General features: G+C 60.4%; 52 protein-coding genes (2 of these 52 running past the window's edge). 33 read left to right on the top strand and 19 right to left on the bottom strand.

Going from position 1 to position 57,671, the window contains the following annotated elements; translation table 11 throughout:
* From QFX16_RS02135 to QFX16_RS02070, 14 genes are all read left to right on the top strand, one after another.
* Window positions 1–495, top strand: partial view of a glycosyltransferase family 2 protein gene (locus tag QFX16_RS02135; RefSeq protein ID WP_283182645.1) — the 3' portion only. 240 nt of this gene lie to the left of the window's left edge; only the last 495 of its 735 coding nucleotides appear in the window; its start codon lies beyond the left edge, outside the window; the stop codon is at window positions 493–495.
* On the top strand, window positions 492–1,433 hold the full coding sequence (locus tag QFX16_RS02130) for a lysophospholipid acyltransferase family protein (protein ID WP_283182644.1): 942 nt from the start codon (window positions 492–494) through the stop codon (window positions 1,431–1,433). The genes QFX16_RS02135 and QFX16_RS02130 overlap by 4 nt, the downstream gene beginning before the upstream one ends.
* Window positions 1,414–2,958, top strand: coding sequence for an HAL/PAL/TAL family ammonia-lyase (locus QFX16_RS02125; protein ID WP_283182643.1), 1,545 nt, complete (start codon window positions 1,414–1,416; stop codon window positions 2,956–2,958). The genes QFX16_RS02130 and QFX16_RS02125 overlap by 20 nt, the downstream gene beginning before the upstream one ends.
* The gene (locus QFX16_RS02120) at window positions 2,951–3,376 is read left to right on the top strand and encodes an acyl-CoA thioesterase (protein ID WP_283182642.1); all 426 of its coding nucleotides are present in this window, start codon (window positions 2,951–2,953) and stop codon (window positions 3,374–3,376) included. Before QFX16_RS02125 ends, QFX16_RS02120 begins: the two co-directional genes overlap by 8 nt.
* 164 nt (window positions 3,377–3,540) lie before the next feature.
* Window positions 3,541–4,113 (top strand): outer membrane lipoprotein carrier protein LolA, encoded by a 573-nt coding sequence (locus tag QFX16_RS02115; RefSeq protein WP_283184506.1) that lies wholly within the window; start codon window positions 3,541–3,543, stop codon window positions 4,111–4,113.
* Complete coding sequence (locus QFX16_RS02110) at window positions 4,097–6,436, top strand: MMPL family transporter (protein ID WP_283182641.1); 2,340 nt, start codon at window positions 4,097–4,099, stop codon at window positions 6,434–6,436. Before QFX16_RS02115 ends, QFX16_RS02110 begins: the two co-directional genes overlap by 17 nt.
* A complete protein-coding gene (locus QFX16_RS02105) occupies window positions 6,433–7,593 on the top strand; it encodes a cation:proton antiporter (RefSeq protein ID WP_283182640.1) in 1,161 nt (386 codons plus the stop codon). Before QFX16_RS02110 ends, QFX16_RS02105 begins: the two co-directional genes overlap by 4 nt.
* Window positions 7,580–8,827: an NAD(P)/FAD-dependent oxidoreductase gene (locus QFX16_RS02100; protein ID WP_283182639.1), complete on the top strand. Its 1,248-nt coding sequence runs from the start codon at window positions 7,580–7,582 to the stop codon at window positions 8,825–8,827. The genes QFX16_RS02105 and QFX16_RS02100 overlap by 14 nt, the downstream gene beginning before the upstream one ends.
* Complete coding sequence (locus tag QFX16_RS02095; RefSeq protein WP_283182638.1) at window positions 8,824–9,549, top strand: class I SAM-dependent methyltransferase; 726 nt, start codon at window positions 8,824–8,826, stop codon at window positions 9,547–9,549. Before QFX16_RS02100 ends, QFX16_RS02095 begins: the two co-directional genes overlap by 4 nt.
* Window positions 9,549–10,154, top strand: coding sequence for a hypothetical protein (locus QFX16_RS02090; RefSeq protein WP_283182637.1), 606 nt, complete (start codon window positions 9,549–9,551; stop codon window positions 10,152–10,154). The genes QFX16_RS02095 and QFX16_RS02090 overlap by 1 nt, the downstream gene beginning before the upstream one ends.
* Complete coding sequence (locus QFX16_RS02085) at window positions 10,151–11,347, top strand: beta-ketoacyl-[acyl-carrier-protein] synthase family protein (protein WP_283182636.1); 1,197 nt, start codon at window positions 10,151–10,153, stop codon at window positions 11,345–11,347. The genes QFX16_RS02090 and QFX16_RS02085 overlap by 4 nt, the downstream gene beginning before the upstream one ends.
* Window positions 11,344–11,805: a hotdog family protein gene (locus tag QFX16_RS02080; protein WP_283182635.1), complete on the top strand. Its 462-nt coding sequence runs from the start codon at window positions 11,344–11,346 to the stop codon at window positions 11,803–11,805. Before QFX16_RS02085 ends, QFX16_RS02080 begins: the two co-directional genes overlap by 4 nt.
* On the top strand, window positions 11,802–12,530 hold the full coding sequence (gene fabG, locus QFX16_RS02075) for a 3-oxoacyl-ACP reductase FabG (protein WP_283182634.1): 729 nt from the start codon (window positions 11,802–11,804) through the stop codon (window positions 12,528–12,530). The genes QFX16_RS02080 and fabG overlap by 4 nt, the downstream gene beginning before the upstream one ends.
* Window positions 12,530–13,756 (top strand): beta-ketoacyl-ACP synthase, encoded by a 1,227-nt coding sequence (locus QFX16_RS02070; protein ID WP_283182633.1) that lies wholly within the window; start codon window positions 12,530–12,532, stop codon window positions 13,754–13,756. The genes fabG and QFX16_RS02070 overlap by 1 nt, the downstream gene beginning before the upstream one ends.
* Window positions 13,757–13,855: 99 nt before the next feature.
* Here QFX16_RS02070 and QFX16_RS02065 read toward each other — a convergent pair whose 3' ends face one another.
* Both QFX16_RS02065 and QFX16_RS02060 read right to left on the bottom strand, forming a co-directional pair.
* A complete protein-coding gene (locus tag QFX16_RS02065; RefSeq protein ID WP_283182632.1) occupies window positions 13,856–14,146 on the bottom strand; it encodes a DUF6124 family protein in 291 nt (96 codons plus the stop codon).
* 513 nt (window positions 14,147–14,659) lie between these two features.
* On the bottom strand, window positions 14,660–15,562 hold the full coding sequence (locus tag QFX16_RS02060) for a LysR family transcriptional regulator (protein WP_283182631.1): 903 nt from the start codon (window positions 15,560–15,562) through the stop codon (window positions 14,660–14,662).
* Between the two features lie 118 nt (window positions 15,563–15,680).
* Here QFX16_RS02060 and QFX16_RS02055 point away from each other — a divergent pair, with 118 nt between their 5' ends.
* Window positions 15,681–16,955 (top strand): MFS transporter, encoded by a 1,275-nt coding sequence (locus QFX16_RS02055; protein ID WP_283182630.1) that lies wholly within the window; start codon window positions 15,681–15,683, stop codon window positions 16,953–16,955.
* 141 nt (window positions 16,956–17,096) lie between these two features.
* Here QFX16_RS02055 and hemE read toward each other — a convergent pair whose 3' ends face one another.
* The 11 genes from hemE to QFX16_RS02000 all read right to left on the bottom strand — a co-directional run bounded on the left by hemE (window position 17,097) and on the right by QFX16_RS02000 (window position 32,913).
* Entirely contained in the window at window positions 17,097–18,164 is a 1,068-nt protein-coding gene (gene hemE / locus QFX16_RS02050) for a uroporphyrinogen decarboxylase (protein WP_283182629.1), read from the bottom strand.
* A 241-nt stretch (window positions 18,165–18,405) separates the two neighbouring features.
* Window positions 18,406–19,824 carry an FAD-dependent oxidoreductase gene (locus QFX16_RS02045; protein WP_008149580.1) on the bottom strand — a complete coding sequence of 473 codons (1,419 nt, stop codon included), beginning with the start codon at window positions 19,822–19,824 and terminating at the stop codon, window positions 18,406–18,408.
* 33 nt (window positions 19,825–19,857) lie between these two features.
* Complete coding sequence (gene gltB / locus QFX16_RS02040) at window positions 19,858–24,303, bottom strand: glutamate synthase large subunit (protein ID WP_283182628.1); 4,446 nt, start codon at window positions 24,301–24,303, stop codon at window positions 19,858–19,860.
* Between the two features lie 350 nt (window positions 24,304–24,653).
* Window positions 24,654–26,252, bottom strand: a complete 1,599-nt coding sequence (locus QFX16_RS02035) for an AAA family ATPase (protein WP_283182627.1) — start codon at window positions 26,250–26,252, stop codon at window positions 24,654–24,656.
* A gap of 10 nt (window positions 26,253–26,262) precedes the next feature.
* Complete coding sequence (aroB, locus tag QFX16_RS02030) at window positions 26,263–27,363, bottom strand: 3-dehydroquinate synthase (RefSeq protein ID WP_111449365.1); 1,101 nt, start codon at window positions 27,361–27,363, stop codon at window positions 26,263–26,265.
* 151 nt (window positions 27,364–27,514) lie between these two features.
* The gene (aroK, locus tag QFX16_RS02025) at window positions 27,515–28,033 is read right to left on the bottom strand and encodes a shikimate kinase AroK (protein WP_010464421.1); all 519 of its coding nucleotides are present in this window, start codon (window positions 28,031–28,033) and stop codon (window positions 27,515–27,517) included.
* Window positions 28,034–28,037: 4 nt separating this feature from the next.
* Window positions 28,038–30,125 carry a type IV pilus secretin PilQ gene (locus QFX16_RS02020; RefSeq protein ID WP_283182626.1) on the bottom strand — a complete coding sequence of 696 codons (2,088 nt, stop codon included), beginning with the start codon at window positions 30,123–30,125 and terminating at the stop codon, window positions 28,038–28,040.
* 13 nt (window positions 30,126–30,138) lie between these two features.
* The gene (locus QFX16_RS02015) at window positions 30,139–30,666 is read right to left on the bottom strand and encodes a pilus assembly protein PilP (RefSeq protein WP_283182625.1); all 528 of its coding nucleotides are present in this window, start codon (window positions 30,664–30,666) and stop codon (window positions 30,139–30,141) included.
* Window positions 30,663–31,286, bottom strand: coding sequence for a type 4a pilus biogenesis protein PilO (gene pilO / locus QFX16_RS02010; protein ID WP_283182624.1), 624 nt, complete (start codon window positions 31,284–31,286; stop codon window positions 30,663–30,665). The genes QFX16_RS02015 and pilO overlap by 4 nt, the downstream gene beginning before the upstream one ends.
* Window positions 31,283–31,849: a PilN domain-containing protein gene (locus QFX16_RS02005; RefSeq protein ID WP_283182623.1), complete on the bottom strand. Its 567-nt coding sequence runs from the start codon at window positions 31,847–31,849 to the stop codon at window positions 31,283–31,285. Before QFX16_RS02005 ends, pilO begins: the two co-directional genes overlap by 4 nt.
* Window positions 31,849–32,913 carry a pilus assembly protein PilM gene (locus QFX16_RS02000; protein WP_283182622.1) on the bottom strand — a complete coding sequence of 355 codons (1,065 nt, stop codon included), beginning with the start codon at window positions 32,911–32,913 and terminating at the stop codon, window positions 31,849–31,851. The genes QFX16_RS02005 and QFX16_RS02000 overlap by 1 nt, the downstream gene beginning before the upstream one ends.
* A 218-nt stretch (window positions 32,914–33,131) precedes the next feature.
* On the opposite strand from QFX16_RS02000, the gene QFX16_RS01995 reads away from it, so the two are divergent.
* Window positions 33,132–35,573: a penicillin-binding protein 1A gene (locus QFX16_RS01995; protein WP_439900123.1), complete on the top strand. Its 2,442-nt coding sequence runs from the start codon at window positions 33,132–33,134 to the stop codon at window positions 35,571–35,573.
* 268 nt (window positions 35,574–35,841) lie between these two features.
* Here the strand turns inward: QFX16_RS01995 and QFX16_RS01990 are convergent, their stop codons facing one another.
* The 3 genes from QFX16_RS01990 to rpmE all read right to left on the bottom strand — a co-directional run bounded on the left by QFX16_RS01990 (window position 35,842) and on the right by rpmE (window position 38,337).
* Window positions 35,842–37,110 carry a malic enzyme-like NAD(P)-binding protein gene (locus QFX16_RS01990; RefSeq protein WP_283182620.1) on the bottom strand — a complete coding sequence of 423 codons (1,269 nt, stop codon included), beginning with the start codon at window positions 37,108–37,110 and terminating at the stop codon, window positions 35,842–35,844.
* A 181-nt stretch (window positions 37,111–37,291) separates the two neighbouring features.
* Window positions 37,292–38,092, bottom strand: a complete 801-nt coding sequence (locus QFX16_RS01985) for a thermonuclease family protein (protein WP_283182619.1) — start codon at window positions 38,090–38,092, stop codon at window positions 37,292–37,294.
* Between the two features lie 14 nt (window positions 38,093–38,106).
* Window positions 38,107–38,337, bottom strand: coding sequence for a 50S ribosomal protein L31 (gene rpmE, locus QFX16_RS01980; RefSeq protein WP_008080648.1), 231 nt, complete (start codon window positions 38,335–38,337; stop codon window positions 38,107–38,109).
* A 286-nt stretch (window positions 38,338–38,623) separates the two neighbouring features.
* On the opposite strand from rpmE, the gene QFX16_RS01975 reads away from it, so the two are divergent.
* The 10 genes from QFX16_RS01975 (at window position 38,624) to QFX16_RS01930 (ending at window position 51,561) form a co-directional block, all read left to right on the top strand.
* A complete protein-coding gene (locus QFX16_RS01975) occupies window positions 38,624–40,843 on the top strand; it encodes a primosomal protein N' (protein WP_283182618.1) in 2,220 nt (739 codons plus the stop codon).
* A gap of 254 nt (window positions 40,844–41,097) precedes the next feature.
* Complete coding sequence (gene argS, locus QFX16_RS01970; protein ID WP_283182617.1) at window positions 41,098–42,834, top strand: arginine--tRNA ligase; 1,737 nt, start codon at window positions 41,098–41,100, stop codon at window positions 42,832–42,834.
* Between the two features lies 1 nt (window position 42,835).
* Window positions 42,836–43,543 (top strand): SPOR domain-containing protein, encoded by a 708-nt coding sequence (locus QFX16_RS01965; RefSeq protein ID WP_008149545.1) that lies wholly within the window; start codon window positions 42,836–42,838, stop codon window positions 43,541–43,543.
* Between the two features lie 149 nt (window positions 43,544–43,692).
* Window positions 43,693–44,223 (top strand): ATP-dependent protease subunit HslV, encoded by a 531-nt coding sequence (gene hslV / locus QFX16_RS01960; protein WP_283182616.1) that lies wholly within the window; start codon window positions 43,693–43,695, stop codon window positions 44,221–44,223.
* 55 nt (window positions 44,224–44,278) lie between these two features.
* Window positions 44,279–45,619, top strand: coding sequence for an ATP-dependent protease ATPase subunit HslU (hslU, locus tag QFX16_RS01955; RefSeq protein WP_283182615.1), 1,341 nt, complete (start codon window positions 44,279–44,281; stop codon window positions 45,617–45,619).
* 143 nt (window positions 45,620–45,762) lie between these two features.
* Complete coding sequence (locus QFX16_RS01950; protein ID WP_219093399.1) at window positions 45,763–46,134, top strand: gamma-butyrobetaine hydroxylase family protein; 372 nt, start codon at window positions 45,763–45,765, stop codon at window positions 46,132–46,134.
* A gap of 257 nt (window positions 46,135–46,391) precedes the next feature.
* Window positions 46,392–48,071, top strand: a complete 1,680-nt coding sequence (gene phaC / locus QFX16_RS01945; protein ID WP_283182614.1) for a class II poly(R)-hydroxyalkanoic acid synthase — start codon at window positions 46,392–46,394, stop codon at window positions 48,069–48,071.
* A gap of 157 nt (window positions 48,072–48,228) precedes the next feature.
* The gene (gene phaZ / locus QFX16_RS01940) at window positions 48,229–49,083 is read left to right on the top strand and encodes a poly(3-hydroxyalkanoate) depolymerase (protein ID WP_283182613.1); all 855 of its coding nucleotides are present in this window, start codon (window positions 48,229–48,231) and stop codon (window positions 49,081–49,083) included.
* 115 nt (window positions 49,084–49,198) lie between these two features.
* The gene (gene phaC / locus QFX16_RS01935; protein WP_283182612.1) at window positions 49,199–50,881 is read left to right on the top strand and encodes a class II poly(R)-hydroxyalkanoic acid synthase; all 1,683 of its coding nucleotides are present in this window, start codon (window positions 49,199–49,201) and stop codon (window positions 50,879–50,881) included.
* Window positions 50,882–50,940: 59 nt separating this feature from the next.
* Window positions 50,941–51,561 (top strand): TetR/AcrR family transcriptional regulator, encoded by a 621-nt coding sequence (locus QFX16_RS01930; RefSeq protein WP_283182611.1) that lies wholly within the window; start codon window positions 50,941–50,943, stop codon window positions 51,559–51,561.
* 175 nt (window positions 51,562–51,736) lie between these two features.
* Here QFX16_RS01930 and QFX16_RS01925 read toward each other — a convergent pair whose 3' ends face one another.
* From QFX16_RS01925 to QFX16_RS01915, 3 genes are all read right to left on the bottom strand, one after another.
* Window positions 51,737–52,528, bottom strand: a complete 792-nt coding sequence (locus QFX16_RS01925) for a phasin family protein (RefSeq protein WP_283182610.1) — start codon at window positions 52,526–52,528, stop codon at window positions 51,737–51,739.
* Between the two features lie 10 nt (window positions 52,529–52,538).
* Window positions 52,539–52,961 (bottom strand): phasin family protein, encoded by a 423-nt coding sequence (locus tag QFX16_RS01920; RefSeq protein WP_283182609.1) that lies wholly within the window; start codon window positions 52,959–52,961, stop codon window positions 52,539–52,541.
* Window positions 52,962–53,119: 158 nt separating this feature from the next.
* Window positions 53,120–53,395 carry a polyhydroxyalkanoic acid system family protein gene (locus QFX16_RS01915; protein WP_149631020.1) on the bottom strand — a complete coding sequence of 92 codons (276 nt, stop codon included), beginning with the start codon at window positions 53,393–53,395 and terminating at the stop codon, window positions 53,120–53,122.
* A 155-nt stretch (window positions 53,396–53,550) separates the two neighbouring features.
* Between QFX16_RS01915 and ubiE the strand changes: the two genes are divergently transcribed.
* From ubiE to tatB, 7 genes are all read left to right on the top strand, one after another.
* Window positions 53,551–54,321, top strand: a complete 771-nt coding sequence (gene ubiE, locus QFX16_RS01910; RefSeq protein ID WP_007948968.1) for a bifunctional demethylmenaquinone methyltransferase/2-methoxy-6-polyprenyl-1,4-benzoquinol methylase UbiE — start codon at window positions 53,551–53,553, stop codon at window positions 54,319–54,321.
* The gene (locus QFX16_RS01905; RefSeq protein WP_095127514.1) at window positions 54,321–54,944 is read left to right on the top strand and encodes a ubiquinone biosynthesis accessory factor UbiJ; all 624 of its coding nucleotides are present in this window, start codon (window positions 54,321–54,323) and stop codon (window positions 54,942–54,944) included. Before ubiE ends, QFX16_RS01905 begins: the two co-directional genes overlap by 1 nt.
* Entirely contained in the window at window positions 54,941–56,545 is a 1,605-nt protein-coding gene (ubiB, locus tag QFX16_RS01900; protein WP_283182608.1) for a ubiquinone biosynthesis regulatory protein kinase UbiB, read from the top strand. Before QFX16_RS01905 ends, ubiB begins: the two co-directional genes overlap by 4 nt.
* Window positions 56,546–56,625: 80 nt before the next feature.
* Window positions 56,626–57,027 carry a phosphoribosyl-AMP cyclohydrolase gene (gene hisI / locus QFX16_RS01895; RefSeq protein ID WP_008149521.1) on the top strand — a complete coding sequence of 134 codons (402 nt, stop codon included), beginning with the start codon at window positions 56,626–56,628 and terminating at the stop codon, window positions 57,025–57,027.
* Window positions 57,020–57,352, top strand: coding sequence for a phosphoribosyl-ATP diphosphatase (locus QFX16_RS01890; RefSeq protein WP_008047820.1), 333 nt, complete (start codon window positions 57,020–57,022; stop codon window positions 57,350–57,352). Before hisI ends, QFX16_RS01890 begins: the two co-directional genes overlap by 8 nt.
* A 25-nt stretch (window positions 57,353–57,377) precedes the next feature.
* Entirely contained in the window at window positions 57,378–57,656 is a 279-nt protein-coding gene (locus tag QFX16_RS01885; RefSeq protein ID WP_283182607.1) for a twin-arginine translocase TatA/TatE family subunit, read from the top strand.
* A gap of 10 nt (window positions 57,657–57,666) precedes the next feature.
* Window positions 57,667–57,671 carry the 5' portion of a Sec-independent protein translocase protein TatB gene (gene tatB, locus QFX16_RS01880; RefSeq protein ID WP_283182606.1) on the top strand. 430 nt of this gene lie beyond the right edge of the window, so 5 of the gene's 435 nt are visible here — the first part of the coding sequence; the start codon lies at window positions 57,667–57,669; its stop codon lies beyond the right edge, outside the window.

Below are 57,671 nucleotides of genomic sequence, written 5' to 3'. Positions count from 1 at the left end.
GGCTTCAGCCATGCCTTGCAGGTGGATGCCGACGGCCAGCATGATCTGCAAGACGTCCAGACCTTCATTGAACTGTCACGTGCCCATCCCGAGGCGGTGATCTGCGGCTATCCGCGATACGACGCCAGCGTGCCGAAAGGTCGTTTGTACGCCCGTTACCTGACCCACGTCATGGTCTGGATCAACACCCTCTCGTTGCAGATTCGCGATTCCATGTGCGGCTTCCGCGTCTATCCGTTACCACCGACCCTGGCGCTGATCGATTCGGCCAAGATCGGCAAGCGCATGGACTTCGACTCGGACATTCTCGTACGACTGGCCTGGCGCAATCTCCCCATGCAATGGCTGCAAACCAAAGTCCGTTACCCGCTGGATGGCGTCTCGCATTTCCGCCTGTTCCACGACAACGTGCTGATTACGAGCATGCACACCCGGTTGTTCTTCGGCATGTTGCTGCGGGCTCCAGTGATTCTCTGGCGACGGTGGCGAGCATGAGCGCAGACAAGGAACACTGGGCTGACCGCCAGGAGCGCGGTAGTTTCTGGCTGATGAAGTTCACCGCGCTCTGCGCAAAAGTCTTGGGCCGTCGGCTGCTGAGCCCGCTGCTGTACGGCATCGTCCTGTACTTTTTCCTGTTCGGGCGCAGCGCCCGTCACAGCGCCTGGCAATACCAGCAGCGGCTAGCTGACTGGAGTGGTCGCAATGAATTGCGCCCGACCCATTGGCGAGTCTTCGGACAGTTCATGGCCTTCGCCGATTCCATGCTCGACAAGCTCGACGTATGGAACGGCAAACTGAGCATCGAGCAGATCGAAATCATCGACCCGGCATTGCTGCGCAATCAACTGCGCGGCACCCGCGGGCAGATGCTGGTAGGCGCGCATTTGGGTAATCTCGAGGTCTGCCGTGCGCTGGCCGAGATCGGCGAAAAAGTCACGATGAACGTGCTGGTGCACACCAAGCATGCTGAGCAATTCAATCGCTTGCTGGGTGAAGCCGGCGCGACCAATTTGCGACTGATTCAGGTCAGCGAGCTGGACCCGCTGATCATGCTGCAACTCCATGAACGCCTGGAGCGCGGCGAATGGCTGGCGATTGCCGGCGATCGCGTGCCGCTGCACGGCGGGCGCAGCGTGACGGTGGACTTCCTCGGCCATCAAGCCGCGTTCCCTCAGGGGCCATGGTTGCTGGCCGGTCTGCTGAAATGCCCGATCAACCTGATGCTGTGCCTGAAGAAGCCGGCGGGCGACTATCGACTGACCCTCGAACCGTTCGCCGAGGCTGTGGTGTGGAAGCGCAGCGACCGCGAGCAGGTCATTCATCAGTGGGCCTCCCGCTATGCCGAACGCTTGGGTCACTATTGCCTTGAAGCGCCCCAACAATGGTTCAACTTTTACCCTTTCTGGAAGACCGATGACGACGCCAACGCTTGAGCCGGTAACCTTCGGCGAACTCCCTTTGCGCATCGAAGACGTGCTGGCCCTGGCCAACCGTCAGGTGCCGACGCAGTTGCAAAGCGACCCTGCGTACCGCGAGCGTATCGCCAAGGGTGCGCGATTCCTGGACTCCCTGTTGGACAAGGAAGGCGTGATCTACGGCGTGACCACCGGCTACGGCGATTCCTGCGTGGTCGCGGTGCCGCTGCATCACGTCGAGGCGTTGCCCCGTCATCTGTACACCTTCCACGGCTGCGGCCTGGGCAAACTGCTCGACGCACAAGCCACTCGCGCGGTACTGGCGGCGCGTTTGCAGTCGCTGTGCCACGGCGTGTCCGGGGTGCGTGTGGAACTGCTGGAACGCCTGCAAGCCTTCCTCGAACACGACATCCTGCCGCTGATCCCGGAAGAGGGCTCGGTGGGCGCCAGCGGTGATCTGACGCCGTTGTCCTATGTCGCCGCGACGTTGTCCGGCGAGCGCGAAGTGATGTTCCGTGGCGAACGCCGCCAAGCGGCCGACGTACACCGCGAACTGGGGTGGGAACCGCTGGTACTGCGCCCGAAAGAAGCGCTGGCGCTGATGAACGGCACCGCCGTCATGACCGGTCTCGCGTGCCTGGCCTATGCCCGCGCCGATTACCTGCTGCAACTGGCCACGCGCATCACCGCGTTGAACGTGGTCGCCCTGCAAGGCAACCCCGAGCACTTCGACGAGCGCCTGTTCGCCACCAAACCGCATCCGGGGCAAATGCAAGTCGCCGCGTGGCTGCGCAAGGATCTGGCGATCGACGCGCCGACCGCGCCGCTGCATCGCCTGCAAGACCGTTATTCCCTGCGTTGTGCACCCCACGTCCTCGGCGTATTGGCCGACAGCCTGAACTGGCTGCGCTCGTTCATCGAGATCGAACTCAACAGCGCCAACGACAACCCGATTATCGACGCCGAAGCCGAACGCGTGCTGCACGGCGGGCACTTCTACGGCGGCCACATTGCGTTCGCCATGGACAGCCTGAAAAACCTGGTGGCCAACGTCGCCGACCTGCTCGACCGTCAACTCGCCTTGCTGGTGGACGAGCGTTACAACCATGGTTTGCCGAGCAACCTGTCCGGAGCCACTGCGGATCGCGCGATGCTCAACCATGGCTTCAAAGCCGTGCAGATCGGCACCAGTGCCTGGACCGCCGAAGCGCTGAAAAACACCATGCCGGCCAGCGTCTTCTCGCGTTCTACCGAGTGCCACAACCAGGACAAAGTGAGCATGGGAACCATCGCCGCCCGCGATGCGATTCGCGTGCTGGAACTGACCGAACAGGTTGCCGCTGCCACCCTGCTGGCCGCCAACCAAGGCGTCTGGCTGCGCAGCAAGGCCGAAGATGCACGTCCATTGCCGCCAGCCCTGGCCGCCATGCACGAAGAGTTGGCGAAAGACTTCCCGCCGGTCATCGAAGACCGCGCGCTGGAAAGTGAACTGCGCCTGTGCCTGAAGCGTATTGCCGAGCAACACTGGAGGCTGCATGCGTAGCAAGGGAGTGCTTCACACCGATATGGAAATCCTTGTGCCGTTCTTTGATGTCGACACGATGAACGTCGTCTGGCACGGCCATTACATCAAATACCTGGAAGTCGCCCGCTGCGCGTTGCTGGACAAGATCGGCCACAACTACACGGCCATGGTCGAGTCGGGCTACGCGTGGCCGGTGATCGATCTGCAACTGCGTTATGTGCGCGGCGCCGTGTTCGGCCAAAAGCTCAACGTGCGCGCCAATCTGGTGGAATGGGAGAACCGTCTGAAGATCAACTACCTGATCAGCGATCTGGAAACCGGCGAACGCTTGACCCGCGCCAGTTCCGTGCAGGTCGCCGTCGACATGAGCAGCCGCGAAATGCAGTTGGCCTCACCCAAGGTCTTCACCGATGCAGTTGAAAGGATGCTCGCATGAACCTGCTGAAAACCGTCTGTAGCAGCTGGCGAGCCCGCGAGGCTGCGTTCGGCGGCGAAGCCGTCGCAAAACCTGCACATGCGGTACATCACAAGAACCGCAGGGCGACTGCTGCGCAGCCGAACGCAGGCTTCGCCAGCTGCTACAGGTTCGTGGTGGGGCTGATGTTGATGGTTGGCTTTTCTTCGTTGGCGCAGGCATTCGATCTGCAACAGCTCAGCGATCAACTGGCAAAACCTGATGTGATCCACGGCAACTTCATTCAAGAAAAACACCTGCGCGCCCTGCCCCAGCCGCTGACCAGCAAGGGCACTTTCGTTCTCGCTAAAAACCACGGTTTGCTCTGGCTGCTGAAAACCCCGCTGCAACAGGATTACCGCATCAGCGCCAAAGGCATTGCCCGGCGTGACGCCAACGGTTGGCAAATGCTGCCGAGCAAAAGTGCCGGCGCCGAGCAGAACCGCTTGTTCCTCGCCGTACTGCAAGGCGACAGCAGCGGGCTGCAACGAGACTTCGAGCTTTCACTGAGCGGCGACGCACAGCACTGGAAGCTGACGTTGACCCCGCGTTCCATGCTGCTCAAGCAGGTGTTCACTCAGATCAACATTGCCGGCGGCGAACTGGTGCACAGCATCGAGCTGCTCGAAACCCAGGGCGACAGCACGCTTTTACGCATGCAAGACAGCACCAGCGCCCAACCGTTGAGCGATGCGGAGCAACATGACTTTGCCCAGTGAACGGAGGCTTCCACGGCTGTTTCTGATCCTGCTGCTGGCGGTGCTTGCACTTGCCGGTTGGCAATGGCGTGACGGCGCCCCGCTGTCGGCCAACCTGATGGAGCTGGTGCCAGGCACGGCGCCGGACGCGCTGGAACTGCGCGCCGAACAACGCATGCAAGAACCGCTGAACCGCGAAATGCTGGTGTTGGTGGGTCATACGGATCGCCAGCAAGCCGTCGCCATGGCCCAGAAACTGGGTGAGCAATGGCAGGCAAGCGGCTTGTTCGAAAAGGTCCAATGGAACCTGCAAGCCGACCTCCCGGCGCTGCGCACGCAATTGCTGCAAGGCCGACTGGCCATGCTCTCGGCGGTCGACCGGCAGCAACTGATCGAGCATCCCGACGCGTTTATCCAGCAGAGGGTGCAAGCGCTGTTCGACCCCTTCACCGGTTTCAGCCTGGTGCCGAGCCAGGATGACTGGCTGGGCCTGACCGGGCGCATCCAGAACAGCCAGCCGCAGCACGGTTCGGTGCAACTGGACATCGGCAGCGGTGCGCTGGTCGCCGATGCCGACGGCAAGAGTTGGGTGCTGCTGCGCTCGCGCACCACGGGCAACGCCTTCGACATGAACCTGCCGCTGCAAGTGGCCGACCTGCTCCAGCACAGCCGCGAACAAGCCGCCCAGGCGAACGTTCAATTGCTTGCCGCCAGCGGCTTGCTCTATGCGGCCAGTGGGCAAAAGCAAGCCACCCGGGAAATGACCTGGGTCGGTGGTGGCGCCACGGCGGGCATTCTATTGCTGTTGCTGCTGGCCTTCCGGCGCTGGCGGGTGTTGCTGGCCTTCGTCCCGGTGCTGGTCGGTATGCTCTTCGGCGCGGTGGCCTGTGTGGCGCTGTTCGGCCATATGCATGTGATGACGTTGGTGCTCGGTTCGAGCCTGATCGGCGTAGCGGTCGACTACCCGCTGCATTACCTGTCCAAGAGCTGGAGCCTGAAACCCTGGCACAGCTGGCCGGCCCTGCGCCTGACGTTGCCGGGCCTGACGCTGAGCCTGATCACCAGTTGCATCGGTTACCTGGCCCTGGCCTGGACACCGTTCCCGGCGCTGACCCAGATTGCCGTGTTCTCTGCCGCCGGTCTGCTCGGCGCTTATTTATCCGCCGTGTGCCTGCTGCCGGCACTGCTCAAGGGCACAGATCTGCGTCCAGCGCAGTGGCCGCTGCGGGTGTCCGAGTTTTTGCTGGGGCGCCGTGAAGCGTTGCTCAAACTCGCGAGCACGCCGGTGCTGCTGGCGCTGCTGATTGCGTTTTGTGTGGGCGGTCTGTTGCAGCTCGACACCAAAAACGACATTCGCCAGTGGGTCGGTGCACCGCAGCAACTGACTGACGAAGCACAAACCATTGCGCGCATCACGGGCTATCAACCCACCAGCCAGTTCTTCCTGGTGCGCGCGGCCAATCAGCAGCAACTGCTGGAACGCCAAACCGCGCTGAGCGAGCGGCTGGATCAGTTGGTCAACCTGGAAAAGCTCAAGGGTTATCTGTCGCTCAATCAATTGGTCAGCCAACCCACCGAACAGCGGAAAGTGCGTGAAGCGCTGAACAAGTTGCCGCAGTTCTGGCAACCGCTGCTCGATGTCGGTGTGCCGGCCGAGGCGCTGCAAGCAGAGCTCACGAAGTTGCAGGCACTGCCCACCGAAGACATCGACGCGGCGCTGGCCGGTCCGTTGGCGGAACCCTATCGCGCGCTGTGGCTGGGACCGACCGATGACGGCGTAGCGGCGATGGTCAGCCTGCAAGGGCTGAACAATCCTGCCCTGCTGCGCGTTCAGGCACTGGATTTGCCGGGCGTAGAACTGGTGGATCGCCTCGGTGAGTTGAACAAGGTGTTTGCCGACACCCAGATCAGTGCCGCAGAGTTGAAACTCGCTTCCTGTGTGCTGATCGTGCTGGTGCTGATCCTGCCGTTCGGTTTCGGTGGCGCGCTGCGGATCGTCGCCCTGCCGCTGCTGGCCGCGCTGTGCAGCCTGGCCAGTCTCGGCTGGCTGGGGCAACCGCTGACGCTGTTCAGCCTGTTCGGCCTGCTGCTGGTGACGGCCATCAGCGTCGATTACGCGATCCTCATGCGTGAACAGGTCGGCGGCGCTGCCGTGAGCCTGCTGGGCACCTTGCTGGCGGCGTTGACCACCTGGCTGTCGTTCGGTTTGCTGGCGGTGTCCAGCACGCCGGCGGTGAGCAACTTCGGTCTGTCGGTGAGCCTCGGCCTGGCGTTCAGCTTCATCCTTGCACCGTGGGCCGGACGCCAGGTTCACGCTTCCCCGGTCACGGAGTCGGCAACATGATGATCGCTGTGTTCTGGGTCATGGCCCTGGCGCTGTTCGCCGTGGCCACCCGTGTCGGTCGTCACTTCGGCGTGATCCCGATCGTCAGCCAGTTGCTGCTGGCCACCTTCGGCCTGCCGCTGCTGATGTACTTCTGGATCGAACCCCAGTGGCAATTGAGCGGCGCCGCGCTGGTCGCGCCGGCCTGGCTGAAAAACATCTACAGCCTGAGTTTTGCGTTGTTGCTGGGGCACATTCTCAGTGACGTGATTGACCTGCGACTCGACCGTCAAAGCCTGAAAATCGCCCTGCCGAGTTTCTGCATTCCGTTTTCCTGCGGTCTCGCGACAGCGGTGTGGCTGTTACCGCCGCAACCCTGGATCAGTTCCCTTGCGGTCGGCCTGCTGTTCGCCATCACTGCGATTCCGGTGTTGTATCTGTACCTGCGACACATCAAATACCCGCCTGCCGCTACCCGGCGACTGGTGCAGACCGCGATCCTCATCGACCTCACTTGCTGGACCCTGTTCGCCATCGCCCAGGGCAGCCTGCACCTGAGCAGTCTCTTGCTGCCGCTGGCCGGCGCCTGCCTGCCGTTGCTGCTGCGCCTGCTCCGATTGCGCCAGCCGTTGCTGCACAGCGGTTGCTTCTTCGCACTGCTGGTCGTAGCGGAACACTTCAAGCTCAATGCGCTGATTTTCGGCATCGGTTACCTGCTGTGGATGGCCGCGCTCAAAGTGCCGCTGGTGCTGCCGTTGCCGGTGATCTGGATGAGTCACTTGCAGACGTATATCGCGATCCCGCTGATCCTCACGTTCGGCATCGTGCAAATCAACGTCCACGCGGCCATGGCCAGCCTCAGCTGGGTGCAACTGGCGGCACTGCTGCTGTTTCCGATTGCCAGTAAACTGCTGGGCAACTGGCTGGGCCTCGGCTGGGCCGGCGCGTCGTTTGAAGGCGCCAGCCGCTGGCGGGAAAGTGTCTTGCTGAATATTCGTGGCTTGAGCGAGATCGTCTTTCTCAACCTGCTGCTGCAACAACAACTCATCAGCCCGGCGCTGTACTTCGCGCTGATGGTGATGGGCCTGATCGCGACACTGCTGCCGGCACTCGCCGGCATGCACCGCCCCCCTCTGAACATCGCCGTCCCGGCAAGGAGCCCCCGTGCCAACAGTTGAAATGGAACATCGCCAGGTCGTGGTTATCGGTGCAGGTCCATCGGGCGCCATCGCCGCCGCGTTGCTCAAGCGCAAGGGTCATGACGTATTGATGATCGAACGCCAGCACTTCCCAAGGTTTTCCATCGGTGAAAGCCTGCTGTCCCATTGCCTGGATTTCGTCGAAGAAGCCGGCATGCTCGAGGCGGTGAACGCCGCCGGATTCCAGTTGAAAAACGGTGCGGCATTCGCTTGGGGCGAGCAATACAGCGCTTTTGATTTCGGCGAGACTTTCAGCAACGGCAAGCCGACCACCTTCCAGGTCCTGCGTGCCGATTTCGACAAGCTGCTGGCCGATCAGGCCGCACTGCAAGGCGTCGACGTTCGTTACGGCGAAGCCATCGTCAGCGTCGATTTCACCCTGCCGAAACCGCAGCTCGACGTGCTTCGCGAAGACGGCAGTCAGTACCGCGTCGAAGCCGATTTCGTGCTGGATGCCAGCGGCTACGGGCGTGTGCTGCCGCGCTTGCTCGACCTTGAAGCACCGTCGGATTTCCCGGTGCGCCAGGCCGTGTTCACCCACGTCGAAGACCACATCGACAATCCGGCCTTCGAGCGGGAAAAAATCCTCATTACCACCCATCCGATCCACCGCGATATCTGGTTCTGGACCATCCCGTTCAGCAATGGCCGTTGTTCGGTGGGCGTGGTCGCGGCAGCCGAACACTTCGAAGGCCGCATGGAAAATCTGGACGAGTGCCTGCGAGGATTTATCGCTGAAACCCCAAGCCTGGCCGGTGTGCTGAACAACGCCGTGTGGGATACGCCTGCTCGAACCATCGGCGGCTACTCAGCCAACGTCAAAACCCTCCACGGGCCAGGCTTTGCCCTGCTTGGCAACGCAGCGGAATTCCTCGACCCGGTGTTCTCCTCCGGCGTGACCATCGCCATGCGCTCGGCGAGCATGGCCGCCGGGGTTCTGCATCGCCAATTGCAAGGCGAACATGTCGATTGGCAGACTGAATTCGCCATCCCGCTCAAGCGCGGCGTCGACACGTTCCGTTGCTACGTCGAAGGCTGGTACGCCGGGACGTTCCAGGATGTGATTTACCATGAGGGCGGCTCGCCCGATATTCGCCGCATGATCAGCTCGATTCTGGCCGGTTATGCCTGGGACGAGCGCAATCCGTTCGTCGCCGAACCCAAGCGCCGGCTGCGGATGCTCTCGGAGCTCTGTGCAAGGGACGCCACATGAGCTACTTGAGCGACACCTACGTCGAAGAAACCCGTTTCGGTTTCTGGTTCCTGCGCAGCCACACCTGGCAGCACCATGTACTGCGAGTGGCAATCACCGATTTGCGCAGCCTGTTCGGCGAAACACCGCCGAGCAACCCGGTGCTGCTGGATGCCGGTTGCGGTCAGGGCAAGTCGTTTCAGTACTTGCGCCAGACCTTTGCCCCCCAGCGCCTGATCGGTCTGGACGCCGACCCTCACAGTCTGAAGCTGGCCGGCGAAGAAGCCGTCCGTCAGGGCATGGCGGTGGAGATGATCGGCAGCGACTGCGCGAGCATCAACGTCCCGGACGCCAGCGTCGATCTGCTGTTCTGTCACCAGACCTTCCATCATCTGGTGCAGCAGGAACAGGCACTGGCCGAGTTCTACCGCGTGCTCAAGCCCGGTGGCTATCTGCTGTTCGCCGAATCCACCGAGGCTTACATTGATACCTGGGTGATCCGCTGGTTATTCCGCCATCCGATGCACGTGCAGAAGAGCGCCGCCGGGTATCTGGACATGATTCGCCAGCAGGGTTTCGAACTCGGCCCGCAAAACGTGTCTTATCCGTACTTGTGGTGGAGCCGCGCCAAGGATTTCGGCCTGTTTGAACGCTTGGGTCTGCGCCAGCCAAAGCCCTTTGGCCAACGGGAAGAAACCCTGGTCAATGTGGTCGCGCGCAAACCCCTTGAAGGTGCCGTGTGATGTTCAGTGCAACTCAAACCTGTGGGAGCGAGCCTGCTCGCGAAAGCGTTGTATCAGTCAACAATGGTGTTGGATCTGCTGACGCATTCGCGAGCAGGCTCGCTCCCACAGGGATAGCGGGCATCCTGAGATTTTTGCTCCTCGGCGCAGTCCTGTTGCTGAGCGCCTGTGCCAGCCGGGCGCCGCTGCCCGAGCAAACCCCGAACCTGTCGTTGCCACTGCAATTGCACATCCAGCGCCTGGTGGCCGACCAACGACTGGACTGGGTGCTGGTGATCCAGCGTGAAGGCCCTGGCATTCGCTGGTCGATGATGGACTTGCTGGGCATTCCACAGGCACGCCAGAAACTGGTCGATGGCGAGTGGCAGGCTGACGGTCTGCTGCCGCCCAATCCGGAAGCGCGAGAGCTGTTCGCCGCGCTGCTGTTTGCGCTGACCCCCAAAGATGAACTGTCGGGCAACTATCCCGCCGCGTGGCAGCATGGCTCGCAACGGTCCTTGCCAGCGCACTGGGACGTCCGTTACTCACAACCCATGAGCTTTGAATTGAACCTGCCCAGAGGCCCGAAATATCAAGTCACGCCGCTCAGCGGGGACACGCCATGACGGCCTACCTGAATGCCCTCGGGGTGATCTGCGCCCTGGGCCGTGACAAGTCCGAAGTCACCCGCAACCTGTTTGCCGGTGACTGTTCGGGCATGCGCTATGAGGCCGGCTGGGTGGCGGAACGGTCGTTGCCCGTGGCCGCGGTCCACGGCGAACTGGCGCCGATCCCGGCTGAGCTTGCGCCGCAAGGCACCCGCAATAATCAATTGCTGCTGGAAGCAGCGCTGCAAATTCGCGAAGACATCGACCAGGCGATCCAGACCTACGGCCGCGACCGCATTGGTATCGTTCTGGGCACCAGCACCTCGGGCATCGACGAAGCCAGCAGTGGCCTGGCCCATTACATCCGCGAGCATCAGTTCCCGGCCGATTACGACTACCAGCAACAGGAACTCGGCGCTCCGGCGAACTTCCTCGCCGACTGGCTGCAACTGAGCGGCCCGGCCTATGTGATCTCCACGGCCTGCACTTCCAGCGCCCGAGCGCTGATGAGTGCTCAGCGACTGCTGGACCTGGGCGTGTGCGACGCGGTGCTGTGTGGCGGTGTCGACAGCCTGTGCAAGTTGACCCTCAATGGGTTCTCGGCGCTGGAAGCGGTGTCTGAACAACGCTGCAACCCGTTTTCGGTGAACCGTAACGGCATCAACATTGGCGAAGCGGCGGTGCTGTTTTTGATGAGCAAAAATGTCGGCGACAGCCAGCCGATTGCCCTGCTCGGCAGTGGCGCCAGCTCCGATGCACATCACATTTCTGCGCCGGAACCGACCGGCCGTGGCGCCCTGCAAGCGATGCGCAAAGCCTTGAGCCAAGCACAACTGCAACCGCAACAGATCGATTACCTGAACCTGCACGGCACCGCCACCCAACACAACGACGCCATGGAAAGCCTGGCGGTGGCGACGTTGTTCCCGGCGGGCGTGCCGTGTTCGTCGACCAAACCCATGACCGGCCACACCCTCGGCGCTGCCGGCGCACTGGAAGCGGCGTTCTGCTGGTTGAGCCTGAGTGCAGGCAACCGCGAGCACGCCCTGCCGCCTCACGTCTGGGACGGCCAACCGGATCCCGAATTGCCAGCCCTGAATTGGGTGACCCCGGCTGATCGCCTGACGTCCATTGCACCTCGCTATCTGATGAGCAATTCCTTTGCCTTCGGTGGTAACAACGTCAGCCTGATTATCGGAGACGCCCCATGATTGACTGGCCGATCGCCGAACTGCTGCCGCACGCTGGCGACATGATCTTCATCGAACAGATCCTGTCGTTCGATGACGAGCAGATTCACACCCGTCTCACGGTCAAACCCGATGGCCTGTTCAACCGCCCGGACGGCAGCCTGCCAGCCTGGGTCGGCATCGAACTGATGGCCCAGAGCGTCGCCGCCTACGCCGGTTGCCATGCCCGTCAGCGTGGCGATGCGGTGGAGCTGGGGTTTCTGCTCGGCACCCGCAAATTCGAATGCAACGTCGAGCACTTTCCCGCCGGCACCGAGCTGACCATCCACGGCATCCGCTCGCTGGAAGACGACAACGGCATGGGCGTGTTCGAATGCCACATCACCGCCCCCGGCATTCACGCCACCGCTCGTCTGAACGTGTTCCGTCCGCCTCAGGCCGCTCAATACCTTCATGAAACCCAAGGAACCCAGCCATGACTGAATCCGTACTGATCACCGGTTCCAGCCGTGGCATCGGCCGCGCTATCGCTTTGCGTCTGGCTCAGGCCGGGCATGACATCGTGCTGCATTGCCGCAGCGGCCTGGCGGACGCTGAAGCCGTGAAGGCCGAAATCGAAGCCTTGGGGCGCAATGTGCGCATTCTGCAATTCGACGTGTCCGATCGCGCCAACTGCAAAGCCATTCTCGAAGCCGACGTGGAAACCCATGGCGCCTATTACGGTGTGGTGCTGAACGCCGGCCTGACACGCGACGGTGCTTTTCCAGCCCTGAGCGAGGATGATTGGGATGTGGTGATGCGCACCAACCTCGACGGTTTCTACAACGTGCTGCACCCGGTGATGATGCCGATGATTCGTCGTCGCGCGGCCGGGCGGATTGTTTGCATCACCTCGGTTTCCGGGTTGATCGGCAACCGTGGACAGGTCAACTACAGCGCCTCCAAGGCCGGTTTGATCGGCGCGGCGAAGGCGTTGGCGATCGAGTTGGGCAAGCGCAAAATTACTGTTAACTGTGTCGCACCCGGCTTGATCGACACCGCAATGCTCGATGAAAACGTGCCGGTGGAAGAAATGATGAAAATGATCCCCGCACAACGCATGGGCACCCCGGAAGAGGTGGCCAGCGCGGTGAATTTCCTGATATCGGCGGAAGCGTCGTACATCACCCGGCAGGTTCTGGCCGTTAACGGAGGCCTGTGTTGATGAAGCGCGTCGTCGTCACCGGCATGGCCGGCATCACCTCACTGGGCAGCGATTGGGATACCATCGCCGGCAACTTCGCGGCCAACCGCAGCGGCATCCGCCGGATGGACGAGTGGGATCGCTTCACCGAACTCAACACGCGCCTGGCGGGGCCGATCGATGACTTCAAAGTGCCGAGCCACTGGACCCGCAAACAATTGCGCAGCATGGGCCGGGTCTCGCGCCTGGCGGTCGGCGCGGCAGAACAGGCATTGGCCGATGCCGGTCTGTTGGGTGACCCCTCGATCAAAGACGGGCGCATGGGCGTCTCCTGCGGCTCATCCACCGGCAGCACCGACGAGATCAAGGCGTTCGGCAACATGCTGCTCAACTCGGTGGCCGAGGGCCTGAACGCCAACTCCTATGTGCGCATGATGCCGCACACAACGGCGGCGAATATCAGCATCTTCTTCGGCCTCACCGGCCGGCTGATCCCGACCTCCAGCGCTTGCACCAGCGGCAGTCAGGGCATCGGTTACGCCTACGAGTCGGTCAAGTTTGGTCGCCTGCCATTGATGCTCGCCGGCGGTGCCGAAGAACTGTGCCCCACCGAAGCGATGGTCTTCGATGCGCTCTACGCCACCAGCCTGAAAAACGATGCGCCGCAGACTTCCCCACGCCCGTACGACAGCGGCCGCGATGGCCTGGTGATCGGTGAAGGCAGCGGCATGCTGGTGCTCGAAGAACTCGAACACGCATTGGCTCGCGGTGCGCACATCCACGCCGAACTCGTCGGTTTCGGCAGCAACGCCGACGGCCAGCACGCCACCCGCCCAGAGCAGGTCACCATGCGCAGGGCCATGGAACTGGCCCTGGAAGACGCCGGGTTACAGCCTTCTGACATCGGCTACGTGAATGGTCACGGCACGGCCACTGAACAGGGCGACATTGCCGAAACACTGGCAACGAGCGCGTTGTTCGGCGAGCACATGCCGATCAGCTCGCAAAAGAGTTTCCTCGGTCACACCCTCGGAGCCTGCGGTGCGCTGGAATCCTGGTTCAGCATCGAAATGATGAACCGCGACCTGTACGTCCACACCCTCAACCTCGACGACGTCGACCCGCACTGCGGCAAACTCGATTACCTGCGCGGCGAATTCCGCCAGATGAGCAACCAGTACGTGATGAACAACAACTTTGCGTTTGGCGGGGTTAATACGTCGCTGATTTTTAAGCGCTGGTCGTAAGCAAGATCAAAAGATCGCAGCCTTCGGCAGCTCCTACAGGTGTACACATTCCACTGTAGGAACACCGTGGCTGCGATCTTTTGATGTTCAAGGTATCCACTAGGGTGGATCGAGGTTATCCAGCACCCGGTTCACCGCCAATTCTCCCAGCATGATCGACTGTTGAATCCCCAGCAGTGTGTTGCACTGCGATCCTTCCAGATACCTCGCGAAATCACTCGCCATGACGTTCGCTGATGCCAGGGATTCACAGGCGTATTCCAGCAAAGTTTGGTTGTCGATATCGGGGGCGATGAGGAAGATTTTGCTTGGTTGGCGTGTTTCGGAATCTGTTGATTCGGATGGAGTGACCGGATCGGAATTCGGCGGGTTCGGAGTTGGCTTGAACATTGGGAAGGTCTTCCTGTCAGTAGTGCCGCAACCTGTCTCGCTACTAAACGGAAGGGTGGCAGCTGTGCGCAAGTTAGTAGACCGGACACCGACCCAAATCCGGCGCACCCAAGGGCGCCATGCGCACAGCTACCATCAAATGCAGGTGTATGCCTGACTGAACGACGCTTGTGCATTCGTTTGGGAAGGAAAACCGGGCTACTAAACCCGATCACTGGAAATCAGTGATGCGAACGAAGTTACCGATGGCCCCCAAATCGCACAAGCCGGCGGATTCTGGAGTAGTTGTAGGCAATGCCGCAAGGCGCTGTGGCCCGTTCAAGGTAGTTCGGAAATGTCCTACATCCTTCAGCGAAGCGTCCGCTATGGCATAGGCAACTGCACCTTTTTTGGTGAACCCGCAGTCAATCGCGAGCAGGCTCGCTCCCACAGGGATTTGCGGTGTGAACCGATTTTTGTTCCACCTCCCATCCACTGTGGGAGCGAGCCTGCTCGCGATTGACTGCGAAGCAGTCACGCCTTCAGCGGCTCAACCTTACGCGTCAACAACTCCACAAACGCCTTGGCCATCGGCGACTTCTGATCCTTGCGCTGCACCAGCCAGACCGCCGACACCGCCTCTGGATCGAGCAGCGGCCGATAGACCACCCCTTCGATGCGCATCCGCTGATAAGACGCCGGCAGCACGGATACACCCAGCCCCGCCGCCACCAACCCGATAATCGTCATCGCCTCGCCAGCCTCTTGCGCGAAGTGCGGACTGAAACCGGCATCCCGGGCCAGGCTGAGCAATTGTGCATACAGACCACTGCCATAACTGCGTGGGAAAAATACGAAGGGTTCGAGGGCCAGAGCTGACAGAAACAAGCCTTCCTCACTATCGGTCACTAACGGATGCTTCGAACTGAGCACCGCCACCAGCGGCTCACGCATCAGCTCCACCACGCTGAGCGAGTCCGGCAACCCAAGCGGCCGCATGATCCCGACTTCAATCGACTCATCCACCAACGCATCCGCGACCTGGGTGCTGCTCATCTCCCGCAGGTTCAGGTGCACCGCCGGGAATCGTTGGCGAAACGAAAAAATCGCCTGAGGGATGGTCGAGTTGAAGGGAGCTGAGGAGGTGAAGCCAATCTTTAGTTCACCCAGCTCACCCAACTGCGCCCGCCGTGCAACATCCGTCGCCTTGTCGACCTGCGCCAACACCAGCCGCGCCTCTTCCAGAAACAGCCGGCCGGCTTCACTGAGCTCGACCCGACGATTGGTGCGCTCGAACAATCGCGCGCCCACCTCCTGCTCCAGCGCCTGAATCTGCTGACTCAGCGGCGGTTGCGAGATGCCCAGTACCTGGGCAGCGCGGCCGAAGTGCAGTTCTTCGGCAACAGCAATGAAGTAGCGCAGGTGACGCAATTCCATGAAAACTCCATTAGGTCGTTAAACCTATCAAACAGGTCGAACAATATATTGGATTGAATCATTAGGCAGCTATATGCTTTTTTCATTGCCTGACCGGCTGCGTCCTCCGAGGTCCGAAGTGAAAACTGCTGTCGCTCCACTTGCCCATGAAGTTCCGCCCGCAGCGGTTGACGATGTTGTCGCCGAACTAAAGGAGATCTATATCGAAAAGGGCACGCCGATGTTCATGCGCACGGTGCTGGCACTATTCTCCGGCGGCTTCGCGACCTTTGCTCTGCTCTATTGCGTGCAGCCGATGATGCCGCTGCTGTCCCATGAGTACTCCATCAATGCGGCCCAGAGCAGCCTGATCCTGTCGGTCGCCACCGGCATGCTCGCCATTGGTCTGCTGATCACCGGCCCCATCTCCGACCGCATCGGGCGTAAACCGGTGATGGTCGCCGCGCTGTTCGCCGCCGCGCTCTGCACAATTGCCAGTTCAATGATGCCGAGCTGGCACGGCGTGCTGGTGATGCGGGCGCTGATAGGGCTGTCATTAAGCGGTCTGGCAGCAGTCGCCATGACTTACTTGAGCGAAGAGATCCATCCACAGCACATCGGTCTGGCCATGGGCTTGTACATCGGCGGCAATGCCATCGGCGGCATGTGTGGACGATTAATTGTCGGAGTATTGATCGACTTCGTCAGCTGGCATACGGCGATGCTGGTCATCGGTGGCCTGGCGCTGATTGCCGCAGCGGTGTTCTGGAAGATCCTTCCCGAGTCGCGCAACTTCCGCTCGCGCTCGCTGCATCCGCGCAGCTTGCTGGACGGTTTCACCATGCACTTTCGCGACGCCGGCCTACCGCTGCTGTTCCTCGAAGCCTTTGTGCTGATGGGTGCGTTCGTCACGCTGTTCAACTACATCGGCTATCGCTTGCTGGCCGAGCCGTATCACATGGATCAGGCGTTCGTCGGGCTGCTTTCAGTGGTGTACCTGTCGGGCATCTACAGCTCGGCGAAAATCGGAGCCCTGGCCGACCAACTCGGCCGGCGCAAAGTGCTCTGGGCGACCATCCTGCTGATGATCGCCGGCCTCGCCCTGACCATGTTCACGCCGCTGCCGGTGGTGATCATCGGCATGTTGATCTTTACCTTTGGCTTCTTCGGCGCCCATTCGGTGGCGAGCAGCTGGATTGGGCGTCGTGCGATCAAGGCAAAGGGGCAAGCGTCTTCGCTTTATCTGTTCAGCTATTACGCCGGGTCGAGCATCGCCGGGACGGCGGGCGGGGTGTTCTGGCACATGGGTGGATGGAATGGGATCGGGCTGTTCATTGGCGGGTTACTGGTGATTGCGCTGCTGGTGGCGTTGAAACTGGCGAAGTTGCCACCGTTAGAGAATGTGAAGGCCTGAATTCGCTCCACCACAAACAACTGTGGGAGCGAGCCTGCTCGCGAAGAGGCCGGCACATCCAACAGAGACGTTGGCTGACAGACCGCCTTCGCGAGCAGGCTCGCTCCCACAGAGAAGTCGGGTGTTGGTTAGTCCGTCACATCACTCGTGATACTGCGCCGACAGTTCATGCACCGCGCGCAGGAAGGCGCCAGCGTGTTCCGGGTCGACTTCAGGCGTGATGCCATGGCCGAGGTTGAACACGTGGCCGCTGCCTTTGCCGTAGCTGGCGAGGATGCGGCCGACTTCGGTGCGAATGGCTTCTGGCTTGGCATACAGCACGGTTGGGTCCATGTTGCCTTGCAGGGCGACTTTGCTGCCGACGCGATCACGGGCGTTGCCGATGTCGCAGGTCCAGTCCAGGCCGAGCGCATCAGCGCCTGCGTCGGCAATGCTTTCGAGCCACAGGCCGCCGTTCTTGGTGAACAGAATCACCGGCACTTTGCGACCTTCGTGTTCACGGATCAGGCCGCTGACGATTTTGCGCATGTAAGCCAGGGAGAACTCCTGGTACGCCGCCGCCGAAAGGCTGCCGCCCCAACTATCGAAGATCTGCACCGCTTGCGCCCCGGCCATGATCTGGCCGTTGAGGTAGCTGGTGACCGTCTGCGCGAGCTTGTCCAGCAGCAGGTGCAAGGCTTGCGGGTTGTCGTAGAGCATGGTTTTGGTCTTGCGGTAGTCTTTCGACGAGCCGCCTTCGACCATGTAGGTGGCCAGGGTCCATGGGCTGCCGGCGAAGCCGATCAGCGGCACGCGGCCGTTCAGTTCGCGGCGGATGGTGCTGACCGCGTCCATGACGTAGCCGAGGTCTTTGTGCGGATCAGGAATCGGCAGAGCTTCGATGTCAGCCAGGGTGCTGATGACTTTCTTGAAGCGCGGACCTTCACCGGTTTCGAAGTACAGGCCCTGGCCCATGGCATCGGGGATGGTCAGGATGTCGGAGAACAGGATCGCCGCGTCCAGTTGTGGGTAGCGGTCGAGCGGCTGCATCGTGACTTCGCAAGCGAACTCCGGGTTCATGCACAGGCTCATGAAGTCGCCGGCCTTGGCACGGCTGGCGCGGTATTCCGGCAGGTAGCGACCGGCCTGACGCATCATCCAGACAGGCGTGACGTCTACGGGTTGCTTGAGCAGGGCGCGAAGGAAACGGTCGTTCTTCAGGGCAGTCATGTCGGCATCCGGAAAAAAAGTGCGGGCATTTTCTCAGAGCGCGACGCAAAAGGCACGGCAAGAGCCGTGCCTTTTGTCTATCGGGTCAATTTGTCGCAATGGAATACCGTTCTTGGTAACACCCTGAAACCAATGTGGGAGCGAGCCTGCTCGCGATGAGGGCTTCACATTCAACATCTCTGCTGACTGATCTACCGCTATCGCGAGCAGGCTCGCTCCCACAGGTTTTTCCGTCGTGTGGTTAAACGCCCAGGTAATCCAGGATCCCTTCGGCGGCATTGCGGCCTTCGAAGATCGCCGTTACCACCAGGTCAGAACCGCGAACCATGTCGCCACCGGCGAAGATTTTCGGGTTGCTGGTCTGGTGCTTGTACTGACCTTGCTCCGGGGCCACAACGCGGCCCTGGCTGTCGGTCTGGATGCTGTGCTGTTCGAACCACGACGCCGGGCTCGGACGGAAACCGAACGCGATGACCACGGCGTCGGCCGGGATGATCTCTTCGGAACCCGGGATCGGCTCGGGGCTGCGACGGCCACGGGCGTCCGGTTCGCCGAGACGGGTCTCGACCACCTTCACGCCTTCGACGCGGTCTTCACCGACGATCGCGATCGGCTGGCGGTTGTAGAGGAATTTCACGCCTTCTTCCTTGGCGTTCTTCACCTCTTTGCGCGAGCCCGGCATGTTCGCTTCGTCACGACGATAAGCACAGGTCACCGACTTGGCGCCCTGGCGAATCGAAGTACGGTTGCAGTCCATCGCCGTGTCGCCGCCACCCAGTACCACCACCTTTTTGCCTTTCATGTCGACGAAATCTTCCGGCGACTTTTCAAAGCCCAGGTTGCGGTTGACGTTAGCGATCAGGAAATCCAGCGCGTCATGCACGCCCGGCAAATCCTCACCGGCAAAGCCGCCCTTCATGTAGGTGTAGGTGCCCATGCCCATGAACACGGCATCGTATTCTTCGAGCAGTTGCTCGACAGTCACGTCCTTGCCCACTTCGGTGTTCAGACGGAACTCGATGCCCATGCCGGTGAAGACTTCGCGGCGATTGCTCAGCACGGTCTTTTCCAGCTTGAACTCGGGGATGCCGAAGGTCAGCAGACCGCCGATTTCCGGGTTCTTGTCGAACACCACCGGGGTCACGCCGCCGCGTACCAGCACGTCGGCACAGCCCAGGCCCGCCGGGCCTGCGCCGATCACCGCAACACGCTTGCCGGTCGGTATGACCTTGGACATGTCCGGGCGCCAGCCCATGGCGAACGCGGTGTCGGTGATGTACTTCTCGACCGAACCGATGGTCACCGCGCCGAAGCCGTCGTTGAGGGTGCAGGCACCCTCGCACAGACGATCCTGCGGGCACACCCGGCCGCACACTTCCGGCAGGGTGTTGGTCTGGTGCGACAGCTCGGCGGCCTGAAGAATGTTGCCCTCGGCCACCAGCTTCAGCCAGTTTGGAATGAAGTTGTGCACCGGGCACTTCCATTCGCAATACGGGTTACCGCAACCCAGGCAGCGGTGGGCCTGATCGGCCGAATGCTGGGGTTTGAAGGGTTCGTAGATCTCCACGAACTCTTTCTTGCGTTGACGCAACAGTTTCTTCTTCGGATCTTTGCGCCCGACATCGATGAACTGGAAGTCGTTATTCAGACGTTCAGCCATTGTTAAAACCTCATCAAACTCTTCAGGCGCATATCACTGCGGGTTGGCACGGGTGCTGGAAAGCAACGATTTCAGGTTGGCAGCCTTGGGCTTGACCAGCCAGAAACGACGCAGATAGTCGTCGAGGTTTTCAGCGAGGTTACGGCCCCACTCGCTGTCGGTTTCCGCGACGTATTCGTTCAGCACGCGTTGCAGGTGGCTGCGATAGGCTTCCATCGTCTCACCGCTGATCCGCTGGATTTCCACCAGTTCATGGTTGACCCGGTCAACAAAAGTGTTGTCCTGGTCGAGCACGTAGGCGAAACCGCCGGTCATGCCTGAGCCGAAGTTGTAACCGGTCTTGCCCAGCACGCAGACGAAACCACCGGTCATGTACTCGCAGCAGTGATCGCCAGTGCCTTCAACCACGGTGTGAGCACCGGAGTTACGCACCGCGAAACGTTCGCCCGCGGTACCGGCCGCGAACAGCTTGCCGCCAGTGGCTCCGTACAGGCAGGTGTTGCCGATGATGGCACTGTCCTGAGTCTTGTAGACGCTGCCCTTCGGCGGAACGATGACCAGTTTGCCGCCGGTCATGCCTTTGCCGACGTAGTCGTTGGCGTCGCCTTCCAGGTACATATTCAGGCCGCCAGCGTTCCACACACCGAAGCTCTGACCGGCCGTCCCTTTGAAGCGGAAGGTGATCGGCGCATTCGCCATGCCTTGGTTGCCGTGTTTGCGAGCGATTTCACCGGAGATCCGCGCGCCGATCGAACGGTCGCAGTTGCAGATATCCAGGGCGAAATCAGCGCCGCTCATGTCGTTGATGGCCGAGGTGGCCATGTCGACCATTTTTTCGGCCAGCAGGCCTTTGTCGAACGGTGGGTTGCGGTCGACCTGGCAGAATTGAGGCTTGTCTGCCGGGATGTGATCGCTGCCCAGCAATGGCGTCAGGTCCAGGTGTTGCTGCTTGGCGGTCTGGCCTTCGAGGATGTCCAGCAGATCGGTACGGCCGATCAGCTCTTCGAGGGAGCGCACGCCCAGCTTGGCCAGCCACTCACGGGTTTCTTCGGCGACATAGGTGAAGAAATTCACCACCATGTCGACGGTCCCGATGTAGTGATCCTTGCGCAGCTTCTCGTTCTGAGTCGCGACGCCGGTGGCGCAGTTGTTCAGGTGGCAAATACGCAGGTATTTGCAACCCAGGGCGATCATTGGCGCGGTGCCGAAGCCGAAGCTTTCAGCGCCGAGGATGGCAGCCTTGATCACGTCGAGGCCGGTTTTCAGGCCGCCGTCGGTTTGTACCCGCACTTTGCCGCGCAGGTCGTTGCCGCGCAGAGTCTGGTGGGTTTCGGCCAGGCCGAGTTCCCACGGAGCGCCCGCGTATTTGATCGAGGTCAGCGGCGATGCACCGGTGCCGCCGTCGTAGCCGGAGATGGTGATCAAGTCCGCGTAGGCCTTGGCCACACCGGCGGCGATGGTGCCGACGCCTGCTTCTGCTACGAGTTTCACCGAGACCAGAGCCTTCGGGTTGACTTGTTTCAGGTCGAAAATCAGCTGCGACAAGTCTTCGATCGAATAGATGTCGTGGTGCGGTGGAGGCGAGATCAGGGTCACGCCCGGCACTGCATAACGCAGCTTGGCGATCAGACCGTTGACCTTGCCACCTGGCAGCTGACCACCTTCGCCGGGCTTGGCGCCCTGAGCGACTTTGATCTGCAGCACTTCAGCGTTGACCAGGTATTCCGGGGTCACACCGAAACGGCCGGTCGCCACTTGCTTGATTTTTGAGCTCTTGATGGTGCCGTAACGCGCCGGGTCTTCGCCGCCTTCGCCGGAGTTGGAACGCGCACCGAGGCGGTTCATGGCTTCGGCCAGGGCTTCGTGAGCTTCCGGCGACAAGGCGCCGAGGGAGATGCCCGCGGAGTCAAAGCGCTTGAGCACCGATTCCAGCGGTTCGATCTCGCTGATGTCCAGCGGCGTGTCCAGGGTTTTGACTTTGAACAGGTCGCGGATCATCGACACCGGACGGTTGTCCACCAGCGCCGTGTACTCCTTGAACTTGCTGTAGTCGCCCTGCTGCACAGCGGCTTGCAGGGTGTTGACCACGTCCGGGTTGTACGCGTGATATTCGCCACCGTGGACGAACTTCAGCAACCCGCCCTGCTGGATTGGCTTGCGCGGGCTCCAGGCTTCAGTAGCCAGGGCTTTCTGCTCGGCTTCGATGTCGACGAAACGCGCACCTTTGATGCGGCTTGGTACACCACGGAAGCTCAGGTCGCAGACTTCTTCGGACAGGCCGATGGCTTCGAACAGCTGCGCGCCGCGATACGACGTGATGGTCGAAATACCCATCTTCGACAGGATCTTCAGCAGACCTTTAGTGATGCCTTTGCGGTAGTTCTTGAACACCTCATAGAGGTCGCCCAGCACTTCACCGGTGCGGATCAGGTCGCCCAGCACTTCGTAAGCCAGGAACGGATAGACCGCCGAGGCGCCGAAACCGATCAACACGGCGAAGTGGTGCGGGTCGCGAGCCGTCGCGGTTTCCACGAGGATGTTGGAGTCGCAACGCAGGCCTTTTTCGGTCAAGCGGTGGTGCACCGCGCCGGTGGCCAGGGAAGCGTGGATCGGCAACTTGCCCGGGGCAATGTGACGGTCACTCAACACGACCTGGGTACGGCCGGAGCGCACAGCTTCTTCAGCCTGATCGGCGACGTTGCGGATCGCCGCTTCGAGGCCGACGCTTTCGTCGTAGTTGAGGTCGATGATCGCGCGCTCGAAGCCCGGACGATCGAGGTTCATCAGCGAGCGCCACTTGGCCGGGGAAATGACCGGCGAGCTGAGGATCACGCGCGAGGCGTGTTCCGGCGACTCCTGGAAGATATTGCGCTCGGCACCGAGGCAGATCTCCAGCGACATGACGATGGCTTCACGCAGCGGGTCGATCGGCGGGTTGGTGACCTGCGCGAACTGCTGGCGGAAATAGTCGTACGGCGTGCGCACGCGCTGGGACAGCACGGCCATCGGCGTGTCATCGCCCATCGAGCCAACGGCTTCGTAACCTTGCTCGCCGAGCGGACGCAGCACCTGATCACGTTCTTCGAAAGTGACCTGGTACATCTTCATGTACTGCTTGAGCTGGTCGACGTCGTAGAACGCCGAACCGTGGTCGTTGTCTTCCATGGTCGCCTGAATGCGCAGGGCATTCTTGCGCAGCCATTGCTTGTACGGATGACGGGACTTCAAGCGGTTGTCGATCGCATCGGTGTCGAGGATCTGGCCGGTTTCGGTGTCCACGGCGAAGATCTGACCCGGGCCAACGCGGCCCTTGGCGATCACGTCTTCAGGCTGGTAGTTCCAGACACCGATTTCCGAGGCCAGGGTGATGAAACCGTTCTTGGTGGTGACCCAACGCGCGGGACGCAGACCGTTACGGTCGAGCAGGCACACCGCGTAACGACCGTCGGTCATTACCACGCCGGCCGGGCCGTCCCACGGTTCCATGTGCATCGAGTTGTATTCGTAGAACGCACGCAGGTCCGGGTCCATGGTTTCGACGTTCTGCCACGCAGGCGGAATGATCATCCGCACGCCACGGAACAGGTCGATACCACCGGTGACCATCAATTCAAGCATGTTGTCCATGCTCGAGGAGTCGGAACCGACGCGGTTGACCAGCGGGCCGAGTTCTTCCAGGTCCATCAGATCATTGGTGAACTTGGTGCGACGAGCCACGGCCCAGTTGCGGTTGCCGGTGATGGTGTTGATCTCGCCGTTGTGGGCGAGGAAGCGGAACGGCTGAGCCAGCGGCCATTTCGGCAGAGTGTTGGTCGAGAAGCGCTGGTGGAACACGCAAATCGAGGTTTGCAGGCGCTGGTCGCTGAGGTCTGGATAGAAGGCGGTGAGATCCGCCGGCATCATCAGGCCTTTATAAATGATGGTTTTGTGCGAAAAGCTGCAGACGTAGTGATCGGCGTCGGCGGCGTTGGCCACGGACGAGCGACGACGGGAGGTGAACAGTTTGACGGCCATGTCCTGATCGCTCAGGCCTTCACCGCCGATGTACACCTGTTCGATCTGCGGCAGGCGCTCAAGGGCCAGGCGGCCAAGGACGCTGGTGTCGATCGGCACTTTGCGCCAGCCGACGAGGGTCAGGCCAGCAGCGAGGATCTCGCGGTTCATGTTCTCGCGAGCGGCTTCGGCTTTGACCGGGTCCTGGTTGAAGAAGACCATGCCCACGGCATATTGCTTGGGCAGTTCGACGCCGAAGGTTTCCTGGGCGATGGCTCGCAGGAACACATCCGGCTTTTGAATCAGCAGACCGCAACCGTCACCGGTCTTGCCGTCGGCGTTGATCCCACCGCGGTGGGTCATGCAGGTCAGGGCCTCAATGGCCGTTTGCAAAAGGGTATGACTGGGCTCGCCCTGCATATGGGCTATCAGGCCGAAACCGCAGTTATCCTTGAATTCATCTGGTTGGTACAGACCTGCTTTCATAGACACTTTCTCACCAGGCTGCCTCTTGTCGAGGCAAATTTCTTTTCAATTCAACCACTTACCATCCGCGCCGAACGTACGCCAGCTTTGCGGGGGCAAAAGGGAGGTCATTGTACACACCGACACAGAGGCTCACAAATTTGACGACGATCTGTCGCAAATCTATGTCGCATTTGTGAAAGGTTTAAAGCGATATGCTGTGCTAGTCAAAACTTTTTTAATTTTGACCGCAACGACTCAAAGACTACTGTGACGCAGACACCACAAGGCACGCGGCCTGTAGAGGCGGCATGCACTTGTAGAAATTTTGAGGTGCCGGGAGAGGCGGCCTGGGTAAGGCCGCCGAATCTTCAGCGAGTTGTTGCCAGTTCCTGTTGGACGCTGGCGACAGTGCGAGGCCAAGGTTTACCAGCCTGAACCTTCGCTGGCAAGGCCTTGATGGCGGTAACGGCTGCATCGCGGTTGGCGAAGTTACCGTAAGTGATGACGTAAAGCGGCTTGCCGTTGAGGACTTTCTTGAAATAACGGTACTCGCCGCCCTGCTCCTTGACGAAGGATTGCGCGGCCGCTTCAGAGCTGGTGCCGAGGATCTGCACCACGTAGTTACCCGGCGCCTGCCCTGCGTACCAGGTGCCACCGGCGGCCTTGGCCACGGTGGCTGGTTTCTCGGCAGGTTTGGCGGCAGCGGTGGCGGCGGCTGGTTTGGCTGGCACTGGAGCTGGCTTCACGGCAGGCGCCACCGGGACTGGCTTGGCAGTCGCGACCTGAGTCGGAGCAGGTACAGGCTTGGCGGCAGGTGTCGGTGCCGGGCCAGGCTGGATGCCCGCAGGCGGCGCGGTGGTGGTCACGGTCGGCGGCGTAGCGCTCGAACCTTCGACCGGCACGCCGTCATCGCCTTCGGTGATGCCACCGGCGGCTTCAGCCAACGGACCGCGCATGACCGGCTGCGAGTTGCCGACCAGCGGCAATGGCATCGGTTGCGAGTTACCGGCGAATTCGACGGCAGGCGCGCCGCCGCTGTCAGGTTGTGGCGTGCCCTGGCCGAGCGGCAGTTGCGCCTGTTCGTTGGCAGGTGCGCCAGTGGTCGGTGCTTTGCTGCGACCCGGCATCAACCAGGCGGCGGCTACCGCGACCACGACAACGGCGGAAATCGCCAATACGTGTTTCTTCGGCATGTTGAACCCCATACTTGGACGCTTCACCGCTGAGCGGCTGGCAATCATGGCTTCGATCATTGCATCGCGGGCAACCTGGTTGATGGTGCCAGGCCAACCGTCGGAGCTTTCGTGAATATCAGAGATCTGATCCGCAGTGAAAAGTTCGATACCCCGGCCGGCGCCTTCGAGCCGCTGGTCCAGATATTCGCGGGTTTCTTCTTCGGTGTAAGGCTGCAATTCGATGACGTGGAAACGCTCTTCCTCGAGGCTCAGCGCCTCCAGTTGAGCAATCAGCGACGACTCACCGAACAGGAACACATGCGGGCGACCTTCCGGTGCACCGGCGGCCAGGGCGAGCAAGGCTTCCAGCGCGGACTCGTCGAGTTGCTCGGCGTCATCCACCAGCAAATAGACTTCCTGCCCCGTCAGTGCAAGCTGCACCACTTGAGCCAGAATCGCGCCGATCTCGGGCTGGGCGACGTTCAGCGCCTGAGCCACCTGACGCAGCACGCCGGCCGCATCACCGGCGCCACGGGCGGAAACCACCACGCTCTGCACCGATTGTTTGTTGGTGCTGGCCACCAGGGCCTGACGCAACAGCGTCTTGCCACTGCCTTGCGGGCCGGTGACGACCAGCAGCAACTGACTGTAGCGTGCCAGGTGATGCAGTTGCCCCAGCACCGGTTTGCGCTGGGCCGGGAAGAATTTGAAGCCAGGCACCCGTGGAGAAAAAGGGTCATGACTCAACTGGTAATGGCCGAGGAAAGCCTCGTCGGCGTGCAAACTAGTCATCGGGATCTTATTAACCTTTAAGCTGAGCCAGAGCGCGGTAATCCGCTCCCAGCGTGGCCTGTAAAACCTCTTTCGGATAATCGTCGGTCACCACCGCTTCGCCCATGTGGCGCAGCAGCACCAGGCGCAAACGACCGTCGATCACTTTCTTGTCAATTGCCATGTGTTCGAGAAAATCGGCTTCAGTCATCTCTTCAGGCGGGATAACCGGCAGGCCGGCACGCTGGAACAGACGAATGCCGCGATCGCGCTCTTGTTCGCTGATCCAGCCCAGGCGCGCGGACATTTCCAAGGCCATTACGGTGCCAGCAGCAACCGCCTCACCATGTAGCCAGACACCATAGCCCATGTGGGTTTCGATGGCGTGGCCGAAGGTGTGACCCAGGTTGAGCGTGGCGCGAACACCGGTCTCCCGTTCGTCGGCACCCACCACCGCAGCCTTGGCCGCGCAAGAGCGCTCGATGGCGTAAGTCAGGGCGACCTGGTCCAGGGCGCGCAGGCGATCGACGTTTTCTTCAAGCCAGGTCAGGAACGGCTCGTCGCAGATCAGCCCGTATTTGATGACTTCAGCGAGCCCGGCGGACAGTTCGCGGGCCGGCAGGGTATTGAGGGTGGCGGTATCAATCAGCACCACATTCGGCTGATAGAAAGCGCCGACCATGTTCTTGCCCAGCGGATGGTTGATCCCGGTCTTGCCGCCCACCGATGAGTCGACTTGCGACAGCAACGTGGTCGGGATCTGGATGAAATCGACACCCCGCTGGTAGCAGGCGGCAGCAAAACCGGCCATGTCACCAATCACGCCGCCACCGAGGGCGATGACCGTGGTACGGCGGTCGTGTCGCGCGGTCAGCAGACCGTCGAAAATCAGTTGCAGGGTTTCCCAGGTCTTGAACGCTTCGCCGTCCGGCAGCACCACGGAAACCACCGAGAACTGTGCAAGGCTGCGGGTCAGACGCTCGAGATAGAGCGGCGCAACGGTCTCGTTGGAGATGATCGCCACTTGCCGTCCGCGGATATGCGGGGCCAGCAGCTCAGGCTGATCCAACAAACCTTCGCCAATATGAATCGGGTAGCTGCGCTCGCCTAGATCGACCTTGAGTGTCTGCATGTGTCCCCACAGTGAAGATGGAATCAGGCGTCCTGCCTTGAGTTAACGAATGTCCACGGCGTCTGCTGCTGTGACGCCGTTCGGTAGCCATCCGCCACAACCTTGAGCGGCCATGACAGGACGCCGAGGATAGCGCATTTCGCGCCGCGCTTTAACGGGGAGGTAGCTGCTGCAAGCGTTCGAGAATATCGAGCACCACCATTCGCGGCGGCCGCTCATCGGTTTCCACCACGAGATCGGCGATTTCCCGATAAAGCGGATCGCGGATCGCCAGCAGATCCCGAAGGGTCTTGGCCGGATCGGCAGTACGCAAGAGGGGTCGATTGCGATCACGGGAAGTGCGGCCCACCTGTTGCTCGACAGACGCATGCAGATAGACCACCCGCCCCCCGGCGTGCAGCGCCCGACGATTGGCCTCGCGCATCACCGCGCCGCCACCGGTCGCCAGCACCACGCCGTCGCACCCGCACAACTCGGCAATCATCGCCTGCTCGCGGTCACGAAAGCCCGGTTCGCCTTCTTTATCGAAAATCCACGGGATATTGGCGCCCGTGCGCAATTCAATTTCCTTATCGGAATCTTTGAATGGCAGGCGCAGCTCTTTGGCCAGCAACCGGCCGATGGTGCTTTTTCCAGCTCCCATCGGTCCAACAAGAATCAAATTTCGCACAGAATCAATGACTCACAGCAATCGCCTGGTTATTCATGATACGCGGAGTGAGAAATACCAGCAGCTCGGATTTTTTCTCCGAAACCACGTCACGCCGGAAAAGGCGGCCAAGATACGGCACATCACCGAGAAATGGCACCTTATCTACAACCTTGCTCTGAGTATTTGAGAAAACCCCGCCAATCACGATGGTCTCGCCATCGTTGACCAGGACCTTGGCATTGACCTCGTTTTTCTTGATCGGCGGCACATCCTGCACCTTGTTCAGGTAGTCCGGTTCGTCCTTGGTGACCTTGACCTCCATGATGATCCGGTTGTCCGGAGTGATCTGCGGCGTCACCTCCAGAGACAGCGAGGCCTCTTTGAACGACACCGAGGTCGCACCGCTGGAGCTGGCTTCCTGGTAGGGAATCTCCGTGCCCTTGAGGATTTTCGCGGTTTCCTTGTCCGAGGTGACCACCTTGGGCTGCGAGACAATTTCGCCGTTGCCGGTCTTCTCCATGGCCGTCAGCTCGAGATCCAGCAGCACATTGTCGGTGATGAAGGCGATGCCGAGCCCCGAGGTGTTGGCGGCGGTGCCTAGGTCGACGAACGGCGAGTTGGTGCTGGTGCTGCCAGGCGTACCTATGGTCGATGAAGCATTCGCCCCGTTGCTGACACCTGAGGTGTTCCAGTTGCCTTTGTTCTGCAACGAACCGCCCCAGCGCACGCCGAGGCTTTTATCATAGTCGACGTTGGCTTCGACGATGCGCGCCTCGATCATCACCTGACGCACCGGGATATCCAGTTGCGCGACGATACGGCGCAGTTCGTCGAGGCGATCCTGGGTCTGGTAGGCAATGATGTTGTTGGTCCGCTCATCCACCGTGATCGAGCCCCGCTCGTCGACTTTCGCCTCGGCACTGGTCACCGACTGGAACAGCTTGGCGATATCGGCAGCTTTGGCGTAGTTGACCTGCAACAGCTCGCGACGCAAGGGAGCCAGGTCGGCAATCTGCTTCTGCGACTCCAGCTCCTGACGCTCGCGGGCGGAAATCTCATCGGCTGGCGCCACCAGCAAAACGTTACCGATCTTGCGTTTATCCAGGCCCTTGGTTTTCAACACCAGATCCAGCGCCTGATCCCACGGCACGTTCTGCAAACGCAGCGTAATGCCACCCTGCACCGTGTCGCTGGCCACCAGATTCAGGTTGGTAAAATCGGCGATCAGTTGCAGCACCGAACGCACATCGATGTCTTGGAAATTCAGCGAGAGTTTTTCACCGGTGTAGGCGAAGCGTTCGGTGTTGCGTTTCTGCAAGTCATCGACCGTCATTGGCCGGATGCTGACGGTCAGCTTGTTGTCAGTCTGGTAAGTCGAATAATCGAATGCGCCGCTGGGCTCAATGCTGATCGTGGCCCGATCACCCGTGGCACTGGCGTTGACGAACTGCACCGGCGTGGCGAAATCCTTGACGTCCAGACGGACACGCAACGGCTCAGGCAACTGGGTCTTGGCGAAACCGAGGATGATCCTGCCGTCGCGCTCCTGAATGTCTGGGGCGATGGAGGGATCCGACAGATCGATGACCACATTGCCTTCGCCCTGAGTACCGCGCTGGAAATCCACACCCCGAATGGCCTTGCCTACCGGCGCATAGGCTTTCGCCGGGGCTGGCGTTGCAGTGGCTGCGCGCGGCGTTTTGGGCGCTGGGCTGGAGGCCGTTTTGTTGGCGCCTTGGCCGACCACCACGAACAGAGTATTGCCTTCGACCCGTGCGTTATACGGCGTCAACTGGGTCAGATTGATGATCAGCCGCGTACGGTCCTTGGCTTGCACCACCGTGGCGCTGCGGGCATTTCCGCCGCCCAGGTCACGATTTTTGCTTTTTAGCTGACTAACGACACCAGGCAGATCCAGCGCAATTCGTGCAGGCGATTCGGTGGTGTAACCATGGGGCGGCGGTGGCGGCCCATCGAACGACAACTTCAACTCGATGCGGTCCCCCGGTAGCGCGGCGACATCCAGCGCTTTGAGGTTGGCCGCTAGTACCATCGGCGACAGCAACGCTATCCATAGCGAAATACCGAAGGTTGAGAAAATCCTGTTCATTATTCGAGTTCCACTATGAGTGCTCTTTCAAAGGGATGGTCCGCGGCCGCTCCAGCCAGGCGCCTTCGCCGTCGGGAACGATTTCGACCACATCGACCTGCGAGCCATTGATGGCGACGATCCGCCCATCGTTACGTCCCAGGTAATCGCCGACTTTCAACCGATGCACCCCGCCCGCCCCGCGCAGCAGCGCAAAGGAGCCGGTCGCATTGGCGATCGTTCCGACCATTTCAAACTGCTCGATGTTGAAACCTTCGAGGTACTGCTTGACCCGATTCGGGTCAGGTTTGACGTTACGCGAACCGTGTTTCTGGCCGGCCAGATCGACTCTGATCTGTCGGGAAAACGGGCTTCGCAGGTTGGCGGCGCTGTAGGTGAATGTTGGGTAAGATCGAAATGTCGGCGTTGGTTCAATCTTGCCGGGCGCACGCAAACGCATTTCGTTCATGTATGCATCCAAGTCGCTGAAGTCATTGTCGCTGCCGCAACCGGCCAGGCCGGCGACCAACACCACCATCGAAAAACAACGAATCGGGGTCATTTTTGCAGCCCCTTGTCGTTGTAGCGGTAGGTCTTGGCGAGGATGCTCATGCGCAACTTCGGACCACCTTCCGGGTTGGCCGGCGCAAGGTCGAAGTCATGCAGGGTGACAATCCGTGGCAGCCCGGCGACGCCGCTGACGAAGGTGGCCAGGTCATGATAGGCACCGGTGACGGTGATCTGGATCGGCAGCTCGATGTAGAACTGCTGCGTGTTCTCCGGCAGCAGCTTGATCTCTTCGAACTCCAGGCCACTGCCCAGGCCGGTGCGAGTGATGTCTTCCAGCAGACCGGGCACTTCGGTGTCACTGGGCAATTGCCGCAGCAGCACGCCAAAGGAGTTCTCCATTTCCTTCATCTGCTGCGTATACAGCTCCAGATTCGCCGCCATGCGGGCTTTGTTGGCGAATTGCTCCTTGAGGGTCGACTCCTCCTCGCGCTTGAGTTCGAGATGGCTCTGAAGATCGCTGATGGAAAAACTGTAGCCCAGTGAAAGCACCAGAATCATGAGCAGGATACCCGCCAGTGCCTTGATTGCTGGCGGCCAGGAACCCATGTTATTGGTGTCCAGGTCATTGATGTCGATCTTGCGCAGGCCTTCGAACCAGTCAGACAGCCTCATTTGGCGCCCTCCGCAGCGGCGGGCTGAGTTTGACGAACGGTCAGCTGAAAGACGTTGGCCTGAACCAGTTGACCGGCGGTCGTCGCTTTGACTTCCGTGAGGCTGGGCGCATCAAACCAGTCGGACGCATCCAGATTGCGCATCAGGTCTGACACACGATTGTTGGACTCCGCCGCTCCGGTGATGGACAAGGACTTGCCGGCCATTTTCACCTCGGTGAAATACACGCCGTCAGGCAGCGTCCGCGCCAGTTGATCGAAAATACGCCCGCTGATCGGCCGGTTGCCTTGCAGGTCCTGAATGATGCGCATGCGCTCGACCAGTTGCTGGCGACGAGCCTTCAAATCGCTGATCTGTTGAATCCGCTCGTCGACCACGGCAATCTGTTTGCCGATGTAATCGTTACGAGCCACTTGCCGATCGATAGCGCCACTGATGGCCTGGTTCGCGATCAGCACCGCGCCCACGACCCCGACCATCACACCGACCAACGCCAGCAAAAAGCGTTTGCGGCGCGCTTCACGCTGCTCTTCGCGCCAGGGTAAAAGATTGATCCGTGCCATCAGTCGAAACTCCTGAGGGCCAGCCCGCAGGCGATCATCAGTGCCGGCGCATCGCTGGCCAAGGCACCGGCGTTGACCTTGCTGCTCAGGGTCATGTCGGAGAATGGGTTAGCCACCTGCGTCGGCGTACCCAATCGTTGCTCGATCAACCGGTCCAGCCCCGGGACCGATGCGGTACCGCCGGCCAACAGAATGTGGTCGACCGAGTTGTACTGACCGGAGGCGAAGAAAAACTGCAACGAACGCGACACCTGCTGCACCAGCGCATCGCGAAACGGCTGCAACACCTCACTGACGTAATCGTCCGGCAAACCACCCTGCTTCTTCGCCAGCCCCGCCTGCTCAAGGGTCAGGCCATAACGTCGCTGGATTTCCTCCGTCAGTTGACGACCGCCGAACAATTGCTCGCGAGTGTAGATGATCCGCCCCTGGTGCAGCACGCTCAGGGTGGTCATGGTGGCGCCGATATCAACCACCGCTACCGTCAGACGCTCCTGAGAAGCAGCCAGTTGGCTCGCCAGCAATCCGTAGGAACGCTCCAGCGCATAGGCCTCGACGTCGACCACGCGAGCTGTCAGACCGGCCAGGGCCAGGGCCGCTTCCCGGACCTCGACGTTTTCCTTGCGACAGGCCGCCAGCAGCACATTGACTCGCTCGGGGTTGCGCACAGAAACGCCCTGGACCTCAAAGTCGATGGCCACTTCATCCAATGGATAAGGGATGTATTGATCGGCCTCGATCTTCAGCTGGTTTTCCATTTCGTCGTCGGAAAGACCGGCGTCCATCTCGATGGTCTTGGTGATCACCGCCGAACCGGCCACGGCCACGGCGACGTTCTTGAGGTTGGTTCTGGCCTTGAGCAGCACGCGCGCGAGTGCCTGCCCTACGCCTTCGAGCTCGGCGATATTTTTCTCGACCACCGCGTTGGTGGGTAAAGGTTCCACCGCATAGGCCTCGACCCGATAACGGTCGCCTTGGCGGCTTAGCTCCAGAAGCTTGACCGACGTGGAGCTGATGTCGATCCCCAGAAGCGTATTGGCCTTTTTATTGAAGAGTCCTAGCACTACCAATTCCCTATGACTATCCGTGTCTTACGGACTCTGTAATATCCGTTGCGTTCAAACCACCCGTCTTGACAGCAGCGCAAATGACGCCCCCGACGGAAAAATGCTTATAATGCCCAGCGTTTTTTTCCGGTTTTTACTTCAAGCGCGGGTCGTTCCCTGTTTATCTGAACCCTGATGCCTAATTCATTCTTTGCCCTGGATGTCCAAAAGCCTTGATTCGTCTGCTGAAATTTTTCGGTTGGTCCATCGTCGCCGTTTTCTGCGGACTGCTCCTTGGTCTTAGCGGCGCCTTTCTCTACCTTAGTCCGGGTTTACCATCCGTGGAGGCGCTGAGAAGCATCCAGTTGCAGATTCCTTTGCGGGTCTACAGCAGCGACAACAAGCTGATCGCAGAATTTGGCGAAATGCGCCGCACACCGATCCGGTTCGCCGACATTCCCCCCAATTTCATTAATGCGTTACTAAGTGCTGAAGACGACAACTTCGCCAACCACTACGGTGTCGACCCCAGCAGCCTGATGCGCGCGGCCACCCAGTTGGTAAAAAGCGGACACATTCAGTCCGGCGGCAGCACCATCACCATGCAGGTGGCGAAGAACTTCTTCCTGACCAGCGAACGCAGCTTCTCGCGCAAAACCACCGAAATTCTCCTGGCCCTGCAGATTGAACGGCAGCTGACCAAGGACGAGATTCTTGAGCTGTACGTCAACAAGATCTATCTGGGCAACCGCGCCTACGGCATCGAAGCCGCTGCACAGGTTTACTACGGCAAGTCGATTCGTGACGTCAGCCTCGCGCAGATGGCGATGATCGCCGGCCTGCCAAAAGCCCCCTCGCGCTTTAACCCGCTGGCCAACCCGGCGCGCAGCAAGGAACGTCGCGACTGGATCCTTGGGCGCATGTACAAGCTCGGCAAAATCACCGAAGCCGATTACACCACCGCGATCAACGAGCCGCTGAACGCCAGTTATCACGTGCCGACCCCGGAAGTGAATGCGCCGTACATCGCTGAAATGGCCCGCGCCGAAATGGTCGGCCGTTATGGCAGCGACGCTTATACCGAGGGTTTCCGCGTCACCACCACGGTGCCGAGCAACCTGCAGGAAATGGCCAACACCGCGGTCCACGAAGGGTTGATGACCTACGACCAGCGTCATGGTTATCGCGGACCGGAGTCGCGCCTGCCGGGCAAGACTCGCGAGGCCTGGACAATCGAGCTGACCAAACAGCGCACCATCAGCAGCCTTGAACCTGCCATCGTCACCCAGGTCGACAAGACCGGCCTGCAAGTGATGACCCGTACCGGTGACGAACATGTCGGCTGGGACAGCATGAAATGGGCGCGCCCCTTCCTGAACACCAACAGCATGGGCCCCAACCCGAAACAGCCTTCGGACGTCGCCCAGGTCGGCGACCTGATTCGTGTGCAGCGCCAGCCGGACAACTCGCTGAAATTCAGTCAGATCCCCCAGGCTCAGGGCGCGCTGGTTTCCCTCGATCCGCAGAACGGTGCCATTCGCTCCCTGGTCGGCGGCTTCGCCTTCGAACAGAGCAACTACAACCGCGCCATGCAGGCCAAGCGTCAGCCGGGTTCGAGCTTCAAGCCGTTCGTCTACAGTGCGGCGCTGGATAACGGCTACACCGCCTCCAGCCTGGTGAACGACGCACCGATCGTGTTTGTCGACGAATACCTGGACAAGGTCTGGCGCCCGAAGAACGACACCAACACGTTCCTCGGCCCGATCCGCTTGCGTGAAGGCCTGTACAAGTCGCGTAACCTGGTTTCGATCCGGTTGGTGCAAGCCATGGGCGTTGGCAGGACCATCGATTACATCACGCGCTTTGGCTTCAACAAGCAGGACCTGCCGCCCAACCTGTCACTGGCGCTGGGCACCGCGACGCTGACGCCAATGGAAATCGCCACCGGCTGGAGCACTTTCGCCAACGGCGGCTACAAGATCAGCCCCTACATCATCGACAAGATCGAAAGCCGCAATGGTGACACGCTGTTCGTCGCCAACCCGCCGAGCGTCCCGAAAGGCAACGTCGTCACCGACGGCATCGCCGCCCCTGTCGCCGCCAACGCCTTCACCGTCAACGCAACCCCGGGCGAAGCGCTGACTGCCCAGCCAGCGCCACAAACGCCGGCCGTGGCCGAGCGCATCGTCGATGGTCGCACCACTTTCATCCTCAACAGCATGCTCGAGGACGTCATCAAACTCGGCACCGGCCGCCGCGCCCTGGCCTTGGGCCGCAGCGACATTGCGGGCAAGACCGGTACCACCAACGAGTCCAAGGACGCCTGGTTCTCGGGGTACAACGCCGATTATGTGACCACTGTCTGGACCGGTTTCGACCAGCCTGAAAGCCTGGGCCGCAAGGAGTTCGGCGGTACCGTCGCCCTGCCGATCTGGATGAACTACATGGGCGCCGCGCTCAAAGGTATGCCGCCTCATACGCAGGCAGAGCCGGAAGGCATCCTCAGCCTGCGAGTCGACCCGATCAGCGGCCGTGCAGCCACCCCAGGCACGCCAGGCGCCTACTTCGAGCTGTTCAAGGCCGAAGACACGCCACCGTCGGCGAACGAGCTGGGCAACGGCACTGCGCCGGGTAGCCCACTGCCTGCGGATGAAGCGGCGCCGATCGATTTGTTCTGATCGCCTGAAGCTGCAAAAAGCCCCGCCTTTGAAAGAAGAGCGGGGCTTTTTTTGTGCCTGCAATCCCTACACCGCCTGTGATGGCCCCATCGCGAGCAGGCTCGCTCCCACAGTGGATTTGGGTGTACCCGGGATTCACGTACACATCGGTCAAATGTGGGAGTGAGCCTGCTCGCGATGAAGCCATTACTACCGCTGCAAAACGCTAAGTCATAAAAAAGCCCCGACTTGTTAGAGCCGGGGCTTTCTGTTGAAGCGCTACAACGACTTAGCCGTTGAACACGTCATCCACACTTTTCAGCGGGTAGTTCTTCGGATACGGCAGGGTCGCTACGCCGGTCTCGATCGCAGCCTTGGCCACAGCATCGGAGATCACGGTGATCAAACGGGCATCCATTGGTTTCGGAATGATGTACTCACGACCGAATTCCAGTTTGATGCCGCCGTAGGCGTCGCACACGTCCTGAGGAACCGGCAGCTTGGCCAGTTCACGCAGGGCGTTGGCCGCAGCCACTTTCATTTCTTCGTTGATGCGCTTGGCGCGAACGTCCAGGGCGCCACGGAAGATGAACGGGAAGCCCAGCACGTTGTTGACCTGGTTTGGGTAGTCCGAACGGCCGGTCGCCATGATCACGTCGTCACGGGTGGCGTGAGCCAGTTCCGGGGAGATTTCCGGGTCCGGGTTGGAGCACGCGAACACGATCGGGTTGGCCGCCATGGATTTCAGGCCTTCAGCGCTCAGCAGGTTCGGGCCGGACAGGCCGACGAACACGTCCGCGCCTTTCAGGGCGTCGGCCAGCGTGCGTTTTTCAGTCGCGTGAGCGAAAACAGCCTTGTACTGGTTCAGGTCGTCACGGCCGGAGTGGATCACGCCGGTACGGTCAACCATGAAGATGTTTTCGATGTTGGCACCCATGCTCACCAGCAATTTCATGCAGGAGATGGCGGCCGCACCGGCGCCCAGGCAGACGATCTTGGCGTCAGCGAGGGTTTTGCCAGCGATTTCCAGGGCGTTGATCATGCCGGCCGCAGTAACAATCGCGGTGCCGTGCTGGTCATCGTGGAATACCGGAATGTCGCACTGCTCGATCAGAGCGCGTTCGATCTCAAAGCACTCTGGTGCCTTGATGTCTTCCAGGTTGATGCCACCGAAGGTGATGGAGATACGCTTGACGGTGTCGATGAAGGCTTGCGGGCTTTCGGAGTCGACTTCGATGTCGAAAACGTCGATGCCGGCGAAGCGCTTGAACAGCACGCCTTTACCTTCCATTACTGGCTTGGAAGCCAATGGGCCGAGGTTACCCAGGCCGAGAATTGCGGTGCCATCGGAAATGACTGCAACCAGATTGCCCTTGCCGGTGTACTTGTAGGCGAGTTCAGGGTCGCGGGCGATTTCGCGTACTGGTTCGGCTACGCCGGGGCTGTAGGCCAGCGACAGATCGCGGGCGGTAGCGGTGGCCTTGGTGAGCTCGACACTCAGCTTCCCTGGACGAGGATGGGCGTGATATTCGAGAGCGGCAGTTTTCAAATCAGACATGTGGGCATTCCGCTTTTACTGTTGGACAGACGGACCGCCGAGGATACGCGTGTCGCAAAGTCCCCACAAGACTGACCAGTCACCCCTGTCAAGCGCCCGGCCCTACGACTTTGGACCAAGAGCCGCGAAACATAAGGGATATACTGTTCACAATCGACATAAAAAATGTCTACAATTTTTATCACTGCGCTATCTGAAGCATCGCTGGGTCGGTCAATGGCAGAAGCCAGCGTGCCTGCCCTTCTTTCAGTCCGCCACGCCGCGAACGGTCCAGCACCCAGCCACGGGCCTCGATCTGCCTGCCCTTCAGCCGCTCGAGATTCGCCACATCGAACTGCCCCAGCAAATTGGGCGCAACGCGCAGTACAACCGAATCCTGCAACTCGATCCAAACCCCACCGCGATTGCGCTGAACCTTGCTCACACGACCGCTGAGCACAGCGAAACCGGAAGTGTTGATCTGCTTCGCTTTCAGTACAGGGGATTGACGCCACAACCCGAGTCCGGCCTGACGGGCGTTGTGTTCCGCCGCTTGCTGGCAGTCGACCAGATCGACATTCGGCGCGACCGCCACCTGGAAACCGAGTCCTTCAGCGAGCATCTGCGCTTCAAGGTTGGCGCCATCGGCGCTGTAGACATGGGCCAAGGTGCGACCGTAATGGTCTTGGCTTTCTTTACCGGGCAATAAACCGACCCGTCCGTCGCTGGCAGCCACCAGTGCTTCCAGGCGTTGGCGTGCCGCCACCGCGAACGGCTCGTCGGAGCGACCTTTCTTGCCCAGCTCCGGCGTATTCAAACCGATCATGCGCACGCTGCGGCCATCGCTCAGGCGCAGCGTGTCACCATCCACTACCCGTTGCACCGCGACCGATGTCAGCCCGCTCGGCGCCGGGCAGAAGGCCTGGGCACCGGAAAACCAAATCGCAGACACAAAAAAGGCGCCCACGAGGGACGCCTTTTTCATCAGCAAGGTAAAGCCCATGGGGCTTTGCAACCTTACTCTGCAGCAGCAGGAGCTTTCTTGCCGAAAGCACCGAAACGGTCTGCGAAGCGCTGTACACGGCCGCCAGTATCCAGAGTCTTCTGCTTACCGGTGTAGAACGGGTGGCACTCGTTGCATACGTCAGTACCCAGTGGCTTGCACAGGTTCGAACGAGTTTCGAACTTGTTGCCGCAGCTGCAAGTTACTTCGATGGTTTCGTACGCTGGATGGATATCGGCTTTCATGGTGTATTCCTCAGGCTAGTGTGCCGCCACTCAACACTATTGTTGAATACCGCACATAATTAGGCCGCGGATTCTACCAGACCTTTGCAATCACGCAAGCTGTCCCTTACACCGACCGTCTGCTAGGCTCCCGGCCCAAAGCGCCGTCCCTGTGGGAGCGAGCCTGCTCGCGAAAGCGGTGTGTCAGACGACATGAATGCTGACAGACACTCCCTCTTCGCGAGCAGGCTCGCTCCCACAGGTCTTGGCCCTGCTGTTTTTTTTCCGCTGATCGAGATCCCCCCGCGTGCCCGACGCCATTTTGCGCCTCGCCCTGCCTTCGCCCCTGCGCCGCCTGTTCGATTACCGTGCCCCGGCCGGAATCCTGCGTGCCCAGTTGCAGCCGGGCATGCGCCTGCGGGTGCCGTTCGGCCGACGGGAGATGATCGGGATTCTGGTGGAGGTGACCGATCACAGCGAAGTGCCGGTAGAAAAGCTCAAGCCGGCCCTGGCCCTGCTCGATGCCACCCCGCCCCTGCCGCCAGCGCTGTTCAAACTGTGCCTGTGGACCTCCCAGTATTACCAGCACAGCCTCGGCGACACGTTGAGCTGGGCGCTGCCGGTACTGTTGCGACAAGGCGAACTGGCCGAAGCACGGCAGGAACGCTTCTGGTCCGCCGCGCCCGGCGCCAGCCTTGATGACCCGCGCATCGCTCGCGCCCCGCGTCAACGGGAGGCCCTGGCGACCCTCGCCCAACATCCCCACGGCGTCGCTCATCAGTTGTTGAGCAAACTGATGCTGAGCAAGGACAGCCTGGATTTGCTGCTGGCCAAGGATCTGGTGCAAGTCGAAATCCGCAAGCACGCCCCCGGCGCCCGCCACGAACACTGGCTGGCGCAGCCGGAACTGCCGCTCAACCCGGAGCAGCGTGCGGCCTATGAGGCGATTCGCGCCGGGTTCGACAGTTATCACGCGTTCCTGCTGGCCGGCGTCACCGGCAGTGGCAAGACCGAAGTCTATTTGCAGCTGATCCGCGAAACGCTCGAGGCTGGCAAACAAGCGCTGGTGCTGATCCCGGAGATCAACCTCGGCCCGCAGACCCTGGCGCGCTTCGAGCAGCGCTTCAATGCACGCATCGCGCTGATTCACTCGGCGGTCAACGACCGCGAGCGCCTCGAAGCCTGGCTCGCCGCCCGGGACGGTGACGCCGACATCATTATTGGCACCCGCTCGGCACTGTTCACGCCGATGAAGAACCCCGGCCTGATCATCATCGATGAAGAGCACGACGGTTCCTATAAACAGCAGGAAGGCCTGCGCTATCACGCCCGCGACCTGGCACTGGTGCGCGCACGCCAGGAAAACATTCCGATTGTCCTCGGCTCCGCCACGCCTTCGCTGGAAAGCCTGCACAACGCCTACACCGGTCGTTATGGCCTCCTGCGATTAAACGAGCGTGCCGGTGGCGCCAAGCAACCGCGTTTCCTGCGCCTGGACGTGAAAAGCCGCCCACTGGACAGCGGCATTTCCGGGCCGATGCAGCAGGCCATCGGCCAGACGCTGGCCGCTGGCCAACAAGTGTTGGTGTTCCTCAACCGTCGCGGTTTTGCCCCGACCTTGCTGTGTCACGACTGCGGCTGGATGTCCGAGTGCCAGCGCTGCGATGCGCGCATGACCGTGCACCAGCGCTCCGGCGAACTGCGTTGTCACCATTGTGGCTACGTCGAACGCGTCCCTCGCCATTGCCCGAAATGCGGCAAGGTCGATTTGCGGCCAGTCGGCGCCGGCACCGAGCGCGCCGAGGAACGGCTGGGGATTCTATTCCCGGACGTCCCGGTGCTGCGGGTCGACCGCGACAGCACTTCGCGCAAAGACGCGATGAATCAACTGTTCGCGACCATCCAGAAGGGCCAACCGTGCATTCTGGTGGGCACGCAAATGCTTGCCAAAGGGCACCACTTTCCACGGGTGACCCTGGTATCGATTCTCGATGCCGACGGCGGGCTGTTTTCCGGCGACTTCCGCGCCAGCGAGCGCATGGCGCAGTTGATCGTCCAGGTTGCCGGGCGTGCGGGACGCGCTGAAGAGCCGGGCAAAGTGATCATCCAGACGCACCTGGCCGACCATCCGCTGCTGGTGCAATTGACTGAACAGGGCTACTTCGCCTTTGCCGAGCAGGCGTTGAGCGAACGTCGCTCGGCGGGGCTGCCACCGTTTGCGCACTTGGCGCTACTGCGGGCCGAAGCGCACAAACCGGGACAAGCTGAAGGCTTTCTTGATGAGGCGTGCAGCGAGGCCGAGCGCTTGCTGGCCGAACAGAACCTGACCGGGATCGAGTTGCTCGGGCCGGTGCCGGCGCCAATGGAACGCCGGGCCGGGCGTTATCGTGCGCAGTTGTTGCTGCAAGCGACGGCGCGGGCGCCGCTGCATCGACTATTAAGCAGCTGGCTGCTGGTGTTGGAGCAAATGCCGAGTGGGCGGGCGGTGCGTTGGTCGCTGGATGTCGATCCTGTGGATTTGTATTGAATTAGAGATCGCCTTCGCGAGCAAGCCCGCTCCCACAGTGGTTTTGTGCCAGACACATAATGTATGAACACCGCTGATTAACTGTGGGAGCGGCGGTGCGACGATTCGACTTGCTCGCGAAGAGGCCCTAATAGTCACCACATATCCATAACCTGCCCGCTATAGTTGGCAAGCCCGTCTTCGCAACGGATAATGCCCAGTTTTTCCACTAGCGCATCCAGGCGCCGCCGCGCTTGCGGTCGAAAGAGAACACCATGAAAGACACCATTCGCCAGCTGATCCAACAAGCCATCACCCAACTCGTCAACGAAGGTGTGTTGCCTGAAGGCCTGTCGCCGGCGATCCAGGTGGAAAACTCCCGTGACAAGACTCACGGCGATTTCGCCAGCAACATCGCGATGATGCTGGCCAAACCGGCCGGCATGAAGCCGCGTGACCTGGCCGAGAAAATCATCGCCGCGCTGCCGGCTGACGAAAACGTCACCAAGACCGAAATCGCCGGCCCTGGCTTCCTGAACTTCTTCCAGAACACCCAAGCCCTGGCCACTCGCCTGGACGCCGCTTTGGCCGACGAGCACATCGGCGTGCGTAAGGCCGGCCCGGTGCAGCGCACCGTCGTCGACCTGTCGGCACCGAACCTGGCCAAAGAGATGCACGTCGGCCACTTGCGCTCGACCATCATCGGCGACGGCGTGGCGCGCGTACTGGAATTCCTCGGCGACGAAGTGATCCGTCAGAACCACGTCGGCGACTGGGGCACCCAGTTCGGCATGCTGATGGCGTATCTGCAGGAAAACCCGATCACCAGCGATGAGCTGTCGGACCTGGAAAACTTCTACCGTGCGGCCAAACAACGCTTCGACGAATCCGAAGAGTTCGCAGATCGCGCCCGTGGTCTGGTGGTCAAGCTGCAAGCCGGCGACCCGGACTGCCTGGCGCTGTGGACCAAGTTCAAAGACATCTCGCTGTCGCACTGCCAGAAAATCTACGAACTGCTGAACGTCAAACTGACCATGGCTGACGTGATGGGTGAAAGCGCCTACAACGACGACCTGATCAACGTGGTCAACGACCTCAAGGCCGCCGGCCTGCTGGTCGAAAGCAACGGCGCCCAGTGCGTGTTCCTCGACGAGTTCAAGAATGCCGACGGCGACCCGCTGCCGGTGATCATCGTCAAGGCTGACGGTGGCTACCTCTACGCCACCACCGACCTGGCGGCCGTGCGTTACCGTAGCGGCAAGTTGAAGGCTGATCGCGCGCTGTACTTCGTCGACCAGCGTCAGGCCCTGCACTTCCAGCAAGTATTCCAGGTCGCGCGCCTGGCCGGCTTCGTGACGCACCCGATGGAGATGGAACACATGGGCTTCGGCACCATGAACGGCGCCGACGGCCGTCCATTCAAGACCCGTGACGGCGGCACCGTGAAGTTGATCGACCTGCTGACCGAAGCCCAGGAACGTGCCTACAGCCTGGTGAAAGAAAAGAACCCTACACTTGCCGAAGACGAATTGCGCAACATCGCCAAGGTCGTGGGCATTGGCGCGGTGAAGTATGCCGACCTGTCCAAGCATCGCACCAGCGACTACAGCTTCAACTTCGACCTGATGCTGAACTTCGAAGGCAACACTGCGCCGTACCTGCTGTACGCCTACACCCGCGTGGCCGGTGTGTTCCGCAAACTCGGCAAGGACTTCAGCGAAGTCGAAGGCCAGATCGTCCTCGAAGCGGCGCACGAACACGAATTGGCGGCGAAGCTCGCGCAGTTCGGCGAAGTGCTGAACAACGTTTCCGACAAAGGCACGCCGCACATCCTGTGCACCTACCTGTACGATGTTGCCGGCCTGTTCTCCAGCTTCTACGAGAACTGCCCGATCCTCAGCGCCGACACCCCAGCGCAAATGCAGAGCCGTCTGCGCCTCGCTGCGCTGACCGGCCGCACTCTCAAGCAAGGCCTGGAACTGTTGGGTCTGGAAACTCTGGAGCGTATGTAAGTTGGCTGCCAAGAAAAAACCTGCACCCAAGCGTGGCGCCAGCCGTTACCAAGCTCCTGCAAAGCAACCGATCCCGGGCTGGCTGTGGATGGCCATCGGCCTGACGGTCGGCGCGTTTATTGTGTTCCTGATGAAGCTGGAACCGGGCAAGGGCAGCGAGAGCGTCAAGCGCGAGAAGATCGAACAGCAGAAAGCCACCAAGATCGCCGAGGCCAACAAGACCCCGCCGAGCCCGACGCAACCGGTGAAGCCGAAGTACGACTTCTACACCCTGTTGCCGGAATCGGAAGTCATCGTGCCGCCGGATGCCGTGCCGGAGAAAACCCTGCCGACGCCACAAGTGCCGGCCATTCCGACGACGCCGGTCACGCCAGAGCAAGCAGCGAAGATCGATACCGCGCGGGCTCAGGCGGCACTGGCCGGGATTACCCCGCCGCCAGCGCCACCGGTGTCCAAAGCGGCGCCAGTGACCAAGTTCTTCCTGCAGGCCGGCTCGTTCCGCAAGGAGGCTGATGCGGACAAGGTTCGGGCGCAGATCATCCTGCTCGGTCAGGCTGTGGCGGTTGAATCCGGCACCGTGAAAGACGAAACCTGGTATCGGGTATTGGTCGGACCGTTCAGCAACCGCGAGCAACTGACCACCGCCCAGAAACAACTGGCCGGCAGCGGGTTCAGCAACCTGTTGTTACAACAACGCCAAAGCCGCTGACCCTCCACTGATCGTTCCCATGCTCTGCGTGGGAACGATCAATACGCGCACCGCTCGTCCCCCGCCGCGTCCTACAGTTGAAATACGCTCCACCACCCCCATATGAGTTGGCATAAGGCATTTTCGCCCCGCTGCGTGGAGACTCTCACTTGACCACCATCGTTTCAGTTCGCCGCCACGGCAAAGTCGTCATGGGCGGCGACGGCCAGGTTTCTCTCGGCAATACCGTGATGAAAGGCAACGCGAAGAAAGTTCGCCGCCTGTACCACGGCCAAGTGATCGCCGGTTTTGCCGGGGCCACCGCTGACGCCTTCACCCTCTTCGAGCGTTTTGAGGGCCAGCTTGAGAAACATCAAGGCCACCTGGTTCGCGCCGCTGTCGAACTCGCCAAAGAATGGCGCACTGACCGCTCCCTCAGCCGCCTCGAAGCCATGCTCGCGGTCGCGAACAAAGACGCCTCTCTGATCATCACCGGCAACGGCGACGTGGTCGAACCTGAAGAAGGTCTGATCGCCATGGGCTCCGGCGGCGGTTTCGCCCAGGCCGCCGCCAGCGCACTGCTGAAGAAAACCGATCTGTCGGCCCGGGAAATCGTCGAAACCGCCCTCGGCATCGCCGGCGACATCTGTGTATTCACCAACCACACCTTCACCATTGAGGAGCAGGACCTCGCTGAGTAAGCCTGTTTTGGCCAACACGCCACGGCTCACTTTTACTTGAGGACCGCCAATTACTATGTCCATGACTCCCCGTGAAATCGTCCACGAACTCAATCGCCATATCATCGGCCAGGACGATGCCAAGCGCGCCGTCGCCATCGCGCTGCGTAACCGCTGGCGCCGGATGCAGCTGCCTGAAGAGCTGCGCGTTGAAGTGACCCCCAAGAACATCCTGATGATCGGCCCGACCGGTGTTGGTAAAACCGAGATTGCTCGTCGCCTGGCGAAACTGGCCAATGCGCCGTTCATCAAAGTCGAAGCAACCAAGTTCACCGAAGTCGGTTATGTCGGCCGCGACGTTGAATCGATCATTCGTGACCTGGCTGACGCGGCGATCAAACTGTTGCGCGAACAGGAAATGACCAAGGTTCGCCACCGCGCCGAAGACGCCGCCGAAGAACGCATCCTCGACGCCCTGCTGCCACCGGCACGCATGGGCTTCAGCAACGAAGACGCCGCACCGTCGGCCGACTCCAACACCCGTCAGCTGTTCCGCAAGCGCCTGCGCGAAGGTCAGCTGGATGACAAAGAGATCGAAATCGAAGTCGCCGAAATGGCCGGTGTCGATATCTCCGCGCCACCGGGCATGGAGGAGATGACCAACCAGCTGCAGAGCCTGTTCGCCAACATGGGCAAGGGCAAAAAGAAAAGCCGCAAGATCAAGGTCAAGGAAGCGCTGAAACTGGTGCGTGACGAAGAAGCCGGTCGCCTGGTCAACGAAGAAGAGTTGAAGGCCAAGGCGCTGGAAGCGGTCGAGCAGCACGGCATCGTGTTCATCGACGAAATCGACAAGGTCGCCAAGCGAGGCAACACCGGTGGCGTCGACGTGTCCCGTGAGGGCGTACAGCGCGACTTGCTGCCGCTGATCGAAGGCTGCACCGTCAACACCAAACTGGGCATGGTCAAGACCGACCACATCCTGTTCATCGCGTCCGGTGCGTTCCACCTGAGCAAGCCGAGCGATCTGGTGCCTGAGCTGCAAGGTCGCCTGCCGATTCGTGTCGAACTCAAGGCGCTGACGCCTGAAGACTTCGAACGCATTCTCAGCGAGCCGCACGCATCGCTCACCGAGCAGTATTGCGCCCTGCTGAAAACCGAAGGCCTGGTGATCGAGTTCCAGCCGGACGGCATCAAGCGTATTGCCGAGATCGCCTGGCAGGTCAACGAGAAGACCGAGAATATCGGTGCCCGTCGCCTGCACACGCTGCTTGAGCGTCTGCTCGAAGAGGTGTCGTTCAGCGCCGGTGATCTGGCCAGTGCCCACGACGACAAAGCGATCGTGATCGACGCCGATTACGTCAACAGCCACTTGGGCGAATTGGCGCAGAACGAAGACCTGTCCCGTTATATCCTGTAAGCAACTCTTACAGATGTAGTGGAACTGTGGGAGCGAGCCTGCTCGCGATGACAGCGGTACATTCAACCCTTGTGTTGACTGTTGCACCGCTATCGCGAGCAGGCTCGCTCCCACAAGGTTCCGCACAAGACGGACATCCGGTCATGATCCCCACCGATATCAAACTGCACAAAGCCTCGAAAACCCTGTCGCTGAAATACGCGTCCGGTGAGGAACATCACCTGCCCGCCGAGTTCCTGCGCGTGCACTCTCCTTCCGCCGAGGTCCAGGGTCACGGCAAACCTATCCTGCAATTTGGCAAGATCGGCGTAGGCCTGACCAAGGTCGAACCGGCCGGTCAGTACGCACTGAAATTGACCTTCGACGACGGCCACGACAGCGGCCTGTTCACCTGGGAATATCTGTACCAGCTGGGCGTGCGCCAAGAGGATCTCTGGAACGATTATCTTGCCGAACTCAAAGCCGCCGGAAAGACCCGTGATCCGAACGAATCCATCGTCAAGCTGATGCTCTAGCTCAGGCCTTTCGCTCATTAGAGGGCATTTTCTAATTCCATCTGTTTGAATGCTCCGCTTCCGGGCCGACGATTGGCCTGCTTGCGAAAAAAATTAAACTCGGGTAACCAATGGAGCTGGCAAGGTACCTGCAGTGCTCTCTGAACTAAAAAGCAGCGATGCAGAATTAACGGTCACCCGAGCAGTAGTACCTGGCATTGGCTGTGGACTGCACAGCTGGACCCAGGTACTCGTCTCAGGACAATGGAGCGTCGTAGATGAGTAACAAGAATAACGATGACTTGAAGTATCAGGCCTCGGAAAACACCTTGGGGCTGAATCCTGTCGTTGGGCTGCGTGGAAAGGATTTACTGGCTTCTGCTCGAATGGTGCTTAGGCAGGCCATCAGACAACCGATTCACAGCGCCAGGCATGTCGCTCATTTCGGTCTTGAACTGAAGAATGTGTTGTTCGGCAAATCCGAGCTTCTACCGACAAGCGATGACCGTCGCTTCGCCGATCCGGCCTGGAGCCAGAACCCGCTCTACAAACGTTATTTGCAAACTTACCTGGCGTGGCGCAAGGAGCTCCACGACTGGATCGGCGACAGCAACCTCTCGCCCAAGGACGTCGCACGGGGGCATTTCGTGATCAACCTCATGACCGAAGCCATGGCCCCGACCAACAGTGCGGCCAACCCGGCGGCGGTCAAACGCTTCTTCGAAACCGGTGGCAAAAGCTTGCTCGACGGCCTCTCCCATCTGGCCAAGGATCTGGTGCACAACGGCGGCATGCCTAGCCAGGTCAACATGGGGGCGTTCGAGGTCGGCAAGAGCCTGGGCGTCACCGAAGGCGCGGTGGTGTTTCGCAATGATGTGCTGGAGCTGATCCAGTACCGGCCGACCACCGAGCAAGTGCACGAGCGCCCACTGCTGGTGGTGCCACCGCAGATCAACAAGTTCTATGTTTTCGACCTCAGCCCGGACAAGAGCCTGGCGCGCTTCTGCCTGCGCAACAATGTGCAGACGTTCATCGTCAGCTGGCGCAACCCGACCAAGGAGCAGCGCGAGTGGGGTCTGTCGACCTACATCGAAGCGCTCAAGGAAGCGGTCGACGTGGTCACCTCGATCACCGGCAGCAAAGACATCAACATGCTCGGCGCCTGCTCCGGCGGCATCACCTGCACCGCCCTGCTGGGCCACTACGCCGCGCTCGGCGAGAACAAGGTCAACGCCCTGACGCTGCTGGTCAGCGTGCTGGACACCACCCTGGACAGCGACGTAGCACTATTCGTCGACGAGCAGACGCTCGAATCCGCCAAGCGCCACTCCTATCAGGCCGGCGTATTGGAAGGCCGCGACATGGCGAAAATTTTCGCCTGGATGCGCCCCAACGACCTGATCTGGAACTACTGGGTCAACAACTACCTACTGGGCAACGAGCCGCCGGTGTTCGACATCCTGTTCTGGAACAACGACACCACACGGTTGCCCGCAGCGTTCCACGGCGACCTGATCGAGATGTTCAAAACCAACCCACTGATCCGATCTGATGCACTGGAAGTGTGCGGCACACCGATCGATCTGAAGCAGGTCACTGCCGACATCTACTCCCTGGCCGGCACCAACGACCACATCACCCCATGGAAGTCCTGCTACAAGTCGGCGCAACTGTTCGGTGGCAAGGTTGAATTCGTGCTGTCCAGCAGCGGGCATATCCAGAGCATTCTGAACCCGCCGGGCAATCCGAAATCACGCTACATGACCAGCACCGAGATGCCGGTCAAGGCGGAGGAGTGGCAAGAAAACTCCACCAAGCACACCGATTCCTGGTGGCTGCACTGGCAGGCATGGCAAGCCGAGCGTTCGGGCAAGCTGAAGAAGTCTCCGGGCAGTTTGGGCAACAAGGCTTATCCGGCAGGTGAAGCTGCACCAGGCACTTATGTGCATGAGCGATAACTGACACACCTCGCGCCCCTGTAGGAGCCGAGCTTGCTCGCGAAGGCGGCGGCACAGTCAAATTTGCTGCGCCTGACCCACCGCTATCGCGAGCAAGCTCAGCTCCTACAGGGGATCGGGGGGTGAAATTGAGACAGTGACCCACAGGGCCTGAAGCATGCCGCAACCGTTCATATTCCGTACCGTCGACCTGGATGGCCAGACCCTCCGCACGGCAGTACGCCCCGGCAAGCCTCACTTGACGCCCTTGCTGATTTTCAACGGCATCGGCGCCAACCTGGAGCTGGTGTTTCCGTTTGTCGCGGCGCTGGACCCGGACCTGGAAGTCATCGCCTTCGACGTCCCTGGTGTCGGCGGTTCGTCGACGCCAAGGCGACCGTATCGCTTTCCGGGCCTGGCGAAACTCACGGCGCGGATGCTCGACTATCTCGACTACGGGAAAGTCAACGTAATCGGCGTTTCCTGGGGCGGCGCCCTCGCCCAGCAGTTCGCTTACGACTATCCCGAGCGCTGCAAGAAACTCGTTCTGGCGGCCACGGCGGCTGGCACGGTGATGGTGCCGGGCAAGCCGAGAGTCCTGTGGATGATGGCCAGCCCACGACGCTACATCCAGCCGTCTCACGTGATTCGCATTGCGCCGATGATCTACGGCGGTGCGTTCCGTCGCGATCCAACCCTCGCCGCCAGCCATGCCGCCAAGGTCCGCTCGGCAGGCAAACTCGGTTACTACTGGCAGCTGTTCGCCGGCCTGGGCTGGACCAGCATTCACTGGTTGCACAAGATCCACCAGCCAACCCTGGTACTGGCCGGTGACGACGATCCACTGATTCCGTTGGTCAACATGCGGTTGCTGGCCTGGCGGATTCCCAACGCCCAGTTGCACATCATCGATGACGGGCATCTGTTTTTGATTACTCGGGCCGAAGCAGTGGCACCGATCATCATGAAGTTTCTCGAGGAAGAACGTCAGCGTGCCGTGATGCATCCACATCCCGCGCCATTGGGCGGCTAATCGGCCCATTGTCGGTCGGGGAAGACGCAGCGCCGCGCAACAATCCGCAACAGCGTCTATGGTGTTCTGGTTCGGTGTATCTGTATTTGGCCTGAAGACGAAGGAGTGTTCATTCATGCGCGAAAAACCAGCGAGGGAATTTTTGCCCACTCCCGCCGCGTTCATCAACGCACAGAGTGCGATTACCGGCCTGCGTGGTCGGGATCTGTTTTCCACACTGCGCAGCGTTGCCGCCCATGGTTTGCGCAACCCGGTGCACACCGCCCGACACGCCTTGAAGCTGGGCGGTCAACTGGGCCGCGTACTGCTGGGCGAAACCCTGCACCCGACCAATCCGCAGGACAATCGCTTTGCCGATCCGGCGTGGAGCCTCAACCCTTTTTATCGCCGCAGTTTGCAGGCCTACCTGAGCTGGCAGAAGCAGGTCAAACACTGGATCGACGACAGCAACATGACCCCGGACGATCGCGCCCGTGCCCACTTCGCGTTCGCCTTGCTCAACGACGCCATGGCACCGTCCAACAGCCTGCTTAATCCGCTGGCGATCAAGGAGATCTTCAACTCCGGCGGCAACAGCCTCGTGCGAGGTATCAGCCACCTGGTCGACGACTTCCTGCACAACGACGGTCTGCCCAGACAAGTCACCAAGCAAGCTTTCGAGGTCGGCAAAACGGTCGCCACCACTACGGGCTCCGTGGTGTTTCGCAATGAGTTGCTGGAGTTGATCCAGTACAAGCCCATGAGCGAAAAGCAGTATTCCAAACCGCTGCTGGTGGTGCCGCCACAGATCAACAAGTACTACATTTTCGACCTGAGTCCGCACAACAGCTTCGTCCAGTTCGCCCTGAAGAATGGTTTGCAGACCTTCATGATCAGTTGGCGCAATCCGGATGTACGTCATCGCGAATGGGGGCTGTCGACATACGTTGAAGCCGTGGAAGAAGCGATGAATGTGTGCCGGGCGATCACCGGCGCTCGTGAGGTCAATCTGATGGGCGCCTGCGCGGGCGGGCTGACCATCGCCGCCCTGCAAGGTCACTTACAGGCCAAGCGGCAACTGCGGCGAGTGTCCAGCGCGACCTATCTCGTGAGCCTGCTCGACAGTCAGATGGACTCGCCTGCGACCCTCTTCGCCGACGAACAGACGCTTGAGGCGGCCAAACGTCGCTCCTATCAGAAAGGCGTGCTGGACGGCCGCGACATGGCCAGGGTCTTCACCTGGATGCGCCCCAACGATTTGATCTGGAGCTATTTCGTTAACAACTACCTGTTGGGCAAAGAGCCTCCGGCGTTCGACATCCTCTACTGGAACAACGACAACACACGTTTGCCGGCAGCCTTGCATGGCGACTTGCTGGATTTCTTCAAACACAACCCGCTGAGTCATCCGGGAGGTCTGGAGGTGTGCGGCACGCCGATTGACTTGCAGAAAGTCAACGTCGACAGCTTCAGCGTGGCGGGCATCAATGACCACATCACCCCGTGGGATGCGGTGTATCGCTCGACCCTGCTGCTGGGTGGCGAGCGACGCTTCGTGCTGTCCAACAGCGGGCATGTGCAGAGCATTCTCAACCCGCCCTCCAACCCGAAAGCCAACTTCGTCGAGAGCACGAAGCTGAGCAGCGACCCACGGGCCTGGTATTACGACGCCAAGCAAGTCGACGGCAGTTGGTGGACCCAATGGCTGGGCTGGATTCAAGAACGTTCAGGCGCGCTAAAAGAAACCCACATGGCGCTTGGCAACCAGAACTATCCACCGATGGAAGCGGCACCCGGCACTTATGTGCGCGTGCGCTGACTGACAACGAACCACGGCCGGCGCCGGCCGTGGCATGACTCGACCATTAAGAAGACTGGATGAAAACCCGCGACCGGATTCTCGAATGTGCTTTGCAGTTGTTCAATCAGAAGGGCGAGCCGAACGTCTCCACCATGGAAGTGGCCAACGAAATGGGCATCAGCCCGGGCAACCTCTACTACCACTTCCACGGCAAGGAACCGTTGATTCTCGGACTGTTCGAGCGCTTCCAGTCCGAACTGGCGCCCCTGCTCGATCCACCGGCCGATGTAGAACTTGCACCGGAAGATTACTGGCTGTTCCTGCACCTGATCATCGAACGCCTGGCCCATTACCGGTTTCTGTTCCAGGACCTGTCGAACCTCGCCGGGCGCTTGCCGAAACTGGCCAAGGGCATACGCAACCTGCTCAATGCGTTGAAGCGCACGCTGGCTTCGTTGCTCGCACGATTGAAGGCTCAGGGGCAATTGGTCAGCGATACCCAAGCGTTGGGGCAACTGGTGGAACAGATCACCATGACGCTGCTGTTCTCGCTGGACTATCAGCGGATTCTTGATCGGGAGGGTGAGGTGAGATTGGTGGTGTATCAGATCATGATGCTGGTGGCGCCGCATCTGCTGCCGCCGATCAAGGTCGCGACGGAGCAGATGGCACTCCAATACCTCGAAGAACACGAGTAACCCCTGTGGGAGCGAGCCTGCTCGCGAAAGCGGTTTATCATTCAAAAATGATGTCGACTGACCCACCGCTTTCGCGAGCAGGCTCGCTCCCACAGTGGATCTGCGGCGTTCATTAATCCGTGCATAAAAAAACGCCCGACCTTTGCAGGCCGGGCGTTTTCTTGAGCCCTGAGTATCAGGACTGACTGGTTGGCGTCGAAGGAGCTGGCGCGACAGTCGGGGTTGCAGCAGGGGTCGGCGCGGTAGCGGAGTTCGACGCGCTGACCGGCGCTGGGGTTGCCGGTTTGGCGGCAGCCACTGCTGGTTTTGGTGCAGCCGCTTTCGGAGCTGCCGGCTTTTTCACCGCTGGCTTCTTCGCAGCAGCAGGTTTTGCCGCTGGCTTGGCTGCTGCAGTTTTGGCAGCAGGCTTAGCGGCTGGTTTTGCTGCTGCTTTGGCCGCTGGCTTGGCTGCGGCAGTTTTGGCTGCTGGTTTAGCGGCAGCTTTAGCCAGTGGTTTGGCAGCGGACTTCGCTGCAGGTTTGGCCACTGCGGTTTTCGCCGCAACAGACGCCACCTTGGCACCGGTGAGTTTTTCGATTTGCTTGGTCAGGGTATCGACCTTGCTGTGCAGTGCTTTGACTTCATTGCGGCTCGGTACACCCAGGCGCGAAATGGCGCTGTTCAGACGCTTGTCAAAAGCCCCTTCCAGCTCATCCCACTTGCCCAGTGCGCGATCTTTCACGCCGCTGATGCGCGACTTGGCCGACGAAGCGGAGTCCTTGGCGGCATCGACTTTCTTGTCGACAGCGCTCTTGGTGAGCTTCTCGGCTTTCTCGCCGTCTTTAACCAATGTATCGAAGAGCTTGCTGCCGTCAGTGTCGATCTTCGAGTACACGCCTAAACCAGCCAGCCAGATTTTGCGGGAGTAGTCTTCAACCTTCCCGATCCACGAGCTGCCTTCTTTTTCAGTATTCTTTTTACCAGCCATCCCGTTCTCCTTAAGATTTACGCGCGACGCGTTCGAGCAATGCCGTCAGCTCATCGAGCTTGGCAGAGAGTGTCTCAACGTCATGTTTAGACGGAATGCCGATACGATTCAAGGTACTTGCGACACGCGAGTCAAAAGCCTTCTCGACCTTGTCGAGTTGAACTTCGACCTTACCTTTGAAAGTAGTGACTTCACTCTTGGCTTCATCGATCTCGGCATTCGCTGCTTCAAGTTTCTCGGCAACTGCTTCTTTGCCTTTCTTTTCAACAGCTTGACCCGCGACGATCAACTCTTGAAAGTACTCGTTGCCCTCTTGGCCGACCCTGGTGTAGGCCCCCAGGCCTGCCAGCCAGATCTTGCGGGCGTAAGATTTAACGTCGCTCAGAGCAGTCGTCGAAGCGTCGATTTTTTTCTTCAAAATAACTTTGGCCATGGTGCACCTCACGCGCAGAAGGTTTGAGGAACTGCCCGCGAAAGAGTCGGGCTCAGGCACAAAGTAGTGAGAATAATTAGAAACAGCACCCTAACAACTGACATAAACGTTTGGGTACAACGCTCCCACAGGAATTGCATTCACAAATCCACTGCCGGTCAAGCCAACGCTTTATCGAGGGCCTTCTCGATTTCCGATTTGATCGTGCCGCTCATGGCCGACATCAACAGACCGAGTTCGACATCGACCTTGATCGAATCCTCGCCCACATACACCGCGCCTTTCACTCCGGAACGCTTGAGGTTCAGGGTGTCGCCGGACCATTGCGGCTCCAGGCCATATTGATCGGACAGTTTCTGCGCCAACTTGTCGGCCTTCTCGCGGGCCGCTTCCTTACCCAGGCCGTGGGCACGCTCAACACTAATACGGGCCATCGAATGACTCCTGTTTTATGAATACTTTCCCGAAGCATCTTGACCGCTACTGCGGCAAAACGTCCCGGTGGTTACCTATCTTACCTGCAGCCTTGCCAAGACAAAGCAGGCCACCGGGATTAGAATGTCCCGCATTCTCTTTTGGTGACAGCGATATGACTGATCAGCGCAAAGGCAGCGATGCCGAACCCACCACTCACTTCGGCTTCAAAAACGTTCCGGAAAGCCAGAAAGCGGAAAAAGTCGCTGAAGTTTTCCACTCGGTAGCCGCCAAGTACGACTTGATGAACGACCTCCTGTCGGGCGGCATGCACCGCCTGTGGAAGCGTTTCGCGATCGAACTGTCGGGCGTTCGCACCGGTAATCGCGTGCTGGACATCGCTGGCGGTACCGGCGACCTGACCAAGAAGTTCTCGCACCTCGTTGGCCCGACCGGCCAGGTGGTGTTGGCCGACATCAACGAATCCATGCTCAAGGTCGGTCGTGACCGCCTGCTGGATCTGGGTGTGGCCGGCAACGTCGAATTCGTCCAGGCCGACGCTGAAAAGCTGCCATTCCCGGACAACCATTTCGACTGCGTGACTATCGCTTTCGGCCTGCGCAACGTTACGCATAAAGAAGACGCCCTGCGTTCGATGCTGCGCGTGCTGAAACCGGGAGGCCGTTTGCTGGTGCTGGAGTTCTCCAAGCCAACCAACGCGCTGATGTCCAAAGCCTACGACGCCTACTCGTTCGCCTTCATGCCGCTGATGGGCAAGCTGATCACCAACGACTCGGAAAGCTATCGCTACCTGGCCGAATCGATCCGCATGCACCCGAATCAGGAAACCCTGAAGTCGATGATGGTCGAGGCCGGTTTCGACCGCGTGACCTACCACAACATGACCGCAGGCATCGTCGCCCTGCACCGCGGCATCAAACCCTGATGTTGCTGGCCGGTCTGCTCGCCAGCGTTGAACTCGGTCTGAACCGGGTGCTGCGTCTCGACAGCACGGCGTTGCCGCGGCTGGCGCATTTGAGTGGCAAGGTGATTGCCGTCGACTGCCGCAGCCCGGCGCTGCAAGTGTTCATTCTGCCCAGCGACGAAGGCTTGATGCTGGCTTCCCACTGGGAAACCGGCGCCGACTGCACCTTGCGCGCACCGGCCTCCAGCCTGCTGAAACTGGCGATGAGCAAGGACAAGACTTCCGTCCTGCATGCTCCTGAAGTCGAACTCGACGGCGACAGCGGCGTGCTGCTGGAACTGGCGGCGATCCTTCAGGACCTTGAGCTGGACTGGGAGTACGAACTCTCGCGCTGGCTGGGACCTGTCGCCACGCAACTGGTCGGCGGTCACCTGCGCAGTCGCGCACGCTGGTATCAGCAAGGGTTCGCCAGCCTCAATCAGAACCTTGGCGAATACCTGGCCGAAGAATCGCGCACCCTCGTCGGTCAACGCGAAGCCGAAGCCCGTTTTAGTGAACTGGACCAGATCAAACTCGATCTGGAACGTCTCGAGGCGCGATTCGAGCGCCTTTCCCGATCCCTCGACCCAAGCGATAACGCATGAAGCTGCTTGCCGTCCGCCGTTTGTTGCGCATCCAGCGCGTTGTGATTCGCTACCGCCTCGATGACCTGCTGTTCGCCCTGCCACTGCCCTGGTTTCTGTTGGCGTTGCGCTACGCCTTGCCGTGGCGCTGGTTCCCGCGCAAGACGCTGGACCTGAGCCGTGGCGCGCGATTGCGCCTGGCGTTGCAGGACCTGGGACCGATTTTCATCAAGTTCGGGCAAATCCTGTCCACCCGCCGCGACCTGCTGCCGGAAGACATCGCCGATGAGCTGATGAAGCTGCAGGACCGCGTGCCGCCGTTCGATTCGCAAGTGTCGATCCGGCTGATCGAAGAGCAGCTCGGCAAAAAAATCAGTGAAGTCTTCAGCCGCTTCGACGTCGAACCGCTGGCCTCGGCCTCGGTGGCGCAAGTGCATGCCGCGCAACTGAAAACCGGTGAAGAAGTGGTAGTCAAGGTCATCCGCCCGGGCCTGAAGCCGATCATTGCCCAGGACCTGGCGTGGTTGTTCATCCTCGCCCGCACCGCCGAAAAGCTCTCGGCCGACGCGCGCCTGCTGCACCCGGTGGACGTGGTCCAGGACTACGAAAAAACCATCTACGACGAACTCGACCTGCTGCGCGAGGCAGCCAACGCCAGCCAGTTGCGGCGTAACTTCGACGGCTCGCCATTGCTCTACGTGCCGCTAGTCTATTGGGACTGGTGCCGGCCGAAAGTGCTGGTGATGGAGCGCATCTACGGCATTCAAGTGACCGATCTGACGACCCTGGCCGACCAGCGCACCGACATGAAAATGCTCGCCGAACGCGGTGTCGAGATCTTCTTCACCCAAGTGTTCCGCGACAGCTTTTTCCACGCCGACATGCATCCCGGCAACATTTTCGTCAGCACCGTGAACCCGTGGAGCCCGCAGTACATTGCGATCGACTGCGGCATCGTCGGCAGCCTGACCCCGGAAGATCAGGATTACCTGGCGCGCAACCTGTTCGCGTTCTTCAAGCGTGATTACCGTCGTGTCGCGCAGCTGCACATCGATTCGGGCTGGGTGCCGGCGGAAACCAAACTCAACGAATTCGAAGCGGCGATCCGCACCGTGTGCGAGCCAATCTTCGAAAAACCGTTAAAAGATATTTCCTTCGGTCAGGTGCTGATGCGCCTGTTCCAGACCGCTCGGCGCTTCAACATGGAAGTGCAGCCGCAGCTGGTTCTGCTGCAAAAAACCCTGTTGAACATCGAAGGCCTGGGTCGTCAGCTGTACCCGGACCTCGATTTGTGGAACACCGCCCAGCCGTTCCTCGAACGCTGGATGCGCGAACGCGTCAGCCCCAAAGCCTTGATCGGCAACGTGCAGAGCCAGTTCGAACAGCTGCCGCACCTGGCCAACATGGCCCGTGACCTGCTTGAACGCATGTCCCAGCCTCACGCTTACGACCCGCCGCCACCGTGGCACCGTCGCAAGGACGATTGGCTGCTGCGACTGCTCGGCTGTGCGCACCTGGCCGGCGGCACCATACTCGCTGCCGGTGGGCCGCTGAACGAACTGGGTCATTGGCCGGCCGGCATCATGGTGGCGGTCGGTTTGTATCTGGTCGTTCGCCGATAGCCAGCGCCCCCGCACGCTGGCACACTGTTTCAACGCTTGGGTTCTACTCATGAGGTGTGGAACCGCTGTCGGAGTCGAAGATGAAAAACTGGCTGGACGAGATCAAGTGGGACGCCGACGGCCTGGTGCCGGCGATTGCCCAGGATCACAAGACCGGGCGCGTCCTGATGATGGCCTGGATGAACCGTGAAGCGCTGGAACTGACCGCTGCCGAGAACCGCGCCATTTACTGGTCACGTTCCCGTGGCAAGCTGTGGCGCAAGGGCGAAGAGTCCGGTCACGTGCAAACCCTGCATGAGATGCGCCTGGACTGTGACGCCGACGTGATCATCCTGATGGTCGAGCAGATCGGCGACATCGCTTGCCATACCGGCCGTCAGAGCTGCTTCTACCGCGTCTTCGAGAACGGCGACTGGAAAACCGTCGACCCGGTGCTCAAAGACCCGCACGCCATCTATTCCGCAGGACACAGCCATGAGTGACACTCTGACCCGTCTGGCCGAAGTGCTGGAAGAGCGCAAAGGCGCCGCCGCCGACAGCTCGTATGTCGCCAGCCTGTACCACAAGGGCTTGAACAAGATTCTGGAAAAAGTCGGCGAAGAGTCGGTCGAAACCATCATTGCCGCCAAGGATGCCGCTATCAGCGGTGACTGTAGCGATGTGATCTACGAAACCGCCGATTTGTGGTTCCACAGCATGGTCATGCTCGCCCAACTGGGGCAGCATCCACAGGCTGTACTCGATGAACTGGACCGTCGTTTCGGTCTGTCCGGACACGCCGAGAAAGCCTCGCGTCCGTCCGCCTGAACAACTATTAGAGAGGAGCAGCGACATGGGCATTTTTGACTGGAAACACTGGATCGTCATCCTGGTTGTTGTCGTGCTGGTGTTCGGCACCAAGAAACTGAAAAACCTCGGCACTGACGTGGGTGAGTCGATCAAGGGCTTTCGCAAAGCCATGAACGATGAAGACAAGCCAGCCGACCCGACGGTAACACCGGCTCAACCGGTTCCACCCGCTCAGCCACAGACCACACAGTCCGTGAACCAGCCGCACACCATCGACGTGCAGGCGCAAAAAGTCGAAGAGCCGATCCGCAAAGACGTGTGAGCACTGACTAATGTT

Origin of the sequence: Pseudomonas svalbardensis (genome assembly GCF_030053115.1) — a bacterium.
In the GTDB taxonomy this organism is placed as follows: domain Bacteria; phylum Pseudomonadota; class Gammaproteobacteria; order Pseudomonadales; family Pseudomonadaceae; genus Aquipseudomonas; species Aquipseudomonas svalbardensis.
Note: the sequence above shows the minus strand (reverse complement) of the source record. Positions and strands in the feature narration are given on the sequence as shown.

Excerpts from the sequence above, each read along its gene's own strand:
- QFX16_RS02060 (WP_283182631.1), bottom strand. The coding sequence starts at position 15,562 with ATGGAATTGCGTCACCTGCGCTACTTCATTGCTGTTGCCGAAGAACTG.
- QFX16_RS02110 (WP_283182641.1), top strand. The coding sequence starts at position 4,097 with ATGACTTTGCCCAGTGAACGGAGGCTTCCACGGCTGTTTCTGATCCTG.
- QFX16_RS01915 (WP_149631020.1), bottom strand. The coding sequence starts at position 53,395 with ATGGCCCGTATTAGTGTTGAGCGTGCCCACGGCCTGGGTAAGGAAGCG.
- fabG (WP_283182634.1), top strand. The coding sequence starts at position 11,802 with ATGACTGAATCCGTACTGATCACCGGTTCCAGCCGTGGCATCGGCCGC.
- QFX16_RS01920 (WP_283182609.1), bottom strand. The coding sequence starts at position 52,961 with ATGGCCAAAGTTATTTTGAAGAAAAAAATCGACGCTTCGACGACTGCT.
- QFX16_RS02085 (WP_283182636.1), top strand. The coding sequence starts at position 10,151 with ATGACGGCCTACCTGAATGCCCTCGGGGTGATCTGCGCCCTGGGCCGT.
- QFX16_RS01930 (WP_283182611.1), top strand. The coding sequence starts at position 50,941 with ATGAAAACCCGCGACCGGATTCTCGAATGTGCTTTGCAGTTGTTCAAT.
- QFX16_RS02090 (WP_283182637.1), top strand. The coding sequence starts at position 9,549 with ATGTTCAGTGCAACTCAAACCTGTGGGAGCGAGCCTGCTCGCGAAAGC.
- QFX16_RS02130 (WP_283182644.1), top strand. The coding sequence starts at position 492 with ATGAGCGCAGACAAGGAACACTGGGCTGACCGCCAGGAGCGCGGTAGT.
- hisI (WP_008149521.1), top strand. The coding sequence starts at position 56,626 with ATGAAAAACTGGCTGGACGAGATCAAGTGGGACGCCGACGGCCTGGTG.
- aroB (WP_111449365.1), bottom strand. The coding sequence starts at position 27,363 with ATGCAGACACTCAAGGTCGATCTAGGCGAGCGCAGCTACCCGATTCAT.
- hslU (WP_283182615.1), top strand. The coding sequence starts at position 44,279 with ATGTCCATGACTCCCCGTGAAATCGTCCACGAACTCAATCGCCATATC.
- QFX16_RS01905 (WP_095127514.1), top strand. The coding sequence starts at position 54,321 with ATGTTGCTGGCCGGTCTGCTCGCCAGCGTTGAACTCGGTCTGAACCGG.
- QFX16_RS01950 (WP_219093399.1), top strand. The coding sequence starts at position 45,763 with ATGATCCCCACCGATATCAAACTGCACAAAGCCTCGAAAACCCTGTCG.
- QFX16_RS02020 (WP_283182626.1), bottom strand. The coding sequence starts at position 30,125 with ATGAACAGGATTTTCTCAACCTTCGGTATTTCGCTATGGATAGCGTTG.
- QFX16_RS01990 (WP_283182620.1), bottom strand. The coding sequence starts at position 37,110 with ATGTCTGATTTGAAAACTGCCGCTCTCGAATATCACGCCCATCCTCGT.
- QFX16_RS02105 (WP_283182640.1), top strand. The coding sequence starts at position 6,433 with ATGATGATCGCTGTGTTCTGGGTCATGGCCCTGGCGCTGTTCGCCGTG.
- QFX16_RS01890 (WP_008047820.1), top strand. The coding sequence starts at position 57,020 with ATGAGTGACACTCTGACCCGTCTGGCCGAAGTGCTGGAAGAGCGCAAA.
- QFX16_RS02015 (WP_283182625.1), bottom strand. The coding sequence starts at position 30,666 with ATGACCCCGATTCGTTGTTTTTCGATGGTGGTGTTGGTCGCCGGCCTG.
- QFX16_RS02125 (WP_283182643.1), top strand. The coding sequence starts at position 1,414 with ATGACGACGCCAACGCTTGAGCCGGTAACCTTCGGCGAACTCCCTTTG.
- pilO (WP_283182624.1), bottom strand. The coding sequence starts at position 31,286 with ATGAGGCTGTCTGACTGGTTCGAAGGCCTGCGCAAGATCGACATCAAT.
- QFX16_RS02095 (WP_283182638.1), top strand. The coding sequence starts at position 8,824 with ATGAGCTACTTGAGCGACACCTACGTCGAAGAAACCCGTTTCGGTTTC.
- QFX16_RS01985 (WP_283182619.1), bottom strand. The coding sequence starts at position 38,092 with ATGGGCTTTACCTTGCTGATGAAAAAGGCGTCCCTCGTGGGCGCCTTT.
- phaZ (WP_283182613.1), top strand. The coding sequence starts at position 48,229 with ATGCCGCAACCGTTCATATTCCGTACCGTCGACCTGGATGGCCAGACC.
- hemE (WP_283182629.1), bottom strand. The coding sequence starts at position 18,164 with ATGACTGCCCTGAAGAACGACCGTTTCCTTCGCGCCCTGCTCAAGCAA.
- QFX16_RS01885 (WP_283182607.1), top strand. The coding sequence starts at position 57,378 with ATGGGCATTTTTGACTGGAAACACTGGATCGTCATCCTGGTTGTTGTC.
- QFX16_RS02115 (WP_283184506.1), top strand. The coding sequence starts at position 3,541 with ATGTTGATGGTTGGCTTTTCTTCGTTGGCGCAGGCATTCGATCTGCAA.
- QFX16_RS02045 (WP_008149580.1), bottom strand. The coding sequence starts at position 19,824 with ATGGCTGAACGTCTGAATAACGACTTCCAGTTCATCGATGTCGGGCGC.
- QFX16_RS02065 (WP_283182632.1), bottom strand. The coding sequence starts at position 14,146 with ATGTTCAAGCCAACTCCGAACCCGCCGAATTCCGATCCGGTCACTCCA.
- QFX16_RS02120 (WP_283182642.1), top strand. The coding sequence starts at position 2,951 with ATGCGTAGCAAGGGAGTGCTTCACACCGATATGGAAATCCTTGTGCCG.
- gltB (WP_283182628.1), bottom strand. The coding sequence starts at position 24,303 with ATGAAAGCAGGTCTGTACCAACCAGATGAATTCAAGGATAACTGCGGT.
- QFX16_RS02070 (WP_283182633.1), top strand. The coding sequence starts at position 12,530 with ATGAAGCGCGTCGTCGTCACCGGCATGGCCGGCATCACCTCACTGGGC.
- argS (WP_283182617.1), top strand. The coding sequence starts at position 41,098 with ATGAAAGACACCATTCGCCAGCTGATCCAACAAGCCATCACCCAACTC.
- phaC (WP_283182612.1), top strand. The coding sequence starts at position 49,199 with ATGCGCGAAAAACCAGCGAGGGAATTTTTGCCCACTCCCGCCGCGTTC.
- ubiB (WP_283182608.1), top strand. The coding sequence starts at position 54,941 with ATGAAGCTGCTTGCCGTCCGCCGTTTGTTGCGCATCCAGCGCGTTGTG.
- QFX16_RS02080 (WP_283182635.1), top strand. The coding sequence starts at position 11,344 with ATGATTGACTGGCCGATCGCCGAACTGCTGCCGCACGCTGGCGACATG.
- QFX16_RS02005 (WP_283182623.1), bottom strand. The coding sequence starts at position 31,849 with ATGGCACGGATCAATCTTTTACCCTGGCGCGAAGAGCAGCGTGAAGCG.
- ubiE (WP_007948968.1), top strand. The coding sequence starts at position 53,551 with ATGACTGATCAGCGCAAAGGCAGCGATGCCGAACCCACCACTCACTTC.
- QFX16_RS01925 (WP_283182610.1), bottom strand. The coding sequence starts at position 52,528 with ATGGCTGGTAAAAAGAATACTGAAAAAGAAGGCAGCTCGTGGATCGGG.
- QFX16_RS02035 (WP_283182627.1), bottom strand. The coding sequence starts at position 26,252 with ATGACTAGTTTGCACGCCGACGAGGCTTTCCTCGGCCATTACCAGTTG.
- rpmE (WP_008080648.1), bottom strand. The coding sequence starts at position 38,337 with ATGAAAGCCGATATCCATCCAGCGTACGAAACCATCGAAGTAACTTGC.
- phaC (WP_283182614.1), top strand. The coding sequence starts at position 46,392 with ATGAGTAACAAGAATAACGATGACTTGAAGTATCAGGCCTCGGAAAAC.